Annotated in this window: 58 protein-coding genes and 3 pseudogenes (1 of these 61 cut by a window edge); 24 read left to right on the forward strand and 37 right to left on the reverse strand. The window is 71.3% G+C overall.

Annotated features, from left to right (window positions below; genetic code table 11):
* Positions 1-419 precede the first annotated feature (419 nt).
* Positions 420-815: pseudogene (locus tag AB0I68_RS00005) on the reverse strand (DNA-3-methyladenine glycosylase); the annotation flags it as partial.
* 68 nt (positions 816-883) lie between these two features.
* Here AB0I68_RS00005 and AB0I68_RS00010 point away from each other — a divergent pair.
* From AB0I68_RS00010 to AB0I68_RS00025, 4 genes are all read left to right on the forward strand, one after another.
* Entirely contained in the window at positions 884-2,332 is a 1,449-nt protein-coding gene (locus AB0I68_RS00010; RefSeq protein ID WP_363174851.1) for a recombinase family protein, read from the forward strand.
* 254 nt (positions 2,333-2,586) lie between these two features.
* A complete protein-coding gene (locus AB0I68_RS00015) occupies positions 2,587-2,793 on the forward strand; it encodes a hypothetical protein (protein ID WP_363174852.1) in 207 nt (68 codons plus the stop codon).
* Positions 2,777-3,301 (forward strand): DUF6879 family protein, encoded by a 525-nt coding sequence (locus AB0I68_RS00020; RefSeq protein WP_363174853.1) that lies wholly within the window; start codon positions 2,777-2,779, stop codon positions 3,299-3,301. The genes AB0I68_RS00015 and AB0I68_RS00020 overlap by 17 nt, the downstream gene beginning before the upstream one ends.
* Positions 3,298-3,591 carry a helix-turn-helix transcriptional regulator gene (locus AB0I68_RS00025; protein ID WP_363174854.1) on the forward strand — a complete coding sequence of 98 codons (294 nt, stop codon included), beginning with the start codon at positions 3,298-3,300 and terminating at the stop codon, positions 3,589-3,591. Before AB0I68_RS00020 ends, AB0I68_RS00025 begins: the two co-directional genes overlap by 4 nt.
* A gap of 16 nt (positions 3,592-3,607) precedes the next feature.
* On the opposite strand, the gene AB0I68_RS00030 is transcribed toward AB0I68_RS00025, so the two are convergent.
* The 4 genes and pseudogenes from AB0I68_RS00030 to AB0I68_RS00045 form a co-directional block, all read right to left on the reverse strand.
* On the reverse strand, positions 3,608-4,060 hold the full coding sequence (locus AB0I68_RS00030; protein WP_363174855.1) for a hypothetical protein: 453 nt from the start codon (positions 4,058-4,060) through the stop codon (positions 3,608-3,610).
* A 205-nt stretch (positions 4,061-4,265) separates the two neighbouring features.
* Positions 4,266-4,955, reverse strand: a complete 690-nt coding sequence (locus AB0I68_RS00035; RefSeq protein ID WP_363174856.1) for an SMI1/KNR4 family protein — start codon at positions 4,953-4,955, stop codon at positions 4,266-4,268.
* Positions 4,956-5,207: 252 nt separating this feature from the next.
* Positions 5,208-5,819 carry a DNA-3-methyladenine glycosylase gene (locus tag AB0I68_RS00040; protein ID WP_363174857.1) on the reverse strand — a complete coding sequence of 204 codons (612 nt, stop codon included), beginning with the start codon at positions 5,817-5,819 and terminating at the stop codon, positions 5,208-5,210.
* A 14-nt stretch (positions 5,820-5,833) separates the two neighbouring features.
* Positions 5,834-6,091 (reverse strand): annotated as a pseudogene (locus AB0I68_RS00045) (DNA-3-methyladenine glycosylase); the annotation flags it as partial.
* A 111-nt stretch (positions 6,092-6,202) separates the two neighbouring features.
* Here AB0I68_RS00045 and AB0I68_RS00050 point away from each other — a divergent pair.
* The 3 genes from AB0I68_RS00050 (at position 6,203) to AB0I68_RS00060 (ending at position 8,223) form a co-directional block, all read left to right on the forward strand.
* Positions 6,203-6,985 (forward strand): sporulation protein, encoded by a 783-nt coding sequence (locus AB0I68_RS00050; RefSeq protein ID WP_363174858.1) that lies wholly within the window; start codon positions 6,203-6,205, stop codon positions 6,983-6,985.
* A 51-nt stretch (positions 6,986-7,036) separates the two neighbouring features.
* Positions 7,037-7,570: a YbhB/YbcL family Raf kinase inhibitor-like protein gene (locus tag AB0I68_RS00055; RefSeq protein WP_363174859.1), complete on the forward strand. Its 534-nt coding sequence runs from the start codon at positions 7,037-7,039 to the stop codon at positions 7,568-7,570.
* Between the two features lie 149 nt (positions 7,571-7,719).
* A complete protein-coding gene (locus tag AB0I68_RS00060; protein ID WP_363174860.1) occupies positions 7,720-8,223 on the forward strand; it encodes an HNH endonuclease in 504 nt (167 codons plus the stop codon).
* Between the two features lie 51 nt (positions 8,224-8,274).
* On the opposite strand, the gene AB0I68_RS00065 is transcribed toward AB0I68_RS00060, so the two are convergent.
* The 4 genes from AB0I68_RS00065 to AB0I68_RS00080 form a co-directional block, all read right to left on the reverse strand.
* Positions 8,275-9,045: a sulfite exporter TauE/SafE family protein gene (locus tag AB0I68_RS00065; RefSeq protein ID WP_363175349.1), complete on the reverse strand. Its 771-nt coding sequence runs from the start codon at positions 9,043-9,045 to the stop codon at positions 8,275-8,277.
* Between the two features lie 111 nt (positions 9,046-9,156).
* Positions 9,157-10,149, reverse strand: coding sequence for an SPFH domain-containing protein (locus AB0I68_RS00070; RefSeq protein WP_363174861.1), 993 nt, complete (start codon positions 10,147-10,149; stop codon positions 9,157-9,159).
* A 94-nt stretch (positions 10,150-10,243) separates the two neighbouring features.
* The gene (locus AB0I68_RS00075) at positions 10,244-10,672 is read right to left on the reverse strand and encodes an NfeD family protein (RefSeq protein ID WP_327282762.1); all 429 of its coding nucleotides are present in this window, start codon (positions 10,670-10,672) and stop codon (positions 10,244-10,246) included.
* Between the two features lie 109 nt (positions 10,673-10,781).
* Complete coding sequence (locus tag AB0I68_RS00080) at positions 10,782-11,582, reverse strand: ABC transporter ATP-binding protein (protein ID WP_363174862.1); 801 nt, start codon at positions 11,580-11,582, stop codon at positions 10,782-10,784.
* A gap of 145 nt (positions 11,583-11,727) precedes the next feature.
* Between AB0I68_RS00080 and AB0I68_RS00085 the strand changes: the two genes are divergently transcribed.
* Complete coding sequence (locus AB0I68_RS00085; RefSeq protein ID WP_363174863.1) at positions 11,728-12,510, forward strand: hypothetical protein; 783 nt, start codon at positions 11,728-11,730, stop codon at positions 12,508-12,510.
* Positions 12,511-12,619: 109 nt separating this feature from the next.
* Here the strand turns inward: AB0I68_RS00085 and AB0I68_RS00090 are convergent, their stop codons facing one another.
* From AB0I68_RS00090 to AB0I68_RS00100, 3 genes are all read right to left on the reverse strand, one after another.
* Positions 12,620-12,865, reverse strand: coding sequence for a chaplin (locus AB0I68_RS00090; RefSeq protein ID WP_363175350.1), 246 nt, complete (start codon positions 12,863-12,865; stop codon positions 12,620-12,622).
* A gap of 151 nt (positions 12,866-13,016) precedes the next feature.
* The gene (locus AB0I68_RS00095) at positions 13,017-13,664 is read right to left on the reverse strand and encodes a response regulator transcription factor (RefSeq protein ID WP_363174864.1); all 648 of its coding nucleotides are present in this window, start codon (positions 13,662-13,664) and stop codon (positions 13,017-13,019) included.
* Positions 13,657-14,802, reverse strand: a complete 1,146-nt coding sequence (locus tag AB0I68_RS00100; RefSeq protein WP_363174865.1) for a GAF domain-containing sensor histidine kinase — start codon at positions 14,800-14,802, stop codon at positions 13,657-13,659. Before AB0I68_RS00100 ends, AB0I68_RS00095 begins: the two co-directional genes overlap by 8 nt.
* Positions 14,803-15,274: 472 nt before the next feature.
* Between AB0I68_RS00100 and AB0I68_RS00105 the strand changes: the two genes are divergently transcribed.
* Positions 15,275-16,000 carry a transglycosylase SLT domain-containing protein gene (locus tag AB0I68_RS00105; RefSeq protein ID WP_363174866.1) on the forward strand — a complete coding sequence of 242 codons (726 nt, stop codon included), beginning with the start codon at positions 15,275-15,277 and terminating at the stop codon, positions 15,998-16,000.
* Between the two features lie 106 nt (positions 16,001-16,106).
* Here AB0I68_RS00105 and AB0I68_RS00110 read toward each other — a convergent pair whose 3' ends face one another.
* On the reverse strand, positions 16,107-18,641 hold the full coding sequence (locus AB0I68_RS00110; protein ID WP_363174867.1) for an FHA domain-containing protein: 2,535 nt from the start codon (positions 18,639-18,641) through the stop codon (positions 16,107-16,109).
* A gap of 240 nt (positions 18,642-18,881) precedes the next feature.
* Between AB0I68_RS00110 and AB0I68_RS00115 the strand changes: the two genes are divergently transcribed.
* Together AB0I68_RS00115 and serB are read left to right on the forward strand one after the other, a co-directional pair.
* Positions 18,882-20,420, forward strand: coding sequence for a streptophobe family protein (locus AB0I68_RS00115; protein ID WP_363174868.1), 1,539 nt, complete (start codon positions 18,882-18,884; stop codon positions 20,418-20,420).
* A gap of 240 nt (positions 20,421-20,660) precedes the next feature.
* Complete coding sequence (gene serB, locus AB0I68_RS00120) at positions 20,661-21,860, forward strand: phosphoserine phosphatase SerB (protein WP_363174869.1); 1,200 nt, start codon at positions 20,661-20,663, stop codon at positions 21,858-21,860.
* Positions 21,861-21,960: 100 nt separating this feature from the next.
* On the opposite strand, the gene AB0I68_RS00125 is transcribed toward serB, so the two are convergent.
* From AB0I68_RS00125 to fabG, 7 genes and pseudogenes are all read right to left on the reverse strand, one after another.
* Positions 21,961-22,482 (reverse strand): histidine phosphatase family protein, encoded by a 522-nt coding sequence (locus AB0I68_RS00125; protein ID WP_363174870.1) that lies wholly within the window; start codon positions 22,480-22,482, stop codon positions 21,961-21,963.
* 125 nt (positions 22,483-22,607) lie between these two features.
* Positions 22,608-22,808 carry a hypothetical protein gene (locus AB0I68_RS00130; protein ID WP_363174871.1) on the reverse strand — a complete coding sequence of 67 codons (201 nt, stop codon included), beginning with the start codon at positions 22,806-22,808 and terminating at the stop codon, positions 22,608-22,610.
* A 193-nt stretch (positions 22,809-23,001) separates the two neighbouring features.
* Entirely contained in the window at positions 23,002-23,121 is a 120-nt protein-coding gene (locus tag AB0I68_RS00135; RefSeq protein WP_363174872.1) for an SGM_5486 family transporter-associated protein, read from the reverse strand.
* A 5-nt stretch (positions 23,122-23,126) separates the two neighbouring features.
* Positions 23,127-23,288: pseudogene (locus tag AB0I68_RS00140) on the reverse strand (MFS transporter); the annotation flags it as partial.
* Between the two features lie 25 nt (positions 23,289-23,313).
* Positions 23,314-23,622, reverse strand: coding sequence for a hypothetical protein (locus tag AB0I68_RS00145; RefSeq protein WP_363175351.1), 309 nt, complete (start codon positions 23,620-23,622; stop codon positions 23,314-23,316).
* A 352-nt stretch (positions 23,623-23,974) separates the two neighbouring features.
* The gene (fabI, locus tag AB0I68_RS00150) at positions 23,975-24,745 is read right to left on the reverse strand and encodes an enoyl-ACP reductase FabI (RefSeq protein WP_030300577.1); all 771 of its coding nucleotides are present in this window, start codon (positions 24,743-24,745) and stop codon (positions 23,975-23,977) included.
* A gap of 5 nt (positions 24,746-24,750) precedes the next feature.
* Positions 24,751-25,470, reverse strand: coding sequence for a 3-oxoacyl-[acyl-carrier-protein] reductase (fabG, locus tag AB0I68_RS00155; RefSeq protein ID WP_363174873.1), 720 nt, complete (start codon positions 25,468-25,470; stop codon positions 24,751-24,753).
* 185 nt (positions 25,471-25,655) lie between these two features.
* On the opposite strand from fabG, the gene AB0I68_RS00160 reads away from it, so the two are divergent.
* The 3 genes from AB0I68_RS00160 to tyrS are packed head-to-tail and all read left to right on the forward strand — an operon-like array spanning position 25,656 to position 29,891.
* A complete protein-coding gene (locus tag AB0I68_RS00160; protein WP_363174874.1) occupies positions 25,656-27,179 on the forward strand; it encodes a TldD/PmbA family protein in 1,524 nt (507 codons plus the stop codon).
* Positions 27,176-28,564, forward strand: a complete 1,389-nt coding sequence (locus AB0I68_RS00165; protein ID WP_363174875.1) for a metallopeptidase TldD-related protein — start codon at positions 27,176-27,178, stop codon at positions 28,562-28,564. The genes AB0I68_RS00160 and AB0I68_RS00165 overlap by 4 nt, the downstream gene beginning before the upstream one ends.
* Positions 28,565-28,622: 58 nt before the next feature.
* Positions 28,623-29,891 (forward strand): tyrosine--tRNA ligase, encoded by a 1,269-nt coding sequence (gene tyrS, locus AB0I68_RS00170; protein ID WP_363174876.1) that lies wholly within the window; start codon positions 28,623-28,625, stop codon positions 29,889-29,891.
* A 107-nt stretch (positions 29,892-29,998) separates the two neighbouring features.
* Here tyrS and AB0I68_RS00175 read toward each other — a convergent pair whose 3' ends face one another.
* Positions 29,999-30,277, reverse strand: coding sequence for a GlsB/YeaQ/YmgE family stress response membrane protein (locus tag AB0I68_RS00175; protein ID WP_363174878.1), 279 nt, complete (start codon positions 30,275-30,277; stop codon positions 29,999-30,001).
* A gap of 179 nt (positions 30,278-30,456) precedes the next feature.
* On the opposite strand from AB0I68_RS00175, the gene AB0I68_RS00180 reads away from it, so the two are divergent.
* Together AB0I68_RS00180 and AB0I68_RS00185 are read left to right on the forward strand one after the other, a co-directional pair.
* On the forward strand, positions 30,457-30,789 hold the full coding sequence (locus AB0I68_RS00180; protein ID WP_363174879.1) for a DUF3099 domain-containing protein: 333 nt from the start codon (positions 30,457-30,459) through the stop codon (positions 30,787-30,789).
* Between the two features lie 146 nt (positions 30,790-30,935).
* Complete coding sequence (locus AB0I68_RS00185; protein ID WP_363174880.1) at positions 30,936-31,211, forward strand: hypothetical protein; 276 nt, start codon at positions 30,936-30,938, stop codon at positions 31,209-31,211.
* A gap of 33 nt (positions 31,212-31,244) precedes the next feature.
* Here AB0I68_RS00185 and moaA read toward each other — a convergent pair whose 3' ends face one another.
* The 3 genes from moaA to AB0I68_RS00200 all read right to left on the reverse strand — a co-directional run bounded on the left by moaA (position 31,245) and on the right by AB0I68_RS00200 (position 34,405).
* The gene (gene moaA / locus AB0I68_RS00190) at positions 31,245-32,234 is read right to left on the reverse strand and encodes a GTP 3',8-cyclase MoaA (RefSeq protein WP_363174881.1); all 990 of its coding nucleotides are present in this window, start codon (positions 32,232-32,234) and stop codon (positions 31,245-31,247) included.
* A gap of 177 nt (positions 32,235-32,411) precedes the next feature.
* Positions 32,412-34,043, reverse strand: coding sequence for a cation acetate symporter (locus AB0I68_RS00195; protein WP_363174882.1), 1,632 nt, complete (start codon positions 34,041-34,043; stop codon positions 32,412-32,414).
* Positions 34,040-34,405, reverse strand: coding sequence for a DUF485 domain-containing protein (locus AB0I68_RS00200; RefSeq protein WP_363174883.1), 366 nt, complete (start codon positions 34,403-34,405; stop codon positions 34,040-34,042). Before AB0I68_RS00200 ends, AB0I68_RS00195 begins: the two co-directional genes overlap by 4 nt.
* 261 nt (positions 34,406-34,666) lie before the next feature.
* Between AB0I68_RS00200 and AB0I68_RS00205 the strand changes: the two genes are divergently transcribed.
* Positions 34,667-36,208 carry a S8 family serine peptidase gene (locus AB0I68_RS00205; RefSeq protein WP_363174884.1) on the forward strand — a complete coding sequence of 514 codons (1,542 nt, stop codon included), beginning with the start codon at positions 34,667-34,669 and terminating at the stop codon, positions 36,206-36,208.
* A 71-nt stretch (positions 36,209-36,279) separates the two neighbouring features.
* Here the strand turns inward: AB0I68_RS00205 and AB0I68_RS00210 are convergent, their stop codons facing one another.
* From AB0I68_RS00210 to AB0I68_RS00240, 7 genes are all read right to left on the reverse strand, one after another.
* Positions 36,280-37,323, reverse strand: coding sequence for a zinc-dependent alcohol dehydrogenase family protein (locus AB0I68_RS00210; RefSeq protein ID WP_363174885.1), 1,044 nt, complete (start codon positions 37,321-37,323; stop codon positions 36,280-36,282).
* A 28-nt stretch (positions 37,324-37,351) separates the two neighbouring features.
* A complete protein-coding gene (locus AB0I68_RS00215) occupies positions 37,352-38,020 on the reverse strand; it encodes a lysoplasmalogenase (protein ID WP_363175352.1) in 669 nt (222 codons plus the stop codon).
* A gap of 41 nt (positions 38,021-38,061) precedes the next feature.
* Complete coding sequence (locus AB0I68_RS00220) at positions 38,062-38,964, reverse strand: sterol desaturase family protein (RefSeq protein WP_363174886.1); 903 nt, start codon at positions 38,962-38,964, stop codon at positions 38,062-38,064.
* Between the two features lie 926 nt (positions 38,965-39,890).
* The gene (locus AB0I68_RS00225) at positions 39,891-41,111 is read right to left on the reverse strand and encodes an amidohydrolase family protein (RefSeq protein ID WP_363174887.1); all 1,221 of its coding nucleotides are present in this window, start codon (positions 41,109-41,111) and stop codon (positions 39,891-39,893) included.
* Entirely contained in the window at positions 41,108-42,400 is a 1,293-nt protein-coding gene (locus AB0I68_RS00230) for an amidohydrolase family protein (RefSeq protein WP_363175353.1), read from the reverse strand. Before AB0I68_RS00230 ends, AB0I68_RS00225 begins: the two co-directional genes overlap by 4 nt.
* 24 nt (positions 42,401-42,424) lie before the next feature.
* On the reverse strand, positions 42,425-43,309 hold the full coding sequence (locus AB0I68_RS00235; protein WP_363174888.1) for an SDR family NAD(P)-dependent oxidoreductase: 885 nt from the start codon (positions 43,307-43,309) through the stop codon (positions 42,425-42,427).
* Between the two features lies 1 nt (position 43,310).
* Positions 43,311-44,108, reverse strand: coding sequence for an acetoacetate decarboxylase family protein (locus AB0I68_RS00240; protein ID WP_363174889.1), 798 nt, complete (start codon positions 44,106-44,108; stop codon positions 43,311-43,313).
* A gap of 136 nt (positions 44,109-44,244) precedes the next feature.
* Here AB0I68_RS00240 and AB0I68_RS00245 point away from each other — a divergent pair, with 136 nt between their 5' ends.
* The 6 genes from AB0I68_RS00245 to AB0I68_RS00270 all read left to right on the forward strand — a co-directional run bounded on the left by AB0I68_RS00245 (position 44,245) and on the right by AB0I68_RS00270 (position 50,600).
* The gene (locus AB0I68_RS00245) at positions 44,245-44,895 is read left to right on the forward strand and encodes a helix-turn-helix domain-containing protein (RefSeq protein WP_363174890.1); all 651 of its coding nucleotides are present in this window, start codon (positions 44,245-44,247) and stop codon (positions 44,893-44,895) included.
* A 143-nt stretch (positions 44,896-45,038) separates the two neighbouring features.
* On the forward strand, positions 45,039-47,636 hold the full coding sequence (locus tag AB0I68_RS00250) for an MXAN_6230/SCO0854 family RING domain-containing protein (protein ID WP_363174891.1): 2,598 nt from the start codon (positions 45,039-45,041) through the stop codon (positions 47,634-47,636).
* Positions 47,637-47,685: 49 nt separating this feature from the next.
* Positions 47,686-48,660 carry a DEDDh family exonuclease gene (locus AB0I68_RS00255; protein WP_363174892.1) on the forward strand — a complete coding sequence of 325 codons (975 nt, stop codon included), beginning with the start codon at positions 47,686-47,688 and terminating at the stop codon, positions 48,658-48,660.
* Between the two features lie 64 nt (positions 48,661-48,724).
* A complete protein-coding gene (locus AB0I68_RS00260) occupies positions 48,725-48,958 on the forward strand; it encodes a hypothetical protein (RefSeq protein WP_078613516.1) in 234 nt (77 codons plus the stop codon).
* Positions 48,959-49,039: 81 nt separating this feature from the next.
* Entirely contained in the window at positions 49,040-49,834 is a 795-nt protein-coding gene (locus tag AB0I68_RS00265) for an SURF1 family protein (RefSeq protein WP_363174893.1), read from the forward strand.
* 10 nt (positions 49,835-49,844) lie between these two features.
* Positions 49,845-50,600 carry an SDR family oxidoreductase gene (locus tag AB0I68_RS00270; RefSeq protein WP_363174894.1) on the forward strand — a complete coding sequence of 252 codons (756 nt, stop codon included), beginning with the start codon at positions 49,845-49,847 and terminating at the stop codon, positions 50,598-50,600.
* 27 nt (positions 50,601-50,627) lie between these two features.
* On the opposite strand, the gene amaP is transcribed toward AB0I68_RS00270, so the two are convergent.
* From amaP to AB0I68_RS00295, 5 genes are read right to left on the reverse strand one after another with little or no spacing between them, the layout of a single operon-like run.
* Positions 50,628-51,203: an alkaline shock response membrane anchor protein AmaP gene (gene amaP / locus AB0I68_RS00275; protein ID WP_363174895.1), complete on the reverse strand. Its 576-nt coding sequence runs from the start codon at positions 51,201-51,203 to the stop codon at positions 50,628-50,630.
* Between the two features lie 3 nt (positions 51,204-51,206).
* Complete coding sequence (locus tag AB0I68_RS00280; protein ID WP_363174896.1) at positions 51,207-51,905, reverse strand: DUF6286 domain-containing protein; 699 nt, start codon at positions 51,903-51,905, stop codon at positions 51,207-51,209.
* Complete coding sequence (locus tag AB0I68_RS00285; RefSeq protein WP_363174897.1) at positions 51,902-52,312, reverse strand: hypothetical protein; 411 nt, start codon at positions 52,310-52,312, stop codon at positions 51,902-51,904. The genes AB0I68_RS00280 and AB0I68_RS00285 overlap by 4 nt, the downstream gene beginning before the upstream one ends.
* Before the next feature lie 7 nt (positions 52,313-52,319).
* Positions 52,320-52,502 (reverse strand): hypothetical protein, encoded by a 183-nt coding sequence (locus AB0I68_RS00290; protein ID WP_352212354.1) that lies wholly within the window; start codon positions 52,500-52,502, stop codon positions 52,320-52,322.
* Between the two features lie 10 nt (positions 52,503-52,512).
* Positions 52,513-52,944 carry an Asp23/Gls24 family envelope stress response protein gene (locus AB0I68_RS00295; RefSeq protein WP_363174898.1) on the reverse strand — a complete coding sequence of 144 codons (432 nt, stop codon included), beginning with the start codon at positions 52,942-52,944 and terminating at the stop codon, positions 52,513-52,515.
* A gap of 186 nt (positions 52,945-53,130) precedes the next feature.
* On the opposite strand from AB0I68_RS00295, the gene AB0I68_RS00300 reads away from it, so the two are divergent.
* Complete coding sequence (locus tag AB0I68_RS00300; RefSeq protein WP_363174899.1) at positions 53,131-54,084, forward strand: zinc-binding dehydrogenase; 954 nt, start codon at positions 53,131-53,133, stop codon at positions 54,082-54,084.
* Between the two features lie 166 nt (positions 54,085-54,250).
* Here AB0I68_RS00300 and AB0I68_RS00305 read toward each other — a convergent pair whose 3' ends face one another.
* Positions 54,251-54,403 carry the 3' portion of an enoyl-CoA hydratase/isomerase family protein gene (locus AB0I68_RS00305; protein WP_363174900.1) on the reverse strand. It continues 627 nt past the right edge of the window, so only the last 153 of its 780 coding nucleotides appear in the window; the start codon falls outside the window, past its right edge — the gene reads right to left on this strand; it ends in the stop codon at positions 54,251-54,253.

The raw sequence follows: 54,403 nt of genomic DNA on the forward strand, positions 1-54,403 counted from the left end.
CGCTGTTGAGTTCTCAAGGAACGGACGCTTCCTTTGTACTCACCCTCTCGGGCTTTCCTCCGGGCTTTCGTTCTTGCGTTTCCGACTCTATCAGAGTCGGTCTCGCTTGCTTTCCAGGTCCTTCGCTTTCGCGTTTTCCCTTTCCGGCGATTCCAACCTTACCAGATTCTTTCCGCTCCGTTTCCGGAGTGGGATTGAATTCGGTGGCCGTTGGGGGCCTTTGCCTTTCGGCGTTCCACCACTTTAGCGCTTATCCCCTTGCGGCTCATAATCGAGCCACCGGATTCGAATTCGGGCATGCCGAAATCGACCCCGCCAGGGGTAAGTCGTAGGTAGTGGGTTGGCCGCTCCGGGGGTCTGCTGATGGCAGTGCCCCGTTCAAGCGGCTCGGGCTACGTTAGGCGTCCACCAAGGTCGAGTCAAGTTGAGCGGCGGCGTGGCGCGTGGGCGCGATACGGGCTCACCGTCGGGTCGTGGGTGATCCAGTAGCGGTAGGGGTGGCCCGCGCCGGCGCCGCCGACTCCGGTGCGGGGGCCGTTGCTCACCAGGTCGGGCGGGGTGGCGGTGCCCGTCAGGAGTGCCAAGGGGGAATCGGGGCCGGCGCAGAGGTCTGCGCCGTCCAAGGAGCGGTCCACCGCCAGGGCCGTGGCCAGGCGGGCCGGCCCTTTGGCCAGTTCCCTGTCACTTCTGGCTGAAACTCGACGTTTGCGGGCCAGGTCGGCGCCCTCAGTGATCTCACCCGCGCGCAGCAGGACCCCGCTCGCGTGGCCGGGCGGGCCGCACACCAGGTTGAGGCTGAACCACATGCCATAGGTAACTCACTAGGCATGTATGTCGTTGGTCCGGCAGCATCGGTAAAGCGACGGCAAGCAGGAGACAGACAGTGCGAGCGATCATCTACGCCAGGCTCAGCCCCACCCCGAGGGGCGAGGAATCCAAGGGCGGGAACCTGACACAACAGGTCGAGCTGAGTCAGGCGCTGTGCGACCGGAGGGGCTGGTCAGTCGTAGCCACGATCGTTGAGAAGGACACGTCGGCTTCGACGAAGCGGGGTACCAAGCGGAGCGCCGAGTGGGAGCGCGTCAAGGCTCTGGTGGAGGACGGCAAGGCAGACGCCATCGTGTCCCGCCACTACGACCGTATGTACCGCACCCCCTGGGATCTTGAAGACCTGGTGGACCTGGCTGAGGCGACCGGCGTCACGCTGGCCGCCGCGCAGGCTCAGGGAGTGCTCGACCTGTCCACGCCGTCCGGCCGCCTCGCTGCTCGCATCGGCGCTGTGGTGGCTCGCAACGAGACCGAGATGCGAGTAGAACGCCAGGTACTCGGACACCAGCGGCGCAGGGAGTCGGGGAGGCCCTTCTGGAGTACTCGCCCCTTCGGCTTCGAGCGGGACGGCAGGCACCGAGAGGCAGAGGCGGAAGCCCTGCGGCAGGCGTACCGGGATGTCCTGGCTGGCGTCACCCTCTGGTCCATCGCGAAGGACTGGAACACGCGTGGACTGCTCTCGCCACACGGCAAGGAGTGGCGCAGCTCGAACCTTCGGGTCGTCCTCTTGAAGCCGCGGAACGCGGGAATCCAGACGTACTCGCAGTGGGTCGAGAAGCCGGACGGGATGCGCGTGCGGCGGACCGAGGAGACCGGGGCGGGCAACTGGGAGGCGATCGTCTCCGAGGGCATATTCCGTGCCCTGGTCCGCCACCTGAGCGACCCCGAGCGCAACACGGGTGGCGGCGGCAAGCGCAAGGCCCTGTTGTCTGGCGTGGCCCGCTGCTCGAAGTGCCAGTCAGTCGTCACCCAAGGGTGGAGCAAGAAGAACGCAGCGGGAGAGCGGTACCGCATCTACACCTGTTCGGGTGGCCGGTGCATCACCTGCCCGGCGGACCCGCTGGACTCCTTCGTGGTCAGGAAGGTCATCGACAGGGCCGAGGAATGGAACGCGGCACCGGCCACGGATGCCGCAGACGAGGAGCTAGAGGCCGAACTGCTGGCCGAGGAGGCGGCCGCATCCGAGAGGCGCACCGCCCTGGCGGAGATGTTCGCCGTAGGAGACATCGACGCGTCGACCCTGCGGACGGGCATCGGCAGGTGTGACGCCGAGTTGACCAAGATCCGGGCCGAGCTGGCAGACCTGGCATCGCAGCGGGTGCGCGTCGACCTGGGCGACATCGAGTACCTGTGGGAGGAACTGGACTACGAGGACCCCGACCGCGTCGACTACGTGCGGACCGTCGTCATGCAGGTCTGCGAGCGAGTCGAGCTGATGCCGCGCGGTCGAGGGGTCCGGTCTTTCAAGGGCGAGCACTGTCGGATCACGTTCCGGAACCCCTGAGATCCGCTCCCTGAGGGCTGAGCCGGCGGTCGCGCTCACCGAGTACGGGCCCTGTCTGACGAGAGTCGGGCGGGGCCCCTCGTCATGCCCGCGAGGGAGGGCCGGGACATCCCTCAGGGCATCTGTTCGCCCTCTCTCTCCTCAGTTCATGCAACAACGTGCATGAGTCACCTTCGTGCATGGACGGCTGCGAGTGGCCCCCGTACGGTCGTCTCACGCGGCCCAACCGGGCCGCCAGGTCAAGGGGGTTCCGCATGGCACGCGAAGAACTGACTCGACTCACTGGCAACGGCAACGGCACGTGTGGAGAGGATGACTGCCCGAACGTCTACCGCACCGCGTCCGGCTCCCTCGTGGTTCAGGGCGATGTGTCCGACGCCTTCACTCCCCCGCAGGGGGAAGGGCTCGTGGACATCCCCGAGAGTGTTCTTCGGGAGGCCGTTCGTGCTCTTGGATGGTGAGGAGTGGCGGGCGATGCTCCGCGGCTTCCGGTCGGAAGCGTGGCGGCTGGAGACCCTGCCCCAGTACCTCGTACCGCAGGAGTCGGACGAACTCGCAGCCTTCAGGGCAGGCAAGCGCGTCGACCCGGACACCTACTCGTCGGCGTACACGGAAGACCTGAAGCGGCTGCGCGGCGAGGGAAGGAGCAAGGGGCGAGTGCACGTCCTGACTCGACCGCTCTCCGAGTACCTGCGCTTCGAGTTCTCCCGGTACTACGCCCCGCACGTGCTCGCTGGGGAGGACATCCGCATCCTTGACGTGACCGAGCGAGAGAACCCGTTGCCGGATGCCGAGGACTTCTGGATGTTCGACCGCTCGACGGTTGTTCTCATGAAGTACGAGGACGACGGAACGCAGATCGGCCGGGAGCTGTACGAGGGTGACCCTGCGCCGTTCATCGAGTGGCAGCGCATCGCCGTTGCCGAGTCGGTTCCCTTCCTGGAGTACGCGGAGCGCGTGACGGAGTGACGTTCGAAGCTGAGCAGCTCGGCGAGTCTGGTACCGAACTCGCCTCTCTGCTCCGGGACCTGCGCAAGCGAGCCGGCCTCTCAGGGGACCGGCTCGCGGCGCGCTGCAACATGTCCCAGTCGAAGGTGTCCCGCATCGAAAACGGCCGGACACGGCCGTCCCTGGTCGACGTCGAGCAGATCTTGCGCGCGCTGGACGCTCCGCGGGAACTGCCCTTACACGAAGGAAGGAGGACCGGTTCAGGGAGCTCTCCCGTGTGGTGCTGCTACTTGGCCCGCCTGGCCAAGTAGCGCGCACAGTCATACGTCAGTGGAACCAGACGACGAGACGTACGTTCTCCGCGCCGTGGACTTCACTGAGTATGCGCATGACGCGCCAGACCCGGCCCCAGTCGGTGTCGATCCCTGCGGCTGAGGCGCGGGTTCGTGTGCCTGAAGCGTTGGTTTCCTGCCAGTCCGTGGTGTCAAGCTCGGCCCAGGTCAGCCAGGTGGTCCCGTGCACATCGTGGGGGCCGCCGTAGCCGGCGAACTCACCTCGTAGCCCATCCGAGGCGTCGTCCGGGAAGCCACGACCTTCCGCCAGGGGACGGAAGCCGTAGGAGTTTCGGATTCCGAAGAGGCAGGCCAGGCCGTCGTAGGCGTTGCCCCTGTTGAGGAGGAAGAGATCGATGCCGACCTCCCATACGGAGTCCTCGTCTTCGGGTCCCCATAGGCGGGCCCCCGGCCGGCATTCGATCATTCCGCTGACGTCGGTAGACATGGAGGGATCCTGCCTGCGCAGGCCAGGGGCCAGCACTTCCTTTTCCCGCGCGTGCGTACGCGGCCCGGTCGTCCAGTTGTGACTTAGCGCCGCAGTTGGCCCATCCTGACAGCTGCAACGCAAATTCCAAGACACCGCTGACCTGCCGAGATCCCTTAAGAGACGATGGCTGGAGCAGTCGGCCGCGGCGGGGCACCGTGTGGCGTCAGGTAGTCCCACGTTGCTGCCGTGCGGTGAGCTCGGCCGCTTCGAGCCAGGCGGTGTACCAGCGGGCGAAAGTGACCGGCCTCCCGCCGTCATCGAGCAGCGGGACGAGGTCGGCATCGTCTGCGCGGCAGTCGGACCAGATGGTTCCGCGGTGGGTGCCGCTGACGATCAGCCACTCCCTCTGGGCGCAGCCGATGTGAGAGATGACGATGGCCCCGGCGGTGCGCTCCGGGGCGAACATCACGGCATCCCAGCGTTCGTCCCATGCCTCGATGGCGTCGTCGAAGTCCTCGATCTCCTCGAACTCCTCTTCCTCGGGACGTTCGGCAAGGAGTGCGTCGAGGAGCTCAGGGTCAGGGCCGTGGTCAGGAAAGGGCTGGACGAGCATGGCCAGGTCAGCCAGATCGGCGCCGTCACCTTCCCAACGCCAGCGGCCTTGCACGCGACGCACGGGGAAGAGCCCGTAAGCGGGACCCGCGCCGCCAGCACCCACGCACGCGAGAAAGTCCCGGTATTCCTCCGGCAACCGCACACCCACCTGCGCTTCGAGCTCGGCAAGTGCGTCGTCCGTCAGCGGAGCTTCCAAGACCCACCGGTGCCCGAGCGAACCGAACACCTGGCCGCTCGCCGGCTGGGCACCCAACGCGGCAACACGCTGACGCACGCCGTTCCACAGTTGATCAACCATGCGCTGACCGTACGCGGAGCCAGCGACAACGAACCCGGCCGGGCTCTTGCATGCCGCTAGGCCAACTACGACACTCAGCGGGCCAGGTAGACCGCTAAGTCTCACCCACCCTTGCGGCCCGAGTCGGCGCACGTCGGCAGCCATGCAAGCGGCAAGGAGCGCGCCACACGCCACGCTCGCGAGCGATCACCCGTCTTCTGACCCAACGCCGCGTCAACTCGCTGGTAAGCCGCGAGCAAGGCGCACAGCGGCTCAGGCTCCGGCGGACGGCTTGGCCCTTGGACTAAGTCGGTACGCCGAGACCGTCGGATCGTCGGCGAGGTAGAAGCGATGCTGCCAGTCGTGGGCTTTGCTTACGCCCACCCGAGGGCCCATCCGGATGAGCACAGCGGGTACCGGCTCGCCTTCGGACAGCATGACCGCGGTACCCGTAAGGAGGTCTGCGCCGTTGTGCTCTGCTGTGATGCCGAGTGCCTGGCCGAGGTTCCCCGGACCGCGGGCCAGACGTGCGCTCTCGACCCTTTCCCCTCGTCGCTGGCGTGCCAGGTCTTCCCCCTCGATGACCCTGCCTGCCCGGATGAGGACACCCGAGGCGATGCCGTCCGTTCCGGTGACGACGTTGGCGCACCAGTGGAGACCATGGGAGCGGTAGACGTAGAGGTGTCCTGCGGGGCCGAACATGGTGGCGTTGCGGGCTGTACGGCCCCGGTAGGCGTGGGAGGCTGGGTCAGCCTCACCGGAGTACGCCTCGGTCTCCGTGATGACGATGCTCACGGTACCTTCGGGGGTCTTGCAGGTGAGGACGCTCCCGAGCAGCTTGGGGGCGACCTCTTCGGCTGGGTGGGCAAGGAAGTCGATGTTCATGCTGACCGCCTTGACATGCCGTAGATGAAGTAGACGTACGCGTGCCCGGGCGGACCGAACATCGACGCGTTGCGCTCGGTGCGGCCCCGGTAGGCGTGGGAGCCCGGGTCGGCCTCGCCCTCGTACGCCTCCACCTCCGTGATGCGGAGCTCGAGGGGGCCCTCGGGTGTACGGCGGACCAGGATGCGGCCGAGGAGATCCGGGGCCACCGTGAGGACCGGCCGGTCGAAGAAGGACCGGGCCAGGGGCGTACGGTCGGGGCGCGCGCTCATCCGGTCGAGCGTAGTGGAACGCGCACGGCTGCAACCGGGGCCTAAGGTTCCGCGTTTGTCAGTGTGTATGCGACAACGGTAGTCGCACGAGCCTTCAAGGGGAGTCAGAGCATGGGGTTCAAGAAGCTGTTCGCGGCGCTGGGTGCCGGCGGTGCTTCGGTGGACACGATCATCACCGAGCCGAACGTCGTGCCGGGCGGGATCGTCCAGGGTGAGGTCCGCATCCAGGGCGGCTCCGTGGAGCAGCAGATCGAGGGCCTGTCCGTCGGCCTGCAGGCGCGGGTCGAGGTGGAGGGCGGCGACCAGGAGTACAAGCAGGACATCGTCTTCACCAAGCAGCGCCTCGGCGGTGCCTTCCAGGTGCAGCCCGGCGCGCTGCACGTGGTGCCGTTCGGGCTGGAGATCCCGTGGGAGACGCCGATCACCCACTTCGGGGGTCAGCACCTGCACGGGATGAACATCGGGGTCAGCACCGAGCTGGAGATCGCGCGTGCGGTGGACGCCGGCGACCTCGACCCGATCCACGTGCACCCGGTGCCGGCGCAGCAGGCGATCCTGGATGCTTTCCGTCAGCTCGGTTTCAGCTTCCGCAGTGCGGACATGGAGCGCGGGCACATCCGCGGGACGCGCCAGACGCTGCCCTTCTACCAGGAGATCGAGTTCCTGCCGCCGTCGCAGTACCGCGGGCTGAACCAGGTCGAGCTGACCTTCGTCTCGGACGGCCGTGAGATGGACGTCGTCCTGGAGATGGACAAGAAGTCCGGGCTGTTCACCGAGGGCAGTGACACCTACCGCTGCTTCCAGGTGGGTCTGCAGTCGTACCAGGGGACCGACTGGGCGGCGTACCTCAACCAGTGGATCGCGTCCGTGGGTTCGCAGCGCAACTGGTTCTAGGCTCGGGCCCGGTACTGGTTCGGTACTGGTTCGCGATCAGGAGGTTCAGCAGTGGCCGAGCAGAACAGGGCACCTCTTCCGCACGACTTCCACCCCAAGGTGCACGCGTTCTCCGTGGAGAGTGTGGATCTCGAGCCCGGTGGGGAGCTGGGCGACGCCCAGGTCCTGCGGGGCGGGAACGTCTCTCCGCAGCTGCGGTGGGAGGGGTTCCCGGAGGGGACGAAGAGCTTCGCGGTGACGTGCTTCGACCCGGACGCCCCGACGGGCAGCGGGTTCTGGCACTGGGTGCTCTTCGATCTGCCCGCCTCGGTCACCGAGTTGCCGGCCGGGGCGGGGAGCGGGAAGTTCGAGGGCCTGCCCGCCGGGGCCGTGCACGTACGGAACGACTACGGCACGCAGGACTTCGGCGGGGCCGCTCCGCCGGCCGGGGAGCGGCACCGGTACGTGTTCACCGTGTACGCGGTGGACCAGGAGAAGCTGGGCCCCGGGGCCGACGCCACGCCGGCGGCCGTCGGATTCCACCTGCGCTTCCACTCGTTGGGGCGGGCACAGCTGATCGGTGAGTACGAGGCTCCCGCGAGCTGATCGTTCGCCCGGCGTTTGCCCGGTCCTGGTCTAAAGACGACCAGGACCGGGCATTTTTATTGCGTTGTCCCGCGTGGCGCGCGCGGCCAGAGTGGTTGCGGGCCCTGCCGCCAGGGTGGTCGCGGGCCTGCACACGGGAGGTGGGCGAGATGCGGGACACGCTGGTGCTGAATGCGAGCTTCGAGCCGCTGTCGACGGTGACGCTGAACCGGGCTGTGGTCCTGGTGCTCCAGGACAAGGCCGTCGTCGAGCAGTCGCATCCGGAACTGCGTGTGCGCGGTGCCACCATGGATCTTCCGATGCCCCGGGTGATCAGGTTGTGCAGGTACGTCCGGGTGCCGTTCCGAAGACATGCTCCCTGGTCACGGAGGGGGGTGCTGGTCCGGGACCAGCACCGGTGCGCGTACTGCGGGAAGCGCGCGACGACCGTGGACCACGTACTGCCCCGGGCCCAGGGGGGTGGGGACACGTGGTTGAACACGGTGGCCTCCTGTGCCGAGGACAATCACCGCAAAGCGGCCCGGACTCCGGAGGAGGCGGGGATGCCGCTCCTCCGGAAGCCCTTCGTGCCGTCTCCCGCGGATGCCATGCTGCTGGCCCTGGGGGTGGGGGGCCGGGATGCGCTGCCGGAGTGGCTGGAGCGTTCCGCCTAGTCCGGCCGCATGACCGCCGGTGCGCTGGGCGACGTATTTCTGCTACGTCGCTCAGCGCAGCAGCAGTTGGACGATCGCGATGACGCCGACTGTCACGATGACCGCGCGGAGCACCGTCGGGGACAGGCGGCGGCCGACCTTGGCGCCGATCTGGCCGCCGAGGGTGGAGCCGACGGCGATCAGGAGCACGGCCGTCCAGTCGAAGTCGGCGACGAAGAGGAAGAAGACGGCCGCGATGCCGTTCACGAGGGCGGCGATGACGTTCTTGACGGCGTTGATGCGTTGCAGGTCATCGTGGAGCAGCAGCCCCATCAGGCCGAGGTAGAGAACGCCCTGGGCGGCGCCGAAGTAGCCCCCGTACGCGCTGGAGAGCAGCATTCCGAAGAGCAGGGCGGGGCCGCCGTCGGGGTGTCCGGTGTCTCCTCCGGCGGCCTCCTGGCGCTTGCGCAGGGTTGCGGCGAGCCGGGGCTGGAGGATGACGAGCACGAGGGCGAGTCCGATGAGGACGGGCACGATCGTGTCGAAGGAGTCCGACGGCAGGGTGAGGAGCAGGACGGCGCCCGCGAGGCCTCCGACGAGGGAGACGGCACCGAGCCGTATGACGCGGCCGCGCTGGCCCTGGAGCTCCTTGCGGTAGCCGATGGCGCCGCTGATGGAACCGGGCACCAGGCCGAGGGTGTTGGACACGTTGGCCGTGACCGGGGGGAGTCCGGTGGCCAGCAGCACCGGGAAGGTGATGAGGGTGCCCGAGCCGACGATGGTGTTGATCGTGCCGGCGCCGATGCCGGCGGCGAACACCGCGAGTGATTCCCAGATGGACATGGACATGGACTGGGCCATCCCCTTTGCATGAGTGAGTCGCCTCCCCGCCATGAAGGTCGAGGGGCCTCACTGATCATGCAGGAGGGGATGCCGGTCCGGGCCGGGCGGGGGTCAGTCGATCGGGGGCTGTTCGCGGCGGTCGGTGCCGTTCGTACCGTGGCCTGTGCCGTTCCCGTCGGCTCCGGCGGCCTTGCCGGAGTTCTGCGGGTTGAAGCCCGAACCGCCGCCCATGGGGCCGAAGTTGCCCATGGCTCCCGAGAGGCCCTTGAGGGCGTCTCCGATCTCGCTGGGCACGATCCAGAGCTTGTTGGCGTCGCCTTCGGCGATCTTCGGGAGCATCTGGAGGTACTGGTAGGCGAGGAGCTTCTGGTCGGCGTCTCCGGCGTGGATGGACTCGAAGACCGTACGGATGGCCTGCGCCTCACCCTCGGCACGCAGGGCCGCGGCCTTGGCCTCACCCTCGGCGCGCAGGATGGAGGACTGCTTCTCACCCTCGGCGCGCAGGATCTCGGACTGCCGGACACCTTCGGCCTGGAGGATCGCGGCGCGCTTGTCGCGGTCGGCGCGCATCTGCTTCTCCATCGAGTCCTGGATGGAGGTCGGCGGCTCGATCGCCTTGAGCTCGACGCGGTTGACGCGGATGCCCCACTTGCCGGTGGCCTCGTCGAGAACTCCGCGCAGGGCCGCGTTGATCTCCTCACGGGAGGTCAGGGTCCGCTCCAGGTCCATGCCGCCGATGATGTTGCGCAGCGTGGTGACGGTCAGCTGCTCGATGGCCTGGATGTAGCTGGCGACCTCGTACGTCGCGGCGCGGGCGTCGGTCACCTGGTAGTAGATGACCGTGTCGATGTTGACGACGAGGTTGTCCTGGGTGATGACCGGCTGGGGCGGGAAGGGCACGACCTGCTCGCGCAGGTCGATGCGGTTGCGGATCGAGTCGATGAACGGGACGACGATGTTGAGGCCCGCGTTGAGGGTGCGCGTGTAGCGGCCGAAGCGTTCGACGATGGCGGCGCTGGCCTGCGGGATCACCTGGATCGTCTTGACCAGTGCGATGAAGACCAGAACCACCAGAATGATCAGGACGATGATGATCGGTTGCATGCGGTTCCCCGTGCCCTTCCGGCTGTCTGTGCTGCCCCGTTGAGCGGAGTCTCGCAGACCCCGGGGCCGCGGGTCGGCTCCTTAGCTCACAAGCTCACATCACGACCGCGGTGGCTCCGTCGATCTCCACGACGTCCACCTGCTGGCCCGGTTCGAAGCTGCTGTCCGCGTCGAGGGTGCGGGCGGACCAGATCTCGCCGGCGAGTTTGATCCGGCCTCCGCTGCCGTCGACGCGTTCGAGGACGAGTGCGCTTCTGCCCTTCAACGCGTCGATGCCGGTGCGGTGTTGGGGCCGCTGCTCGCGGTGGTGGTTGGCGATCGAGCGGACGACGGCGATGAGCGCCACCGACACGATGACGAAGACCAGGACCTGGGCGACCACTCCCCCGCCGAACGCCGCGGTGACGGCGGCCGCGACCGCACCGACGGCGAACATGCCGAATTCCGGCATCGCCGTCAGAACGAGCGGGATGCCCAGTCCGACCGCGCCGATGAGCCACCACAGCCACGCGTCGATGTTCACATGGTCATGGTAGGTCGGGCGGGCGCGGTCGGGACAGGGTGCGACGGTGCGCGTACCGCGCGGATGCGGTGCGAGGTGGCGCGGGCCCGGCAAGACCGAAAGAGACGGTCTAGCGCAGGGGGAGGCCCTGGGCGGTCCAGCGGTCGCTGTCGTTGCGCTCGACGACCAGCGGGAGGCCGAAGCAGAGCGAGAGGTTGCGGGAGGTCAGCTCGAGGTCGATCGGGCCCGCGGTGACGACCTTGCCCTGGCGGATCATCAGGACGTGGGTGAAGCCGGGGGCGATCTCCTCGACGTGGTGCGTGACCATGACCATGGAGGGGGCCATCGGGTCGCGGGCGAGGCGGCCGAGGCGGCGTACGAGGTCCTCGCGGCCACCGAGGTCCAGACCGGCGGCGGGCTCGTCGAGGAGGAGCAGCTCGGGGTCGGTCATCAGCGCGCGGGCGATCAGGGTGCGCTTGCGCTCGCCCTCGGAGAGGGTGCCGAACTTCCGGTCGAGGTAGTCCGTCATGCCGAGGCGGTCGAGGAAGGCGCGGGCGCGCTGCTCGTCGATCTCCTCGTACTCCTCCTGCCAGGTCGCCGTCATGCCGTAGGCGGCGGTGAGGACGGTCTGCAGGACGGTCTGGCGCTTGGGGAGCTTGTCGGCCAGCGCGATGCCGGCGACGCCGATGCGCGGGCGCAGCTCGAAGACGTCGCTGCCGGGCTTGCCGAGGGTGCTGCCGAGGATGGTGGCGGAGCCCTTGGTGGGGAAGAGGTAGCTGGAGGCGAGGTTCAGCAGCGTGGTCTTGCCGGCGCCGTTGGGGCCGAGGATGACCCAGCGCTCCCCCTCCTTCACCGACCAGGAGACCTGGTCCACCAGAGCCCGGCCCTCGCGGACCACGGATACGTCCACCAGCTCCAGAACATCGCTCATGAGCGTGTTGTCTCCCCTTGCAGTCTCGGTTTCGTCTGTGCACCGGTAGGCGCAGCCCAAGGGGAAAACCTACGCCACTCGGCGAGGGGTCCGGGCGCCAGGTGGGCAGCGGGGCCCGATCCGGGCCGATCCGTAAAGTGGGGGAATGCTTTTCGAACCACGTTCAGGGCGGTTGGCCGCCTGGGGGAACGCACTACTGGCCGGACTGGTCTCGCCCGACGAGGCCGTGTTGTCGATCGTGGGCGAGGACGCCGTGCACCGGGTGGAGGGGCTGCCGGGCGAGTCGGGTCCGGTGGGCCTCACTCTGGCGCTCGGGCGGATGCGGGCGCTGGGGGTGACCGGGCTGCGGGTGGCGCTGCCGGCGCCGGGGCATCCGCTGGGGCTGAGCGGGCCCGCGGAGTTCAATGCGCGGGCGCTGGAGGCGCAGGAGGCGGTGGTCGCGGTGGGCGCGGCGCTGGGTCTGGTGCCGGAGGTGGCCGAGGCCGGGCCGGAGGGAGACGTGCACGTCTCGGTGACCTGGCACTGCCTGCCGGTACGGGAGGCCCCGCCGGCGGACGTGCCGTCGCTCGGTGAGGCGGAGCGGGAGCTGGCGGAGGCGCTGCGCGAGGCGACGGTGGTGCTGACCCGGCTGGACGTGGCGGGGTCGGGGCCGGTGGCGGAGGCTGCGCTGTCGGCGTACCGGGCGCGGGCGGAGGCCGGGCGGGAGGTGCTGGCGCCGGGTTATCCGGCGCGGGCGGTGCGGGTGCTGGCGCTGGCTCAGCGGGTGGATCTGCTGGTGTCGCTGGCGTACGAGCACGGGCCCGGGGGTGCGGTGGCCGCCTCGGAGATGGCGGCGAGGGCGGAGGCGTTGCGGCCGGTGGAGCGGGTGGCCCGGCGGGCGCTGGTCGCGGCGTACAACTCGGCCGTCGAGGAGCGCGAGCGGGGCTAGCCCTTGGGCTAGCCCCTCCGCCGGGGTGTGCCGGCCGGGGTCTACCGGGGGACGGCGCGGCCCCGCTTCCCGGGGAGAGGTGGGGGGAAGCGGGGCCGGTGTGGGCGCGTCAGGCGTTCACGCCCGTGTTGCCCCAGACGCCGTTCAGCAGGCCGATCACCGTGACGGTGTTGCCGACCACGTTCACCGGGACGTCGACAGGGGCCTGGACCAGGTTTCCGGAGACGACGCCGGGCGAGCACGTGGCCTCGCCCTCCGCCGACGCACCGCCGTGCGCCGAGGAGACGCCGGCGCCCGCGGCAAGGAGGCCGCCCGCGATCATGGTGATGGCAGCGGCCTTCTTGATGTTCTTCACGTTCTTCGTCCTCCAGTACGTCTGCCGCGGCCAGCCGCCGCGGTATGTCATGAAGAACGGTCATCCGACGAACGGGTTGCGCCGTGTGGGCGACATCCACCCGACCGTATGAATCTCGGATCGGAGCTGGACGGTCCGCTTCTGGTCGGGTTCAGTCCGTGATCCCGTGCCTGACCGCCCACAACGCCGCCTGGGTGCGGTCGGCGAGGTCCAGCTTCATCAGGATGTTCGAGACGTGCGTCTTGACCGTCTTCTCGGACAGCACCAGCGCGCGGGCGATCTCCCGGTTGGAGCGGCCGTCCGCGATGAGGGACAGGACCTCCCGCTCCCGCTCGGTCAGGGAGCCGCCCCGGCTCGACGAGGGCTGTTCGTCCTGGGAGAGCAGGGCCTGCGCCACCTCCGGCTGGAGCAGCACGTGGCCGGCGTGGACGGAGCGGATGGCTCCGGCCAGTGCGTCGGGGTCGATGTCCTTGTAGACGTATCCCGCGGCGCCGCCCCGCAGGGCCGGCACCACCGTCCGCTGCTCGGTGAAGCTGGTGACGATCAGCACCCGCGCCGGGTTCTCCAGCGCGCGCAGCCTGCGCAGGGCCTCGATGCCGTCGGTGCCCGGCATCTTGACGTCCATCAGGATCACGTCGGGCCGCAGCTCCTCGGCGCGGGCCACGCCCTCCTCGCCGTCGGCGGCCTCCCCGACCACCTCGATGTCGTCCTGGACCTCCAGGAAAGTGCGCAGGCCCCGGCGGACCACCTGGTGGTCGTCGACGAGCAGTACTCGGATCCTGCCGGGTGTGTCAGCCACCGGGGACCTCCATCTCGATCGTGGTGCCCGTACCGGGCTCCGAGTGCACGGTGAGGCGGCCTCCGACGCCGCTCGCCCGGTCCCGCATGGAGACCAGGCCGAGGTGGCGCCCGGCCGCGCGGATCGAGGAAGGGGAGAAGCCGCTTCCGTTGTCCGTGACGGTCAGGACGGCTCCCGCGGCCCGGCGGACGAGGGTGACCTCGACGCGGTCGCCGCCCGAGTGCCGCAGGGCGTTGTGGAGGGCCTCCTGGGCGACGCGGAGCAGCGCGTCCTCCTGGGTCGCCGGGAGGGCCCGTACGCCGTCACAGGTAAAGGTGACGTGCGCGGTGTGGGCGCGGTCGAGTACGTGGACCTGGTCGCGGAGGGTGGCGACCAGGCCGTCCTCGTCGAGGGCGGCCGGGCGCAGCTCGGTCACGGCGGCGCGCAGCTCGTCGGCGGCCTCCGCGGCGAGGGCGGCGACCTGCTGGAGCTCGCCCTTGGCGCGGGCCGGGTCGCGGTCCACGAGGGCGGCCGCGGCCTGGGCGGTCAGGCGCAGCGAGAAGAGCTTCTGGGCCACGGCGTCGTGCAGCTCGTGGGCCAGGCGGGAGCGCTCCTCGGTGATGGTGAGCTCGCGGCTGCGCTCGTAGAGCCGGGCGTTGGTGAGGGCGATCGCCGCGTGCTGGGCGAGGAGGGAGAGGAGCTCCTCGTCCTCCTCGGTGAAGCCGCCCGGTGTGCGCTTGTTCGCGAGGAAGAGGGCGCCGAGGGTCTCCTCGCCGTCGCGGACGGGCTGTCCGAGGAAGTCGGACATCTCGGGGTGGGCGGGGGGCCAGCCCTCGAAGCGGGGGTCCTTGCGTACGTCGGCCAGCCGCTCGGGGCCGTCCTGGTGGAGCATCGCGGCGAGGATCCCGTGCTGGCGGGGCAGGGGGCCGATCCGGCGCCACTGCTCCTCGGTGATGCCGTCCACGACGAACCGGGCGAAGCCTCCGTGGTCGTCCGGGACGCCCAGGGCCGCGTACTCGGCGTCGAGCAGCTCGCGGGCCGAGACGACGATCGTGCGCAGGACGTCGCGGACCTCCAGCCGGCGGCTCATGGCGAGGAGCGCGGTGCTCACGGCGGCGAGGCCGCCGCAGGGTCCGCCGAACACGGGACTACCAGTCATGGGCTCACCGTACTCGCGGCTCTGACCTGCGGGATCGGGCTCCGGCCCTAGGTCCGGGGGCCGTGTGTCCTCCTCCCTGAGGAGGGGGTCGCGGGGGCTTCCTCTGACCTGGGGATGAGGGCCGGCGGGGCTTTGTGGTCCTCGGGGTGGATATTTCCATGACGGAATGCATTGCAACAGCAACGCACGGTGAGACTGTCACGTGGCCGATGTGAGCCCGCACATAGGACCCACGTCACTTACGAAGGCGCCTAGTGGACACGTAAAGACGGTGTCAGCGCTGCTGCGCCTAGCGCGCAGCCCGGAATTCAGGGCTCGGCGGCGCCCCCTGATCCACTAAGCGGGATCGTACGTCACACCTTTGCCACAGGATTTTGCCACCGCTAAGAATTGCTCCCGTCGCACAGCGCCGCGGATCCCGGATCCCAACAGCGCTTTCCTGCGGCTCCCGCTATCGAAGAGGTTGCTACGCATGTCCAAGACCAGCACCCCCGGCCTTAGTCGTCGTCTGACGAAGGCGCACAAGATGTCCTTCGCCGCCGTTGCCACCATCGGCGCCGCCACCCTGGCCGCCACCCTCGTCCCCGCCGGCGCCGCCGACGCCGGTACGACCGTGGCCGCCGCCCCCGTGGCGTGGACCCAGGCCGTCGAGGGTGTCCAGGCGAAGACCGTGCAGCACCTCAACGCGCAGTCCAAGCTGGCCACGGACGCCGCGAAGCTCGAGGCCGCGGTGAAGGCCAAGGCCGTCGCCGCCGCAAAGGCCAAGGCCGTCGCCGCCGCGAAGGCGAAGGCCAACGCCGACGCCGCGGCCAAGGCGAAGAAGGACCGCGCGGCGAAGGCGGCTGCCAGCCGTTCCACCGTGCGCAAGCCGATCTACGCGAACAACCTTGACGGCTGGATCAAGGAATCGCTGTCGATCATGAAGGCGCACAAGATTCCGGGCACGTACAACGGCCTGTACAAGAACATCATGCGCGAGTCGAGCGGCAACCCGCGTGCGATCAACAACTGGGACATCAACGCCCAGAACGGTGTGCCCTCGAAGGGTCTGCTCCAGATCATCAAGCCGACCTTCCTCGCGTACCACGTCGCCGGCACGCCGCTGGACCAGTACCACCCGGTCGCCAACATCGTCGCCTCGGCCAACTACGCCGCCGCCCGATACGGCTCGATCGACAACGTCAACAGCGCCTACTAAGGGCCATTGGCGGTAGCGGAGCAACCCCCATGCGCCTCAGGGCGGCACCCGGTATCCGGGTGCCGCCCTGAGGCGTTCGTGCAGGAAGTGCGCCGACCGGGGCCGGCTAGTTGCGCATGACCTCGGGCTCGTGGCGGCGCAGCAGCTTCTGTACGGCGAAGCCGCAGGCCACGCCGAGGAGCAGCAGGATGATGATGTCCAGGCTCCACTGGCCGATCGAGTGTTCCCAGAGCGGGTCCGTGTTGGTCGGGTTCTGCTGGTCCCACGGCGGCATCAGATGTCCGAGGTTCAGCGTGGTGCCGGCCGCGGCGACGGCCCAGCGGGACGGCATCAGCCAGGCGAACTGCTCCAGGCCCGGGGAGTCGTACACCTGGAAGAGGATGCCGGTGAACACGACCTGGACGATCGCGAACATGACCAGCAGCGGCATGGTCTTCTCGGAGGTCTTCACCAGCGAGGAGATCACCAGGCCGAACATCATCGAGGTGAAGCCGAGCGCGGTGACCGACAGGCAGAGCTCGACGGCCGGCGGCATGAGCAGGCCCTCGGCGGGCAGGTCGCGCGGGGTGAAGCCGATGGCGCAGATGACCGCGCCCTGGATGGCCGTGATGAAGCCGAGGACGATCACTTTCGACATGAGGTACGCCGACCGGGACAGGCCGGTGGCGCGTTCACGCTCGTAGATGACCCGTTCCTTGATCAGCTCGCGGACCGAGTTCGCGGCGCCCGAGAAGCACATGCCGACACAGAGGATCAGCATGATCGTGCCGGCGTCGCCGTTGAACCGGGACGGCGGCTTCGGCGGCGCGAGCCCGAAGGTCGCGGGGATCACCGTGGAGACCACGCCGAGGACCGCGGGCAGGAGCAGCATCAGGGCCAGGAAGCCCCTGTCCGAGGCGATCACCGCGACGTAGCGGCGGATCAGGGTCCACAGCTGGTCGCCCCAGCCCTGCGCCTTGGGCGGCATCATCTGCTGCGGCGGCATGGCGACGGACTGCGGAGCGACCGCGTCGAGGTCGGCGGCGTACAGCTGGTAGTGCTGCGAGCCCTTCCAGCGGCCGGCCCAGTCGTAGTCGCGGTAGTTCTCGAAGGCCGAGAAGACGTCCGCCCACGTGGTGTAGCCGAAGAAGTTCAGCGCCTCGTCCGGCGGGCCGAAGTACGCGACCGAACCGCCCGGGGCCATGACCAGCAGCTTGTCGCAGAGGGCCAGCTCGGCGACGGAGTGGGTGACGACGAGGACCGTGCGGCCGTCGTCGGCGAGGCCGCGCAGCAGCTGCATGACGTCGCGGTCCATGCCCGGGTCGAGACCGGAGGTCGGCTCGTCCAGGAAGATCAGCGACGGCTTGGTGAGCAGCTCCAGGGCCACGGACACGCGCTTGCGCTGACCACCGGAGAGCGAGGTGATCTTCTTGTCCTTGTGGATGTCGAGCTTGAGCTCGCGCAGGACCTCGTCGATGCGGGCGGCGCGCTCGGACTCGGCGGTGTCGCCGGGGAAGCGGAGCTTGGCCGCGTACTTGAGGGCCGTGCTGACCTTCAGTTCCTTGTGCAGGATGTCGTCCTGCGGGACCAGGCCGATGCGCTGGCGGAGCTCCGCGAACTGCTTGTACAGGTTGCGGTTGTCGTAGAGGACGTCGCCCTCGTTGGCGGGCCGGTAGCCGGTCAGCGCCTTGAGCAGCGTCGACTTTCCGGAGCCGGAGGGGCCGATGACGCCGATGAGCGACTTCTCCGGGACGCCGAAGGTGACGTCCTTGAGGATCTGCTTGCCGCCGTCGACCGTCACCGTGAGGTGGCGGGCCGAGAAGGAGACGTCGCCGGTGTCGACGAACTCCTCGAGCCGGTCGCCGACGATCCGGAACGTCGAGTGGCCGACGCCGACGATGTCGTTCGGGCCGAGCAGCGCGGTGCCGGACTTGGGCAGCGGCTGGCCGTTGACGTAGGTGCCGTTGTGGCTGCCGAGGTCGTGGATCTCGAAGCGGCCGTTGGTGGACCGGAACTCCGCGTGGTTGCGCGAGACCTGGAGGTCCGAGACGACGAGCTCGTTCTCCAGCGCACGGCCGATCCGCATGACGCGGCCGACGGCGATCTGGTGGAACGTCGTCGGGCTGCGGTCACCGCCGTGGGCGGGGCCGGCGCCCTGTCCGGGGTGGGGCGCACCGGCGCCGCCGCCCTGCTGCTGCGGGAAGTGCGGCTGCTGCGGCTGCTGCTGCCAGGCCTGCTGCGGCGGCTGCTGCTGCGGCTGGGCCGGAGCCTGGTACGCCGGGGCAGCCTGCTGGGCCGGCGCCTGGTAGGCGGGCGCCGGTGCCTGGTAGGCCGGTGCGGCCTGCTGCGGTACGGCCTGCTGCGGCGCGGCGGCTGCGCTCAGATTCAGCCGCGGGCCGTCGGTGGCGTTGCCCAGGTGGACCGGCGTGCCCGGCACGAGCTCGGTCTGCTGGACCCGCGCGCCGTGCACGTAGGTGCCGTTGGTGCTGCCGTGGTCCTCAATGCCCCAACCCCGGCCGTTCCAGGCGATGGTGGCGTGCCGCCACGACACCCGGGCGTCATCGATCACCACGTCTCCCTGAGGGTCACGCCCCAGCGAGTACGACCTGGACGGATCGAGCGTCCAGGTCCTTCCATTCAATTCCAGTACGTGTTCCGGCACTCCAGCCCCACTTAGGTCCCCCGAGAATCCCCCTGACGTCAGGGAGTCCGACGTCAGGGAGTCTAGGGATGGCGAACATCCGGGGGAACTATTTCAGGCCTGCGGCCACATGTGGAATCGGGGCCTTCCCACGGCGTCTACGCCTGCCCGTTGACGGGGTCGAAAGGCACCCGGAGAGTGAGATACGGGACTTCTCGCCCTGGCCGGTCCCGTCCCGCTCGGCACACCTCGGGGGCACGCATGCGCCGCATTCGTTGGGGAGACACGATCCTGTCGGGTGTCGCCGCCACCGGCTGGGCCCTCGTCGTGATGGCCGGGGTCGCCGCGCTGGGGCTCCACCTGCTCGGCGCCGACGCCGCGGGAGGCTCGCTCGGGGCGATGACGGCCGCCGTGGTGGTCCTCGCCGTCGGCGGCACGGTGACCCCGTCGGGGGACGTGTCGGTCCTCGGCATCACCGGGCCGGGTGCGCAGACCTCACTGGACGTCATGCCGCTGGGGGTGGGGCTGGCCGGGGCGCTGGTCCTGGCCCGGATCTTCCTGCGCTCGGTGCGGACCGGGGCGGGTCCCGGGGAACTCGCCGCCCGGGCGGCCTCGGTGGCGGTGCTGCTCGTCGCGGCGGCGGGCGGTCTGGCCCGGGCCGGGCACGACGCGGTCACCCTGGACGGGCCGCGGCTGCCGAGTCCGCCGCCGAAGGTGGTGGTCCCGGGGCTCGGGGACATCGGCGGGCTGCTCCCGGACCGCATCGGGGACCTGATCGACACCGAGGCCCGGGTGGGGTTCTCGGTGGAGTTCGGGCCGACGCTGCTGGGCGCGGGGGTGTGGGTGCTGGCCGTACTGGCGGTGGCGCTGCTGGCTTCGCGGCGCGGGCCGGCGGCGTTCGCGCGGCTGCGGCCGGCGGTGTCGGCGCTGGTGGCGGCGCTGCTGGTGGCGGTGGCGGCCGGGCTGGCGGCCGCGGTGTGGGCGGCGTTCGGGGACGAGCATCCCCGGCGGGTCCTGGGCGCCGCGCTGCTGGGGGCGCCGAACGGGGCCTGGACGGGGGTGCTGCTGGGGCTGTTCGTACCCTTCGACGGGCGGGCCACTGGCACGCTGGGCCGGCTGCTGCCGGATCCGCTGGACGATCTGCTGGGGACGTCGGCGCGGGAGCCGGTGACGGTGGCCCGGCTCGCGGAGTACGACGGGCGGGTCTGGCTGCTGGTCGCGGGGGCGGGGCTGCTGCTGCTCTGCGCCGGTGTGCTGGCCGCCGTACGGACCCCGGGGCGCGGGATCGCGGAGTGCGCGGTGCGGCTGTCGGCCGTGACCGGGGTGGCGCTGGCGGGGCTGGTGTGGCTGACGGGGGTGTCGGTGGACGCCTCGCTGTCGGTGCTCGGTGTGGACGCGGTGGACGCCGGGGTGGAGCTGCGGGGGGACACGCTGTACGCGCTGGTGCTCGGGGCGGCCTGGGGCGCGGTGGCGGGCGGTGCGGGGGCCCTGCTGGCCCGGCGCCGTCGCCCGCCGCGGCCGGCCCCGGTGCCGGCGGCCGCGGCGGCGGCGGCGGGACCGGTCGGAGCGGCGGGACCGGCACCCGACGCGCCGACGGCCCCGCACCGGCCGCCTCCGGGGCGGCCGTACCCGTACCCGTACCCGGACGGCTCCCCGGACCCCGGGCCGGACGGCTCCTGGGACGTCACGATCACGGGCCTGCCCCCGAGGCCTCCCCGGCGCCCCGGACCGCCCCACCGCCCGCCGTTCACCCCGCCCGCACCCCCTCCCCCGCCGCCACCGCCGAGGCCCCCGGGCTGACGCGTCGAAAAAGGGGCGGGGGCGAAACGGGGGCGGGCATATCGAACACGGCCGGCCGCCGGCCGGTGCCGAGGGCCCCGGCGCCTTCCCGTCGCCCTCCGTTCACCCCGAGGCCACCTCCTGTGCCGTCCCCCGGACGCATGCGCCGGGCAGCGGCGGGGAGCACTCCGCCGGAAAATGGTTCCGGCAGGTGGGACGGGGGTCCAAGCACGGAGGGCGGGAAGATACGGTGAGGGCACCATGAGCGCTTCGCAGACCTCCGACGTCCCCACCCTCCTCGTCAAGATCTTCGGCAAGGACCGTCCCGGGATCACCGCCGGGCTGTTCGACACCCTCGCCGCCTACTCCGTCGACGTCGTCGACATCGAGCAGGTCGTCACCCGTGGCCGCATCGTCCTGTGCGCCCTCGTCACCAAGCCCGCCGGCGGCGCCGAGGGCGAGCTGCGGGCCACCGTCCACAGCTGGGCCGAGTCGCTCAAGATGCAGGCCGAGATCCTCTCCGGCACCGGTGACAACCGGCCGCGCGGCAGCGGCCGTTCCCATGTCACCATGCTCGGGCACCCGCTGACCGCCGAGTCCACGGCCGCCATCGCCTCCCGGATCACGGCGACCGGCGGCAACATCGACCGTATCTTCCGGCTCGCCAAGTACCCCGTGACGGCCGTCGAGTTCGCCGTCTCCGGCTGCGAGACCGAGCCGCTGCGCACCGCACTGGCCATCGCCGCCTCGCACATCGGCGTCGACGTGGCCGTGGTCTCGGCCGGCCTGCACCGCCGGGCCCAGCGCCTGGTCGTCATGGACGTGGACTCGACCCTGATCCAGGACGAGGTCATCGAGCTGTTCGCCGCGCACGCCGGCTGCGAGGCCGAGGTCGCCGAGGTGACCGAGCGGGCCATGCGAGGTGAGCTGGACTTCGAGCAGTCGCTGCACGCCCGTGTGAAGCTGCTGGCCGGGCTGGACGCCTCCGTCGTGGACAAGGTCCGCTCCGAGGTGCGGCTCACGCCGGGGGCCCGGACCCTGATCCGCACGCTCAAGCAGCTCGGCTACCAGGTCGGTGTGGTCTCCGGCGGGTTCACCCAGGTGACGGACGATCTGCAGGAGCGGCTGGGGCTGGACTTCGCCTCGGCCAACACCCTCGAGATCGTCGACGGGAAGCTGACCGGCCGGGTCACCGGCGACATCGTGGACCGGGCGGGCAAGGCCCGGCTGCTGCGCCGCTTCGCTGCGGAGGCAGGCGTACCGCTGGCCCAGACGGTGGCCATCGGCGACGGCGCCAACGACCTGGACATGCTGAACGCGGCCGGGCTGGGCGTGGCCTTCAACGCCAAGCCGGTGGTCCGCGAGGCCGCGCACACGGCGGTGAACGTGCCGTTCCTGGACGCGGTGCTGTACCTGCTCGGGATCACCCGTGAAGAGGTCGAGGCCGCCGGCCTGACGTGAGCCGCCCGCGGTGGACGACGGGCCCCGGCGCATCGACCGCGCCGGGGCCCGTCGTCGTGCGTACGCGTAGCCGTGCTCGTACGCGCAGCCCTACCCGTACTCAGTGGTCCTCGGGGGTCCAGTAGTCCAGCAGCGTTCCCACCCCGTGCTCCACGGACTTCCAGGAGCCGGTGAAGGAGACGACGGCGAACGCGGCGGTCGGGAACCCGGTGCGGGTCATACGCGCCAGGGTGTCGCCCTCCGCGCGCCCGGCGAGGGCGTCGGCGAGGGCGTGCACGCCCGGGTTGTGGCCGATGACGAGGAGGTCCTTGACCTCGTCGGACGTCTCGTTCAGCAGGGCGATGAGCTCGCCCAGGGAGGCGTCGTACAGCCGTTCCTCGTACGAGGTCCTCGGCCGGTGCGGCATCTCCTGGACGGCGAGCTTCCAGGTCTCGCGGGTGCGGGCGGCGGTGGAGCAGAGGGCCAGGTCGAAGGTGATGCCGGTCTCGGCCAGCTTCAGACCGGCGGCCGGTGCGTCCTTGCGGCCCCGTTCCGCCAGGGGGCGTTCGTGGTCGGACACCTGAGGCCAGTCGGCCTTGGCGTGCCGGAGGAGGACGATCCTGCGGGGTGTGTCGACGCTCATGGCTCCCAGCTTCGCACGGATCGAGCCATGGGGCGCAGGGTGTTTGAGGGTCCGGGCCGCGGGTGCGGGGCGGCTCCCGGCCCGCACCGGCGCGTGCGCGAGGCGGCCCGTGGCGGCGTGCACGGTCAGGCGACGACGCGCAGGAGCTGTTCGGTGACCTGGAGGAGCGCGGAGGCTTCGCCGGTGGCGGCATGGGCCTCGCCGGAGCCGGCGCGGAGCAGCAGCAGGAGGCCGAAGGCGAGCGCGGGCAGGGCCAGCGCCCACCAGTGCAGCCGGGCGCTCGCGCCGTGGACTCGGGGACCGGGGATGTGCGTGGGGGCCGACATGGCCGCCTCCGTGGGTGTGCGGGGTGGGACTGGCTCGCGCTCTTCGAATCTATGGATCCGAAGGCGCGGCCCCCATCCGGGGCACACCCCACTCGACCCTGAACCTGACCCCCTAAGGGTTGGTGGGGTTAGCCCTACCCACCCGGGGCCCGGAGCGGCCGGAACTGCCGGATCGACCGGGTCCGGATCCGCGTCAGGGGGAGGCGACGGTTGCGATGACGGAGATGATCACGGTCACGACGAGCATCGCGCCGAGCACCATGCCGAGCTTCTTGTGACTGTTCTGGGGGTTCGGTTCGAGTACGGGCGACATGCCGTTCAGTCTCGCATGCCGCATTCGTCCTCGATCGTGCGGTCCCGGCCGGCCAGGATGCCCAGCGCGATCTGCGGGATCAGCAGGCCCGCCATGAGGGTGAGGGGCAGGTCCCAGCCGCCGCTGTGCTGGTAGAGGGCGCCGATGAGGAGCGGTCCGGGATGGAGATGAGTCAGCGGTGGGCGGGCAGGGTCACTGCCGCTGGTGGGTGACCCAGGCCGAGCGGACTTCCTTCCAGCAGCGGCTGGTGAGCTCGACCCGTCCGGCCGGTCCGACGGCCACGGCGGCGCTGTCCGCGTCCACGTCCCACCAGCGGTCGCATTCCACGTGCAGGCGCAGGAGATCGGTCTCCGGATAGCTGTTGTGGCAGGTCGCCCTCACCTGCGAGCCCACGATCACGGTGTCGCAGTCGGCGCCGAACAGCTCACGGGCGGCAGGCTGCTCAGGCCGTACGGGCGGCTCCACAGGGATCTCGTCGAGGTCCACGACGGCGCGGTCCATGACGGCGGGGGCCACTGCCCCGGGCCCCGATACCGGATCGTCCCCCTCGGGCCGGGCGACGGCTCCCGGGATCAGGAATCCCGCCAGGGCCATCGAGGTGAGCAGCAGCAATGCGGCTCGGATCCGCCTCGCGTGCACGCCCGCACCTCCTCCCCGCAGGAGCCGAGAAGATCCCGACTGGGTCAGTTTGCAGGCATCTGTCCCGGTTTTCGACTCGGGAAGATCCGGTCGGAGGGCGAAAATCTGATCGAGTGCACAGCGGGAATCGCTGCCACCACCGCCGCATACGGCGGCGGCCGCGCCTCCCGGAAGGGAGACGCGGCCGCCGCCGTACGGATGTACGAGTGCCCGCTCAGGCACCCATCGCGTGCAGGCCGCCGTCGACGTGGACGATCTCGCCGGTGGTCTTCGGGAACCAGTCCGACAGCAGGGCGACGATGGCCTTGCCCGTCGGCTCCGGGTCGCTCATGTCCCACTCCAGCATCGAGCGGGAGTTCCAGACGTCCGCCAGGTCCGAGAAGCCCGGGATGGACTTCGCGGCCATCGAGCCGAGCGGGCCGGCCGAGACCAGGTTGCAGCGGATGTTCTCCTTGCCCAGGTCACGGGCGAGGTAGCGGCTGGTGGCCTCCAGCGCGGCCTTGGCCGGGCCCATCCAGTCGTACTGCGGCCAGGCGAACTGCGCGTCGAAGGTGAGGCCGACGACGGCCGCGCCCTCCGCCGGGAACAGCGGCTTGCACGCCATGGTCAGCGACTTCAGCGAGAACGCCGAGACGTGCATGGCGGTCGCGACCGACTCGAACGGGGTGTTCAGGAAGTTGCCGCCCAGGGCGTCCTGCGGCGCGAAGCCGATGGAGTGCAGGACACCGTCGAGGCCGCCGAGCTCGTCGCGGACGAGGCCCTCCAGGCGGGCCAGGTGCTCGTCGTTGGTGACGTCGAGCTCGATCACCTTGACCGGCTTGGGCAGCTTCTTGGCGATGCGCTCGGTCAGCGTCGGGCGCGGCCACGCGGTGAGGATGACCTCGGCGCCCTGCTCCTGGGCCAGCCTGGCGGCGTGGAAGGCGATGGACGATTCCATCAGCACACCCGTGATGAGGATGCGCTTGCCGTCGAGAATTCCGCTCATGGTGATCAGTGACCCATGCCCAATCCGCCGTCAACGGGAATGACGGCTCCTGTGATGTACGCGGCGTCGTCGGACGCCAGGAAGCTCACGGCTGCCGCGATCTCCTCGGGCTGCGCGTAGCGGCCCAGGGGCACCTGGCCCACGATGCCCGCACGCTGCTCGTCGGTGAGCACCTTCGTCATGTCGGTGTCCACGAAACCGGGGGCCACGACGTTGAAGGTGATGTTGCGCGAGCCGAGCTCACGGGCGAGCGAGCGGGCGAAGCCGACCAGCGCGGCCTTGGAGGCGGCGTAGTTGGCCTGGCCTGCCGAGCCCAGCAGCCCGACGACCGAGGAGATCAGGACGACGCGGCCCTTCTTGGCACGGAGCATGCCACGGTTCGCGCGCTTGACCACGCGGAAGGTGCCGGTGAGGTTGGTGTCGACGACGGACGCGAAGTCCTCCTCGGACATGCGCATCAGCAGCGTGTCCTTGGTGATGCCGGCGTTGGCCACCAGCACCTCGACCGCGCCGTGCGTGTCCTCGATCTCCTTGTAGGCCTGCTCCACCTGCTCGGAGTCGGTGATGTCGCAGCGGACCGCCAGGACGCCGAGCGCGGTGAGCTCCTGCGGTGGCTCACCCGACCGGTACGTGATCGCGACCTTGTCGCCGGCCTGTGCGAAGGCTCGGGCGATGGCGAGGCCGATGCCCCGGTTTCCTCCGGTGACGAGAACCGAGCGGCTCAACGGATCACCCTTTCGACTAGCGGTCTGAGTACCAAAAACCTATAGGCCAAGTCCCCCCTGCGGAGACTCGATCTCCCACAGGGCCTTGCGACGGGCTCTGTCGAGTCCCTACAGAAAGAGGTAGGCACAAGCGCCCCGAGCGCGACATGATCGAGGCGACCGGCCCCGACCCCGGGAGGACTTCCGTGCCCCATTCCATCGACGCGGCCTTCACCGCGCTGCCCTTGCGGGCGCTCGCCGACGCGGCGCTCGCCCGGGCCCGCGCGCTGGGCTCCGACCACGCCGACTTCCGGCTCGAGCGGATCCGCAGCGCCTCCTGGCGGCTGCGGGACGCCAAGCCCTCCGGCGGTTCCGACACCACCGACCTCGGCTACGCGGTCCGCGTGGTGCACGGGGGCAGCTGGGGGTTCGCCTCCGGTGTGGACCTGACCATGGACGGCGCCGCCAAGGTGGCCTCGCAGGCCGTGGCCATGGCGAAGCTCTCCGCCCAGGTCATCAAGGCCGCCGGTTCGGGCGAGCGGGTCGAGCTCGCCGACGAGCCGGTGCACGCCGACAAGACGTGGATCTCCGCGTACGACGTGAACCCGTTCGAGGTGCCCGACGCGGAGAAGGCGGCCCTGCTCGCCGACTGGAGCTCCCGGCTGCTGGCCGCCGACGGGGTCGCGCACGTCGACGCCTCGCTGCTCGCCGTGCACGAGAACAAGTTCTACGCCGACACCGCGGGCACCATGACCACGCAGCAGCGCGTGCGGATCCACCCGCAGCTCACCGCGGTCGCCGTGGACGCCACCACCGGCGAGTTCGACTCGATGCGCACCATCGCCCCGCCGGCCGGGCGCGGCTGGGAGTACCTGACCGGCACCGGCTGGGACTGGGACGCCGAGCTGGAGCAGATCCCCGGGCTGCTCGCCGAGAAGATGCGGGCGCCGAGCGTCCAGGCCGGGCGCTACGACCTGGTCGTGGACCCGTCCAACCTGTGGCTCACCATCCACGAGTCCATCGGCCACGCCACCGAGCTCGACCGGGCGCTGGGCTACGAGGCGGCGTACGCGGGGACCTCCTTCGCCACCTTCGACCAGCTGGGCAAGCTCAGGTACGGCTCCTCGATCATGAACGTGACCGGTGACCGCACCGCCGAGCACGGGCTCGCCACCGTCGGCTTCGACGACGAGGGCGTCCAGGCGCAGAGCTGGGACCTGGTCAAGGACGGCACGCTGGTCGGCTACCAGCTGGACCGGCGGATCGCGAAGCTCACCGACCTCGGGCGCTCCAACGGCTGCGCCTTCGCCGACTCCCCCGGGCACGTGCCCGTCCAGCGGATGGCGAACGTCTCGCTCCGGCCGGATCCGGGCGGGCTGTCCACCGAGGACCTGATCGGCGGGGTGGAGCGCGGCGTCTACGTCGTCGGCGACCGCTCCTGGTCGATCGACATGCAGCGCTACAACTTCCAGTTCACCGGGCAGCGGTTCTTCCGGATCGAGAACGGCAAGCTGGCCGGGCAGCTGCGCGATGTCGCCTACCAGGCCACGACCACCGACTTCTGGGGCTCGATGGAGAAGGTCGGCGGCCCGCAGACGTACGTGCTGGGCGGCGCCTTCAACTGCGGCAAGGCCCAGCCGGGCCAGGTCGCGGCGGTCTCGCACGGCTGCCCGTCCGCGCTGTTCCGCGACGTGAACATCTTGAACACCACGCAGGAGGCCGGCCGATGAGCCGTACGAAGCCGCACGAGATCGTCGAGCGGGCCCTGGAGCTGTCCACCGCCGACGGCTGTGTCGTCATCGCCGACGAGGAGTCGACGGCCAATCTGCGCTGGGCGGGCAACGCGCTCACCACCAACGGCGTCACCCGCGGCCGGACCCTGACGGTCATCGCCACGGTCGACGGCAAGGAGGGCACGGCCTCGGGGGTCGTCTCGCGCTCCGCCGTGACCGCCGCGGACCTGGAGCCGCTGGTCCGGGCCGCCGAGGCCGCCGCACGGGGCGCCGGCCCGGCGGAGGACGCCCAGCCGCTGGTCACCGGGACCCCGTCCTCGCCGGACTTCACCGACGCCCCGGCCGAGACCTCCTCGGCGGTGTTCGCGGACTTCGCCCCGGCCCTCGGCGAGGCCTTCGCCCGGGCCCGCGCGGGCGGCCGGGAGCTGTACGGCTTCGCGAACCACGAGCTGGTCTCCACGTACGTCGCCACCTCGGCCGGGCTGCGGCTGCGCCACGACCAGCCGAACGGCACCCTGGAGCTCAACGCGAAGTCCCCCGACCGGCAACGCTCGGCCTGGGCCGGCCGCTCCACCCGGGACTTCAAGGACGTGGACCCGACCGTGCTGGACGCGGAGCTGGCCGTACGCCTGGGCTGGGCCGAGCGGAAGATCGACCTGCCCGCCGGCCGGTACGAGACCCTGCTGCCGCCTACCGCGGTGGCCGACCTGATGATCTACCAGATGTGGTCCGCGGCGGCCCGCGACGCGGTGGAGGGCCGGACGGTGTTCTCCAAGCCCGGCGGCGGCACCCGCCTCGGCGAGAAGCTGTCCGGGCTGCCGCTGAGCCTGCGCAGCGACCCGATGGCGCCGGGCCTGGAATCCGCGCCGTTCGTGATCGCGCACAGCTCGGGCGACGACGCCTCGGCCTTCGACAACGGCCTGCCGGTCCCGGCGACCGAGTGGATCCGGGACGGCGAGCTGGCCCGGCTGACCACGACCCGGCACACCGCGGCCATGACCGGGATGCCGATCGCGCCCGGCTTCGGGAACCTCATCCTGGACGGCGGCGGAGACAAGTCGCTGGAGGAGATGGTGGCCGGCACCCAGCGGGGCCTGCTGCTGACCTGCCTCTGGTACATCCGCGAGGTCGACCCGGCGACACTGCTGCTCACGGGCCTGACCCGGGACGGCGTCTACCTGGTGGAGGACGGCCGGGTCGTCGGCGAGGTGAACAACTTCCGGTTCAACGAATCGCCGGTGGACCTGCTGTCGCGGGCCTCGGAGGCGGGCCGGACCGAGAAGACCCTGCCGCGTGAATGGAGCGACTGGTTCACCCGCGCCGCGATGCCCGCGCTGCGGATCCCGGATTTCAACATGAGCTCGGTCAGCAAGGGCGTCTGATCCACCTAGACTGAATCCTTGGCGTGACGCAATCATCATTTGAAGGAGTCGAGAGACCGTGACGGACATCGTCGACGAATTGAAGTGGCGTGGGCTGTTCGCCCAGTCCACCGACGAAGAAGCGTTGCGCAAGGCGTTCGCGGACGGTCCTGTCACCTTCTATTGCGGCTTCGACCCGACGGCCGCCTCGCTGCACGTGGGGCATCTCGTGCAGGTGCTGACCGTACGCCGGCTCCAGCAGGCCGGGCACCGGCCGCTGGCGCTGGTCGGCGGGGCCACCGGGCAGATCGGTGACCCGCGGCCGACCGCCGAGCGGACCCTGAACGACCCGGAGACCATCGCCAACTGGGTGGGCCGGCTGCGCACCCAGATCGAGCCGTACCTGTCCTTCGAGGGCGAGAACGCGGCCGTCATGGTGAACAACCTGGACTGGACGGCGGGGATGTCCGCCATCGAGTTCCTCCGGGACATCGGCAAGCACTTCCGCGTCAACAAGATGCTGACGAAGGACTCGGTCGCCAAGCGGCTGGAGTCCGACCAGGGCATCAGCTACACCGAGTTCAGCTACCAGCTGCTCCAGGGCATGGACTTCCTGGAGTTGTACCGGCGCTACGGCTGCACCCTGCAGCAGGGCGGGTCCGACCAGTGGGGCAACCTGACGGCCGGTCTCGACCTGATCCACCGCCTGGAGCCGCAGGCCCAGGTGCACGCGCTGGCGACCCCGCTGATGGTCAAGGCGGACGGCACCAAGTTCGGCAAGTCCGAGAGCGGGTCCGTCTGGCTGGACCCGGAGATGACCACGCCGTACGCGTTCTACCAGTTCTGGCTGAACGTGGACGACCGGGACATCTCCACCTACATGCGGATCCTGTCCTTCAAGACCCGCGAGGAGCTGGAGGAGCTGGAGGCACAGACCGCCGAGCGGCCGCAGGCGCGCGCCGCCCAGCGGGCGCTGGCGGAGGAGCTGACCACCCTGGTGCACGGCGCCGGCCAGTGCGCCGCCGTGATCGCCGCGTCGAAGGCGCTGTTCGGCCAGGGCGAGCTGGCGGACCTGGACGAGGCCACGCTGGCCGCGGCCCTGTCCGAGCTGCCGCGCGCCGAGGTCGCGGAGCTCGGCCTGGTGGTGGACCTGCTCGCGGAGACCGGGCTGGTGGCGAGCAAGTCGGCCGGCCGCCGGACCGTGAAGGAGGGCGGCGCCTACGTGAACAACGTGAAGGTCACCGCCGAGGACGCGGTCCCCGCCAAGGAGGACCTGCTGCACGGGCGCTGGCTGGTGCTGCGCCGCGGCAAGAAGAATCTGGCGGCGGTCGAGGTCGCGGGCGCCTGACGGCCGATGCCTGTCGTCTGAGGCACGAGGCCTGAGCCCTGAGGCCTGAGCGCGGCGGAGGGGCCGGTGCGGACAGTCGTCCGGCCGGCCCCTCCGTCATGCCGCCCTCAGGTCATCTGCTTCTTGCCGCCCCGGATGGCCATGTAGGCCATGTCGCCGAGGCCCACGATCAGGACGGCTCCGGCAAGCTGCAGCAAGTGCCGGGTCCAGTCGATGCCCCTGGTGTCCTCGACGCCGATCCACCGCGAGACGGCGTTGCCGAGGATGGCGCCGACGATGCCGAAGAGGGTGGTCAGCCAGAGGGGCTGATGCTGTTTGCCCGGCAGGATCGCCCGGGCTATGAGACCCAGCACGAAGCCGACGATGATCGCCCACAACCATTGCATGTCGAGCCTCCTCGTGGCGCGTTGTGCGCATGTGGGCCCAGTTTCGACCCGTCCGGCGTATTGCGCATTTCGGACAGCCCCGTTCGGGGGACACCCCCTCTCCTCGCCGCGGGGCGGGCGGCGTACGGTGGGAGGGGCCGGACCGGGAGTGTCCGGGAGGCGGATCGGGCGGGTGGAGCGTGGAGCGGAAGAAGCGGAACGGAGCCGAGGTCTTCCGGATCACCGGAGCCCGGATGGGCCTCGACGAGGACGTGCGGGGACGGCAGCGCCGGTACGTCATCTCGATGTCGATCAGAACGCTGTCGGTCCTGGCGACGGTGATCCTGTGGAACGTGGAACGTCATGTGGCGATCGTGACGCTCATCGCGGGCGCGCTGCTGCCGTACGTGGCCGTGGTCATCGCCAATGCGGGGCGCGAGTCGACTCCCTCGCTGCCCTCTCACTTCATCCCGTCACCTGTGCGTCCGGCACTGAACACGGGAAACCTCAAGAAAAGCTCAGATCAATCATGAAGTTCCGGTGCACCGCACCGGGTCCTGCGTGACATACTGCCTACGCGCTCCGCATCCCCCGTCGGAGCGACGGACCGACGCCGGGCAGCTCCCCCCGTGGCTGCTCGGCGTCGCCCTTCCGTGACAGGGGTTTGTAGGGTTGAGGCGTGAACTCCCCTGACTCCCCCGACGCCGCTCATTCCGCTCGTTCCGCTCGTTCCGCGGATGCGCCCACCTGCTCGGCCAAGGCCTGCCGCGACGCGGCCGTCTGGGTCCTGGCATGGAACAACCCGAAGCTGCACACGCCGGAGCGCCGCAAGACCTGGCTGGCGTGCGAGGAACACCGCGAACACCTCTCCCGGTTCCTGGGGGTCCGCGGCTTCCTCAAGGACGTCGTGAAGCTCGACGAGTGGGTCCAGCCGGAGGGCTCGGAGCGTCTCTAGCCGGGACGGCGCCCGGGACGGCCGGGCCGGCCGTCAGCCGCCGATCGCGGACATCGGGCGGTCGGGCTGCAGGAAGGACGGGTCGTCGAGACCGGACCCGGCCTTCTTGCCCCACATCGCCACCTTCCACAGGCGGGCGATCTCCTCGTCCGGCGCGCCGGAGCGCAGGGCTCCGCGCAGGTCCGACTCCTCGGTGGCGAACAGGCACGTACGGACCTGGCCGTCCGCGGTGAGCCGGGTGCGGTCGCAGGCGCTGCAGAAGGGCCTGGTCACCGAGGCGATCACGCCGACGGTGGCCGGGCCGCCGTCGACCACCCAGCGCTCGGCCGGGGCGGATCCGCGCTCCTCGGCGCCTTCCTCGGTGAGCGTGAAGCGGGTGCGCAGCGACTCGAGGATGTCTCCGGCGGTGATCATGCCGTCGCGCTTCCAGCCGTGCTGGGCGTCGAGCGGCATCTGCTCGATGAAGCGGAGCTCGTACTCGTTCTCCACGGCCCAGGCGAGCAGGTCGGGGGCCTCGTCGTCGTTCAGGCCCGGCATCAGGACGGCGTTGACCTTGACGGGGGTCAGGCCCGCCTCGCGGGCGGCGGCCATGCCGTCGATGACGTCGTGGTGCCGGTCACGCCGGGTGAGGGTCTTGAAGACCTCGGGCCGCAGGGTGTCCAGCGAAACGTTTACCCGGTCCAGGCCGGCGGCCTTGAGCGCCTGTGCGGTGCGCTTGAGGCCGATGCCGTTGGTGGTCAGGGACATCTGGGGGCGGGGCTCCAGGGCCGCGCACTGCTCCACGATCCCGACCAGGCCGGGGCGGAGCAGCGGCTCGCCTCCGGTGAAGCGGACCTCGGTGATCCCGAGCTGCGTGACGGCGATCCGAATCAGCCGGACGATCTCCTCGTCGCTCAGCAGATCCGATTTCCCGAGCCACTGCAGACCCTCCTCGGGCATGCAGTACGTACAGCGCAGATTGCACCGGTCGGTGAGTGAGACGCGCAGGTCAGTGGCCACGCGGCCGTAGGTGTCGAGAAGCATCTTGGGCCCCCTCCCCTGTCCGGTTCATAGAGGTTCGCGCCACCTTGGAGTAACGCCTGGCGCCGTAATCGAGCCTACGCGACGCCTGTGACGCGTAGGGATGCCCAAATGAACGAGACGCGGCGTGGCCGCGTCGTAGAGAAGTACGACGCGGCCACGCTGCGTGCATGGAGTATTTCAGTGAGCTCCTGTTCCGGTAAGGGAGCGGACCTCAAGTTCCGCGAACTTCCGGGGGTCGGCCTTCTCCTTCGACAGGACGGTTCCCAGCCAGCCCAGCAGGAAGCCGAGCGGGATCGAGACGATGCCCGGGTTCTCCAGGGGGAACCAGTAGAAGTCGGCGTCCTTGAACATCGAGGTGGGCTTTCCGGAGACGACGGGAGAGAAGAGCACCAGGACGACCGCTGAGACGAGGCCGCCGTAGATCGACCACAGTGCGCCCTGGGTGCTGAACCGCTTCCAGAAGAGGCTGTAGAGGATCGTCGGCAGATTGGCGGAGGCGGCGACCGCGAAGGCGAGGGCGACGAGGCCGGCGACGTTGAGGTCGCGGGCCAGGGCTCCGAGGCCGATGGCGACGGCGCCGATCACCACCGTGGACCAGCGGGCCGCCCGGACCTCCTCCTGCTCGGTGGCGTTGCCCTTGCGGATCACGTTCACGTACAGGTCGTGGGCGAAGGAAGAGGAGGAGGCGAGGGTGAGCCCGGCCACCACCGCGAGGATGGTGGCGAATGCGACCGCGGAGATCACGGCGAGCAGGACCGCACCGCCGGTGGAGCCCGAGCCGCCGCCGAGTTCCTGGGCGACCAGCGGTGCGGCGGTGTTGCCGGCCTTGTTCGAGGCGATGATGTCGGTGCGCTTGAGCAGGGCCGCGGCGCCGAATCCGAGGGCGATGGTCATCAGGTAGAAGGCGCCGATGATGCCGATGGCCCAGTTCACGGACTTACGGGCGGCCTTGGCCGTGGGCACCGTGTAGAAGCGGATCAGGATGTGCGGCAGGCCGGCGGTGCCGAGGACGAGGGCGATGCCGAGCGAGATGAAGTCCAGCTTCGTCGTCGCGTCCTTGCCGTACTTGAGACCGGGCTCCAGGAACTTGGCGCCCTGGCCGCTGTTCTCGGCCGCCTTGCCCAGCAGGTCGGAGATGTTGAAGTGGAACTTCAGCAGCACCAGGAAGGTGATGAGCAGGGCGCCCGCGATGAGCAGGACGGCCTTGATCATCTGGACCCAGGTGGTGCCCTTCATGCCGCCGATGGTGACGTAGAGGATCATCAGGACGCCGACCAGCGCGACGACGGCGACCTTGCCGCCGTCGCTGGTGATGCCGAGGAGCAGCGAGACGAGCACGCCGGCGCCGGCCATCTGGGCGAGCAGGTAGAAGATCGAGACCACGATGGTCGAGGTGCCGGCGGCGGTGCGGACGGGCCGCTGGCGCATCCGGAACGCGAGGACGTCGCCCATCGTGTAGCGGCCGGAGTTGCGCAGCGGCTCGGCGACGAGCAGCAGGGCGACCAGCCAGGCCACGAGGAAGCCGATGGAGTAGAGGAAGCCGTCGTAGCCGAAGAGCGCGATGGCGCCGGCGATGCCGAGGAAGGACGCGGCGGACATGTAGTCGCCGGAGATGGCGAGGCCGTTCTGGAAGCCGGTGAACTGGCGGCCGCCCGCGTAGAAGTCGGCGGCGCCCTTGGTCTGGCGGCCGGCCCAGATCGTGATGATCAGGGTGGCGACGACGAACAGCCCGAACAGGGTGATGATCAGCGGCCGGTGCTCGGTGGCCCCGGCGGCGGTGTTCGTCGCGAGGTGCAGGGCGCCGCTCATTCGCCGGCCTCCATCCGCGCCTTGATCGCCGCGGCCTTGGGGTCGAGCTTCGCGGCGGCGTGCCGGGAGTACATCCAGGCGATGAGGAAGGTCGTCGCGAACTGGGCGAGGCCGAACACGAGGGCGACGTTGATGTTGCCGAAGAGCTTGGTCCCCATGAAGCCGCCGGCGTAGTTGGACAGCAGGACGTAGAGCAGGTACCAGGCGATGAAGGCCACGGTGAGCGGGAAGGCGAAGGAGCGGTAGGAACTGCGCAGTTCGGCGAATTCGGCGCTCTGCTGGACCGCTCCGAACTCTTCGGCCGTCGGGCCGGCCGTGGGCGTTCCCGCGCTGCCGTGCGGCGGCGCTGCTTCGGTGGTCACGGGGGGCTCTCCTTGTGACGCGGATGCGGTGGGGACGACGGACAAAACAACCTCCGTGTGGGGGGACGGTGACGCCGATCCCCCCTGTCAACGGCACGGCCGGCGCGGCGGGACGGTTCAACACCCGGTGATTCTTTGGACACTGATTTCTCGAACTGATGGCGGAAAGACGAACGTCGGCACTAGGTTCACGTGTCATGAACCCGTCGTCCTGCGCGCACACGCGCGGACGGCTTCTTTCACGGATGATGTGGAGAACCCATGGCTCATCTGGGACCTGGCCGCCGGCGTATCGCCGTACCGGTCGGCCTGGCGCTCACCGCCTCGCTCGCCTTCCTGCCCTCGGTCGCGGCCTCCGCCGCCCCGCTGGGCAACACGGCGGGTACGGCGGCCGCGACGAAGCCCGACACCACCGGCCCCAAGCTCTCGTACGTCGCGAACCTGAACGCGTACGCCACGGTGACGGCCGCGAAGAAGGCCATCGAGCGGGCCGGCGGAACGGTGGTGACGTCCTATGAGCAGATCGGGGTCGTCGTCGCACACTCCCAGAACCCGGACTTCGCCAAGCAGCTGCGCGCCCAGCGCGGCCTGTTCGTGTCGGTCGGCGCCACCCGGACGGCCCCCCTCAAGACGGTGCAGACCACCGAGGAGGGCACGACGCAGAAGCTGAGCGCGGCGGACGCCGCCAAGGCGGCGGCGACCGCCACGGACGGTCAGGAGCCGCTGGAGCCCAACCAGTGGGACCTGCGGGCGATCAAGGCCGATCAGGCGCACAAGATCAACGATGGCAGCCCGGACGTCACCGTGGGCGTCATCGACACCGGTGTCGACGACACCCACCCGGATCTCGCCGCGAACTTCTCCAAGAGCCAGTCGGCCAACTGTGTCGGCGGCGTCGCGGACACCACCGAGGGCGCCTGGCGCCCGTACGCCGACGGCAGCGACCACGGCACGCACGTGGCCGGCACCATCGCGGCCGCGCGCAACGGCATCGGCATCTCGGGTGTCGCGCCGGGCGTGAAGGTCGCCGCGATCAAGGTGAGCGAGCCGGGTACCAGCCTGTTCTTCACCGAGGCGGTCGTCTGCGGCTTCATGTTCGCCGCCGAGAAGGGGATCGAGGTGACCAACAACAGCTACTACGTCGACCCCTGGCTCTACAACTGCAAGGCGGACGACGACCAGAAGGCGCTGGTGGAGGCCCTCGGCCGGGCGACCAAGTACGCCGAGCGCAAGGGCGTCCTCAGCGTGGCCTCGGCCGGCAACTCGAACCACGACCTGGCGTCGAACGCCATCGTCGACGACACGAGCCCGGACGACGGCACCCCCGTCCCGCGCACGATCGACCCGCACGAGTGCCTGGACCTGCCCACCCAGCTGCCGGGTGTGGTCACGGTGAGCGCGACCGGCGACCAGGGCTTCAAGTCGTACTACTCCAGCTTCGGCCTGGGCGTCGTCGACGTGGCCGCCCCCGGCGGCGACAAGTGGCAGATACCGGCCACCCCGGACGCCAACGGCCGCGTGCTGTCGACCCTGCCGGGCGGCGGCTACGGCTACAAGCAGGGCACCTCGATGGCCGGACCGCACGTCGCGGGCGTGGCGGCGCTGCTCAAGAGCGCGCACCCGACGGCCACGCCGTCGCAGCTCCAGGCCATGCTGAAGGCCCAGGCCACGAAGACGGCCTGCCCGGAGAAGGTCTACGACGGCACGGGCGCGCTGGTCGACGCCACCACCTGCCAGAGCAAGTGGGGCCAGACCGGCTACTACGGCTACGGCGTGGTGGACGCGCTGAAGGCCGTGAAGTAGCCGCTTGAACGGGAGGGGCCGGCCCGGGGGGAATCCCTCCGGGCCGGCCCCTCAGTCCGTTCCCGGGGCCGTCAGGGCTTGATCAGCACCTTCAGCGCGCTGCGGTCGTCCATCGCGCGGTAGCCGTCCGGGACCTCGTCCAGGGACACGGCCCGGTCGAAGACGGGCGCCGGGTCGATCGCGCCGCTCAGCACGTCCTCCAGCAGCTCCGGTACGTACGCGCGCACCGGCGCCACGCCGCCGCGCAGGGTGATGTTGCGGTCGAACATCACGCCGAGGTCGAGGCCGGTGCCGCTGCCGTGCGGGACGCCGACGTAGCCGATGGCCCCGCCGTCGCGGGTGATGTTGACGGCGGTGCGCATGGACTGCTCCGTGCCGACCGCCTCGATGACCGCGTGCGCGCCCTGGCCGCCGGTCAGCTCGCGGACGGCGGCCTCGGCTGCCTCGCCGCGCTCGGCGACGACGTCGGTGGCCCCGAAGAGCTTGGCTATGTCCGTACGGACGGTGTGGCGGCCCAGTGCGATGATCCGCTCGGCGCCGAGGCGCTTGGCGGCCAGGACCCCGCACAGGCCGACCGCGCCGTCACCGACGACGGCCACGGTGGAGCCCTTGCGGACGCCCGCGCCCAGCGCGGCGTGGTGCCCGGTGCCCATGACGTCGGACAGTGCGAGCAGCCCGGTCAGCAGGTGGTCGTCGGAGACGGCGTCCGCGGGCAGCTTCACGAGGGTGCCGTCGGCGTGCGGGACGCGGACGGCCTCGCCCTGGCCGCCGTCGTGGCCGACCGAGCCCCAGAAGCCGCCGTGCACGCAGGAGGTGAAGAGGCCCTCGGAGCAGTAGTCGCAGGTGCCGTCGGACCACATGAAGGGGGCGACGACGAGGTCGCCGGCCTTCAGGCCGGACACGGCCGAGCCGGTCTCCTCGACGACGCCGAGGAACTCGTGGCCGATGCGCTGGCCGGGCCGGCGTTCGGACTCGCCGCGGTAGGCCCACAGGTCGCTGCCGCAGATGCAGGCGCGGAGGACGCGGACGACGGCGTCCTCGGGGCGCTGGATCGCAGCGTCGGGCACCTCCTCCACGCGGATGTCGTGCGGGGCGTGGATGACGGTGGCGCGCATGGTGGTGCAGCCCTCCGGATCAGGTAGTTCAGTCTTGTAGGACTGCCCTACCGTACGCCTGCGTCGGGGTGAGAGCCCCGGCGGCCAGCAGGTACTGGGCGGCGACATAGGTGGCCATGATCCAGAAGTCCGGGCGGGGCAGCTGCGGCCATGCGGCGACCCCGGTGGCGATCAGCGTGTCGGAGAGCAGGAACAGGGCCCCGCCGAGGCCGGCGCGCAGGCCGAGGGCGCTGGAGCGGTAGGCCATGGCGGTGAGCAGCAGGCTGTAGCCGGCCACCGGGATCCGCAGACCGGCCGGCAGGTCGCCCCAGAGCAGGGCGACGGTCCCGAGGAGGGCGACGGCGTACGCGCCCCCGAGCGCGGGATGCGTCCCGCGCCGGCCGAAGAGCACGAGGTAGCAGACGTGTCCGGCGGCGAAGGAGCCCATGCCGACGAGGAAGGCGGGCTCGGCGTCGAAGAGCAGCGCCAGGTCCCCTCCCCACCCGAACAGCAGGGCCGCGATCAGCAGCCGGGGCGCCCTGCGGGTACCCCCGCTTCTGTGAAAGCAGACGTAGGCGACGAGCAGCGGCATCAGCAGCGGCTTGGCGATGACGTGCCCGAGGTGCCAGCCGGCCAGCAGCGAGCCGAGGTCGACGGCGGTGGCGGCGGCGAAGGCGCCGAGCAGGATCCGGCCGGCCGCCCCGTCGGCGGCGGCCACCACGGGGCGCGCCCAGGAGGGCGTACGGGACTCGGTGGCGCTCACGCGGCGCGCTCCGAGGCCTGGGCGGGCTCGGCGGCGGTGGGGGCGGCGGCGCTCTCGGCCCCCGGGGCGGGGGCGGGCTGCCAGCCGGGGCCGCGGAAGACGCGGCCGGCGCGCTCGCGCCAGCTGCGTGCGGCGCGTACGTCGCGGGCGATGGCGGCGTACTCGTGGGTGGCGACGCGCAGCGGGTTGTGGGTGTTGATGTTCTTGGTGAGCCCGTAGACGGGCTTGTCGGTCTCCCCGACCCAGGAGCCGAACATCCGGTCCCAGACGATCAGGATGCCGCCGAAGTTGCGGTCCAGGTAGCCGCCCTGGGAGGCGTGGTGGACGCGGTGGTGGGAGGGGGTGTTGAAGACGTACTCGTAGGCCCGCGGCAGCTTCCCGATGCGCTCGGTGTGGACCCAGAACTGGTAGAGGAGGTTGATGCCGTAGCAGAACGGGATCGCGGCCGGGTGCACGCCGAGGGCGACCATCGGCAGGTAGAACCACCAGGTGGTCGCGCTGGTCCAGGGCTGGCGCAGGGCGGTGGTGAGGTTGAACCGCTTGCTGCTGTGGTGGACCACGTGGCAGGCCCACAGGATGCGGATGACGTGGTGGAGCCGGTGCTGCCAGTAGTACAGGAAGTCCTGGGCGAGGAGCATCAGCAGGGCGGTCCACCACAGGAACGGCACGCGCAGCGGGGTCAGTTCGTAGACCGCCGTGAAGACCGCGACGACCGGGATCTTCCAGAGCAGGTCGAAGCCGATGCTGCCGAGGCCCATGGCGACGCTCGTGACCGCATCCTTGGTGTCGTAGCCGGCGGCGTCCTCGTCGGGATGGAGCCGGTAGCTCACCACCTCGATGACGGTGAGCAGCACAAAGGCAGGTATGGACCACAGCACGACATCGGGCAGGTTCGGCATGCCCGCACCATAGAGCGGGTTCGAGGGCGCCGCTAGGGGTTGTTACCGATCGGTATCCATCGGGGTTACCGCGGGTTCGCACGATGATGTCCGGGCCAAGGGGAGGGCAGGGGATGACGGGCTTCGAGACGGTCCTTTTGAAGGTGGCGGGGACGGCGGCGGGGGCGCTGGTGAAGTCCCTGCTGGGCCGCACGCCGGGGGCGGGGCTGGCGGCGGATCCGGACGCTCCGGCCCCGCGCTGGCGGCGGCCGGCTGAGCTGGGCGAGCCGGAACTCCGCCGCTTGGCCGAGGCGCTGGCCGGGCGGCTGGGCGTGGCCACCGCCCGCCTGCCGGAGCACGAACGCCTGGCGGCGGTGGAGGCGGTGGGAGACGCCTTCGCCGCACTGGGGACGCTGGATGCGGAGGCCCTCTTCGCGGCGGACCTGGACCCGGCGGCGCTGGCGGCGGCGCTGCCGCCGCCGCCCGGCGCGGCCCTGAGCGAGCCGGCCGAGGCCGCCTTCCGCGACCTGGTCCGGCTGTGCTGCGTGCACGCGGTGGAGTACGTGACGACCCTGCCGGGCTTCGGGGCCCGCGCGGATGTGGAACTGGTCCGCAGGACGGGAAAGTTGTCCCGTTCGCTGGAGCAGCTGAAGGAGCGCGCGGACGGAGCGGCGTATGCCTTCGAGGAACGGTACGCCCGGTACATCGCGGAATCGCACGGGCGGCTTCAGTTGTTCGGGGTGACCACCGGCAGGGCGCGGCAGGAGTGGCCGCTGGACCTCGCGTACATCAGCCTCACGGTGAGCGACGAGCAACAGCTCGTCCCGGGTGAGCCCGGGACCTCCTCATCGACGTGTACGGCTCCAACACCCTGCTCGGCACCGAGCTGTTCCCGCCGGAGCGGCTCAGGCTGCATTGAGCCGAGCCGCCCCGGCGGGGTCACGCCGTCACCAGACGCGGACCGAACCGCCTCGGGCGAAGGCCGGGCTGGTCGCCTCGGCCGGGATCCGGGTCAGCGGCTCGGCGATCTCCGAGACCGTCGGGCCGTGCTTCGCGGCCAGCGGGTCCAGCAGGGCCAGGTCGAAGCCGTACACACGGGCCGCGTTGCCGCCGGCCATCGCGGCGACCTCGTCCCGCGGGAGGCCCGCGTACGCGATGCGCAGACCCTCGCGGGAGAACGGGGTGGTGCCCTCGTCGTGGGGGTAGTCGCTGCCCCACATGATCTTGTCGAGGCCGATCCGCTCCCGCAGCGGGACCTCGTGGGGGCGCATGAAGCTCGCCCCCACGAAGCAGTTGTCCCGCCAGACCTCGCTCGGGCCCTTGCCCATGGATTCCGCCAGGCCCGCCCCGAACTTGGCCTCCGCCGTCGCCGACGCCGCGACCAGGCGGCCGTGGTAGTAGTCCAGCATCTCCATGACCCCCGGGATCCAGCCGGAGCCCTGCTCCGTCAGGACCAGCTTCAGGCCGGGATGGCGGCGGAAGGCCCCGCCGAAGATGAGGTGCCACAGGGCGCGGTGCGAGAACCAGGTCGTCTCCACCATGAAGACGGCCCGGGCGGCCGGTTCGTCGCCGAGCGGCGGGGACGCCGAGCCGCCGTGGTGGTTGACCGGGACGTCCAGCTCGTCGCACACCGCCCAGATCGGGTCGTACGCCGAAGAGTAGAGCTCGGGGATTCCGGACCCGGGCGGGGCGCCCGGGAGGAGGATGCCGCCCCTGAGACCCTCCGCCTTCGTGCGGCGGATCTCCTTCACCGCCTCCTCGACGTCGTTCAACAGGATCTGGACCACGCCCGCGCGGCGGCCCGGGGCGTCCGCGCAGAAGTCCGCCAGCCAGCGGTTGTGGGCCCGCAGGCCCGCCCAGCGGAGCCGGAACTCCGCCGCCGACGGCGCGGGCGCCATCAGGGACGCGCTCGGGAAGAACGGCGGGATCGTGTTCGGGAAGAGGACCTCGGCCACGATGCCGTCCGCCTCGAGCTCGGACAGCCGGCGCGCGGAGTTCCAGTTGCGGTCCGCGGTGTCCGCGAGGAGGTCCTCGTACGGGTTCACGTACGTGGCGGCCCAGGCGTCGAATTCGTCGTGGTGCCGCTTCTCCAGGTACGGCTTGTAGTCCAGCAGGTCCGCGCCGGCATGGCAGTCCGCCGAGATGACCGTGTAGCGGTCGCCCGTCACTGCGACACCCCCAGGGACGGGAAGTCGTGGCCCGTGAGCCAGTGGCGGCCCGTCTCCCTCGAGCGGGCCCACGAGGACTCCACGGCCGCCTGGTCGGCCGGCTGGCCCAGCTCCGCCGGGGTCGGGCCGATGCGGCGGGCGATCGGGGCCAGCTTCTGCGTGTCGAAGCCGAAGACGTCCGCCGCCGCCAGGCCCAGCATCCGGCGGGTCTCGCCGACCGGGATGTCGTGGAAGGTGTTCTTCAGCCAGCTCCGGGTGCTCGGCCAGGTCCCCTCGGGGTGCGGGAAGTCCGATCCCCACAGGATGTTGTCCACGCCGATCTCGTAGCGCTGCGCGAGCTCGCGCCGCTTGGTGTTCGTCGCGCAGATGAACACCTGGCGGTCCAGGTACTCGCTCGGCGGGCGCTTGAGCTCCTCGAACGGCGACAGCTTCTTGCCGCCGTGCGCGCCGAGGTACAGCCGGTCCATGAACCACAGCTGGTTCGGCAGCCACCAGCAGCCCGATTCGGCGACGCCGAACTTCAGGCCCGGGTGCCGCTCGAAGACCCCCGACCAGAGCAGGAACCACAGCGGGCGGGCCGGCCACCAGGTGACCTCGGAGACGAAGATGCCCAGGTGGTCGCCGTACTCGTGACGGGGCGAGGACCCCGAGTGGGTGACGATCGGCATCTGCGTCTCGGCCGCGGCCGCCCAGACCGGGTCGTAGCGGCGGTCGTGGTACGGCGCCTTGTCCACCCACATCGCGGGGATCATCAGCGCGCCGAGCCCGGACTCCTTGGCCCGGTGGATCTCGGCCACGACCTTCGACGGCTCGCCCGTGATGGGCAGCAGGGCGACCCCGCAGTGCCGCTCGGGGGTCCCGGAGACGAACTCCGCCAGCCAGCGGTTGTGCGCCTGCGCGCCCGCCATGCCGAGCTCGGGGTCCTGGTCGCCGGAGAGCCCGAGGCCCACCCCGAAGGGCGCGGCGGTCTGGCTGTCCACGGCGTCGGCGTCGGGGAAGACGACCTCGGCGGCCACTCCGTCGCCGTCGAGTTCCTTCAGGCGCTGCGCCGTGTCCCAGCCGCCCTTGAGGCCTTCCTCGTGATCGTGGAACCACTTCTCGGCGAAGGCCTCGTTGCGGACGCCGAGGCGGGTGGCCTCCGCGCGGCGGGCGTCGCGCTGGCCGAGGAACTCGTCGAACCGGGGATGGAAGCGGGAGTCGAGGTAGGGGCGGTACTGCTCGGTCGGCAGTCCGGCGTGGCAGTCGGAGGAGATGATCAGGTACGGGTCTTCGTACGTGCAGTCGCTCACGGTCTCACTCACTGCAAACGCTCCTCAGTCGAGGATGAAGCTCTCCAGGTAGGCGGGGTTGGCGCGGTCGAGCATCGACTGCGACCGGGCGCGGATCTGCCGGTCGCTGTGCTCGCTCGCCGGGAGCATCCAGAATCGGTCGGCGCGGATGCCGTCGACGACGTGCTCGGCGACCTCCTCGACCGGGGTGAAGTCCACCTCGTGGCCGGCCTTCTTCATCGCGGCCTCGTACTGGTCGAGGCTGCGGTACGGGGTCTTGCGCGGCCGCTCCTTCGCGTACCGCTCGGGCCGGTTGCGGTGGGACTCCCACAGTCCGGTGCGCAGCATGTGCGGTCCGGGGAAGAGGACGGACGCGCCGATGGCCGCGCCCTCCGCCTTGAGGTGGGCGTACAGCGACTCGGTCATGGTGACCACGGCCGCCTTGGTGACGGCGTAGACGGAGGCGGTGGGCAGCGGGGCGATGCCTCCGTCGCCGGAGGAGGTGTTGACGACGTGGCCGGGGCCGCCGCCCGCGATCATGCGGGGGACGAAGGCCTGGATGCCGTGGAAAACGCCCCAGACGTTGACGGAGAACGCCCATGTCCAGTCATTGGGCTCGTGCTGCCACATCCGGCCCTCGGCGCCGGAGCCGACGCCCGCGTTGTTGCAGAGCACGTGCACGGCGCCGAACGTCTCGTACGTGGCGTCGGCGAGCGCGATCACGGAGTCGCGGTCGCCGACGTCGACCCGCCGGGCGAGTACCTGGGCGCCGTCGGCGGTGAGCTCGTCGGCCGCCTTGCGCAGGGCTCCCTCCTCCACGTCGGCGAGGACCACCTTCAGCCCCTCGGCGGCGAAGCGGCGGGCCAAGGCGAGGCCGATGCCGCTCGCGGCGCCGGTGACGACGGCCACCTGTCCGGGTTCGAGCCGCATCTCAGAGGCTCCCCTCGGGCGGGCCGTCGAGGATCTGCATCGGGTCGTCGTAGCGCTGGTGGATGTACGGGAGGAGGGCCTGGGCGCTGACCCGCTCGACGACGCGGCCCTTCTGGTCGGTGGTCTTCTCGCCGATGGTGATCTCCACGATCCGGCGTACGGGGAGATCGGCGACGGGGTCGAACATCGACTCGCGCAGGACCACGTCACCGGTGACGTGCTCCAGCTTGCGGACCTTCTCGTTGCGGGTGACGTGCACGAGCACCGGGTCGGCGTCGAAGCCCGAACCGTCCACCGCGGGGAGGAACTTGAAGTAGAAGTCGATCTTGGCGGCGGGCTCGGGCAGCGGCAGCTCGCGGTCCACCGCCCCGCGCACCTCCACGAACGCGATCCCGTGCCGGGCCAGAAAGGCCCGTACCACGAGGCCCTCGCGCTCGACCGCGACCTCGCCCAGCTTCTTCGGTTCGCCGAAGACCTCGCGGCCGCCGACCAGGGCCCGCTCGTGGGTCATCGGCATGACCAGCGGGTACCAGCCCTCGACCCCGCCGTGCTGCGCGGCGACGGCCACCGAGCCGGCGCCGAGGGGGTAGCCGGGCAGGTCGACCTTGCTGATGTTGGCCCGTACGAGGGGCCGCTCGGCGGGCTTGAGCGGCGGCGGCAGGACCGCCGCCACCACGTCCGGGTCGCTCTCCCAGACCGCCACCACACCGGTGGACCAGATGTCGGGGAGCTGGGAACTCTTCTCGCGCGACGCCGCGATCTCGGCCTCGGTGCGCGCTCCGTACCGTACGCGTGCCATGTCTCGCACCACCCTTCTGGGCACCTCCCAGCGGTAGCCGGGGGAGGTTCTGTAACACAGTTACACCGCCGTCGATGAAGGGTAAAGACCCCTGCACCGGCCGGAATTGACGATCCGACAGATTGGCGGGACGGCCATGGCCAGAACCACGCTCACCCGCGACGAGGTACTGGAGGCGGCCACCCGCCTGGTCAAGCAGCACGGCCCGGCCGCCCTCACCATGCGCAAACTCGCCGCCGAGCTGGGCACCGCGGTGACCTCCATCTACTGGCACGTCGGCAATCGCGAATCACTGCTGGACGCCCTCGTGGAGCGGACCGTCCAGGACATGGGCGCGATCAGGCCGGCCGGCCGCACGCCCACCGAGCGGATCCTCTCCGTGGCCCGGATCCTGCGCCGCGAACTGCGTGAGCGGCCGCACCTGATCGCGATGGTCCACGAACGCGGGCTCACCGAGCGGATGTTCCTGCCCGCCCAGCAGGCGCTGGTCCACGAGGTGCACGCGGCCGGGCTGCGCGGGGCCCGGGCCGCCGACGCGGTGCGCGCGGTCCAGTTCCAGATCGTCGGCTTCCTGCTCGTGGAGCGCAACCGCGAGCGCTCCCCCGCCCAGTCCCCCGCCGAGAGCGAGCTCTGGGACCCTCCCCCTGGCTCCGCCGGGGGGACCCCCGCCGCCGCTCCCGACGACCCGGAACTGGCCCGCGCCCTGGCCCGCCCGGCGGATCCGGAACGGCTGTTCCTGCTGTCCGTACGGGCCCTCGTACAGGCCCTGCTGCGGGCGGCCCGATAATCGCTTTGCCCCGTGCCGCCTTCCGTGATCAGATCGGGAACACGGGGGCGGCTCCCCGGCGCGCTTCCTTCTCACCTTCTCCGAAAAGTTCCTGCGCGCCCACTCTCCGCCCCCGTTTTCACGTTCGCGGAGGGACACCACCCATGCCTGCCATCGAGTCCGTGCTGCTGCGCCGCCTCCAGACGGTCTACGTCGACGCCACGCCCCACCAGGCCGCCCGCACCGGCGGATCCGCCCTGCGCAGGCTCGAATCGGAGCTCCTGGACCGCGGGTTCACCCTCTCCCCCGGCCTCTACGACGCCCTGGCCGCACTCCCCTCCGAGCAACTCGCCCGCACCCACACACGGCTGGCCGGCCTCGCCGACGAACTGCTCGGCTCGGACCGCACGCACATCCCGCTCCGGCGCGGATTCCCCGCCACCGTGCCCCGCAACACCGACCGGCTGTACATACACCGGGTCTTCGCGCACCTGCTCCAGGAGCCGGATCTGCCGTGCGTCCTGTGCGGCGAGCAGCGCACCGTCTTCCCCGTCTCCCCCTGCGCCCATCTGGTCTGCCGGCTGTGCTGGGACGGCTCCGATTACAGCGCCTGCCCGCTCTGCCACCGGCGGATCGACCCCGCCGACCCGTTCCTACGGCCCTACCGGCCCGCCGGCGCCAAGAACCTCGGTGCCGGCGGCCCGCCCCGGCTGCTGCGCCACGGCGCCGACCGCGCCGCCGACGCGAGCGCGGTCGTGGCGGAGCTGCTCGCCCGGCGCACCCCCCTCTCCCCACAGGACCGCGAGGACCTGCTCACCCTCCTGCCGGTGAGCGCCGCCGGTTCCGGGGAGCTGCCCGAGGAGATTCCCGTACGGGAGACCAAGGCGCTGGTCCTCGGCGCGCTGCTGCCCGCCGCCGAAGACCGCGGACCGCTGCTGCGGCGGCTGACCACCGCCACCGACGTGCTGCGGCTGCTCGCCGTGCTGTCCGGCGGGGACGCGGGGCTCACGCCGCTGCCGCCCCGGTTCACCTCCCTGCCCCGGCCGCTGCGGCGCGCCCTGCTCGGCGTGCTCGACGCGCTGCCGGCCCCGTACCTCGTCGAGGACCTGCTGCGGCACCCGACCGCCTGGAAGCGGGCCGCCGAGACCCTGCATCCCTTCGAGCAGCACACCCGGCACCCGCGCGCCGCCCTCGCCTTCGCCGTACTGCGGGACACCCCGCTGTCCTCGGCCCTCGGCGCGGCCCTGCGGGCGACCGCCGCCGCACACCCGGACGCCGCCCGCGTGGACGGCGACCGGATCCGCCCCGCGACCTGGGCCGGGCGGCTGGAACAGGCCCTCGCCCGGGGGGAGGCGGGGGCCGCCGCCGCGCTCGCCGGACAGCGCCCCGGGGAACTCGTACGCCGCCTCGACCACCTGCTGCGCCTGCACCCCGGCGACCTGCTCGTCCCGGAGCTGGCGGACGCCCTGGACCGCGGGCTGCCCGCCGTCGGCGCGGGTCCGCTGCTGTCCGCGCTCGGGGCGCTGCGCGTACGCGCCGAGGACCGCACCGGCCGGCGCCGGGTGTTCTTCCCGAAGGGCCAGATCGCCTCCGCCCAGTCCGTGGCCGAGGCGCGCCCGCCGCTGCCCGCGCCACTCGTCGCGGCAACCGTGGCGCTGCTGGAGGGCGAGGTACTGCGCCGTTTCGCGGCGGCCGGGGCGGATCCGTACGACCTGGCCGTCCTGGACTCCGCCCTCGCGGACCTCACCGTGCCCTTCGGCGAGCGCAGCTCCGCCAAGTCCCTGGTCGCGGTTCCGCGGGGCAGTACGCAGACGCTGCCGGAGGGCGAGGTGCTGCGGCTGTTCCTGCACTGGACGGAGCCGGAGGGCAACCGGACCGATCTGGACCTGTCGGTCGCCTTCTTCGACGCCGACTGGAACTTCACCGGCCTGTGCGACTACACCAGCCTCGCGCACGGCCGGCAGGGGGCCGCCGTGCACTCCGGCGACCTCACCTCCGCCCCGGCTCCGGCCGGGGCCACCGAGTACGTCGACATGGACCTGGCGAAGCTGGCCCGGCAGGGTGACGTGTACGCGGTCCCGCTGGTGTTCAGCTTCAACAACGTGCCCTTCGAGGAGCTGCCCGACGCCTTCGCCGGCTTCATGGCCCTGCCGGCCGGGGGCCCGCGCGACTCCTCCTACGATCCGCGCACCGTGCGCCAGCGCTTCGACCTGGCGGGCCAATCCCGGGTGTGCATGCCGATGGTGGTGGACCTGAGCGCCCGCCGGATGCTGTGGGCGGACGTCCATCTGCCGCCGGCGGACGGGTTCCAGAGCGTCGGCTCGCACGGCGACCTGCTCGCCGTCACCGCCTCCGAGGTCTGGGAGCACTTCGGCTCCGGCACCCGCACCACCCTGTGGGACCTGGCGGTGTGGCGGGCGGCTGCCCGCTCCCGCGAGGTGGCCGTCGTACGCCGGGCACCGCTTCCGGGGCTTCCGGACGAGCTGTGGCACTACCGGGCCGGGACGGACGAGCCGGTGGCCGCCTTCGCCGCCCGGGTCGCGGCCCTGGAGCCGCCGCAGGCGCGCACGCCCCGGGCGGACGCCGACGCGCACGCCGCCGAACTGGCGGCGGGCAAGCGGGTGTTCCTCGCACTCGCCCACGCGACCGTGGCCCCGGCGGGGGCTTCGGGGACGGCGTACCGGCTGTTCCCGGGGCCGTCCGAGGTGCCCGGGTCCTTCGTCCGGGTGAGCGCCGGAGAGCTCGTGGCGGAGCTGGGCTGAATCGGCGTCCGGCCACGGCTGTCGGTGGGGGCCGATATCCTCTGTGACCATGCTCGACGACCGTACGACCGCAGAGACGACGTGGCCGACCGCGTACCCCGAGGGGTACGCGGTCGTCGACGTGGAGACGACCGGGCTCGCTCGCGACGACCGGATAATCTCCGCCGCCGTCTACCGGCTCGACGCGCAGGGCAATGTGGAGGACCACTGGTACACCCTGGTCAACCCGCAGCGGGACCCGGGCCCGGTGTGGATCCACGGGCTGACCAGCGACATGCTCCAGGACGCGCCGCTCTTCAAGGACATCGCCGAGGAGTTCGCGGGCCGGCTCGCCGACCGGGTGCTGGTCGCGCACAACGCCATCTTCGACTGGCAGATGATCGCCCGGGAGTACGCGCGGGCCGCCGAGACCGCGCCGGTCCGTCAGCGGCTGTGCACGATCGCCCTGTCGAAGGAGCTGAACCTCCCGCTGCCCAACCACAAGCTGGAGTCGCTCGCCGCGCACTTCGGCGTGGTCCAGCAGCGTGCCCACCACGCGCTCGACGACGCCCGCGTGCTCGCGGAGGCGTTCCGTCCGTCGCTGCACGCCGCCGCGCGGGACGGCGTACGGCTGCCCCTGCTGGAATGCCGGCCGCTGACGGAGTGGTCGGACTCCCCCGTCACCCCGCGGGTCGGCCACCAGGCCTCGTACGGGAGCAGCAGCAGCTGGCGGCCCTCGCGCAAGCGGCCGCCGTGCCCGCACCCGAATCCGGGGCGCTTCGAGGACGGCAAGCCGCTGAAGCAGGGCATGCGGATCGCCTTCTCGGGTGACACCTCGGTGGACCGGGAGCTGCTCGAGGACCGGGCGATCGAGGCGGGCCTGCACATCGCGACGAGTGTGTCGCGGCTCACGAGCCTGCTCGTGACGAACGACCCCGGCTCGGCCACCTCCAAGACGGTCAAGGCGAAGTCCTTCGGTACGCCGGTGGTCGACGAGGCGGCCTTCACCCAGCTGCTGCGGGACGTGGCTGCGGCAGACGGGTGAGCGTCGGGCGACTCGCCCGGCACCCGCTTTCGCGTTCGGCCCGTCCGGTCCCACCCTGTGGCGCATGGCACGTTGTGAGGTCTGCGGAAACGATTACGGCATGTCCTTCGAGGTGCACGCGCAGGGCAGCGTGCACGTCTTCGACTGCTTCTCCTGCGCCATCCACCGCATGGCGCCGATCTGCGAGCACTGCCGGGTGCAGATCATCGGGCAGGGCGTCGAGGTCGAGGGCCAGTGGTTCTGCGGGGCGCACTGCGCCCGCGCGGAAGGGAAGGTGGGCATCGTCGACCGCGTGTAACCCTCCCCCGGTTCCCCCTTCGCGACCCCGGACGGCCACCCGGCCGCCGGGGTCTTCCCGGCTGGGGGTACCGTCGTGGGCGTGTACCGCTTTGTGCTGACCCGGCAATGGGTGTGCCTCACCCTGATCGCCCTCGCCCTCATCCCCGCGATGATCAAGCTGGGGTTCTGGCAGTACCACCGCCATGAGCACCGGGTCGCGCAGAACGAGCTGATCGCGTCGAACCTGTCCGCGAAGCCGGTACCCATGACCGAGGTGACCTCCCCCGGCCACCAGGTCCCGCGGTCCGACTACTGGCGCGCCGTCACCGCCACCGGGACGTACGACACCGCGCACGAGGTCGTCGTCCGCATGCGGACGGACAACGACCGCAAGGTCGGCGTCCACGTCCTGACCCCGCTCGTGCTCGCCGACGGCCGGGTGGTGCTGGTCAACCGCGGCTGGGTCGCGGGCGGCGACGACCCGCGCGCGTACCCGCCGGTTCCGGCCGCGCCCTCGGGCGAGGTGACGGTCACCGGGCGGCTGAAGGCCGACGAGACGAGCGCCGGCAGCGGCATCAAGGCCCGCAAGGGCCTGCCGGACCGCCAGGTGATGCTGATCAACAGCGCCCAGCAGGCGGAGTACCTGGGCAAGCCCGTCCTCGGCGGCTACCTGGAACTCACCGCGCCGGTCCCGGCGGGCGGCAGCCCGGAGACGGTCGCCGAGCCCGACCACGACTCGATCGGCCCGCACATGGCGTACGCCGTGCAGTGGTGGCTGTTCGCCTCGGCGGTGCCGGTGGGCTGGCTGGTCCTCGTACGGCGGGAGAAGCGCGACCGCGCGGCGGCCGCGGCGGCCGGCACCATCCCCGCGCGGGAGCCGGCGCCGACGGCGTAGCGTGTCGGGCATGGATCTTGGACTGAAAGACCGTGTCTACGTCGTCACCGGAGCCACCCGGGGCCTGGGCTTCGCCACGGCACGCGAACTGGCGGCGGACGGTGCGAACGTGATCGTGACGGGCCGCGACGCCGCGCGCGCCGCCGAAGCGGCGGCCTCGCTGGGACCGGACGCGGTGGGAGTCGCCGCGGACAACGCCGACCCGGAGGCGGCGGCCGCGCTCGTCGCCACCGCGAAGGAACGCTTCGGCCGCTTCGACGGCATCCTCATCAGCGTCGGCGGCCCCGTCCCCGGCTCTGCGGCGAGCAACACGGACGAGCAGTGGGCCGCGGCCTTCGAATCGGTCTTCCTGGGCGCCGTGCGGCTGGCCCGCGCGGCGGCGGCCGAGCTGGGCGAGGGCGGGGTCATCGCCTTCGTGCTGTCGGGCTCGGTCCACGAGCCGATCCCGGGCCTGACCATCTCCAACGGCCTGCGGCCGGGGCTGGCGGGCTTCGCCAAGTCCCTGTCGGTGGAGCTCGGGCCTCGGGGCATCCGCGTGGTCGGGCTGCTGCCGGCCCGGATCGACACCGACCGCGTCCGCGACCTCGACGCCCTGTCGGGCGATGCGAAGGCGGCCCGCGCGGCCAACGAGTCCGGCATTCCGCTGCGGCGTTACGGCACCCCGGAGGAGTTCGGCCGCTCGGCGGCGTTCCTGCTGTCGCCTGCGGCCTCGTACCTGACGGGCATCATGCTCCCGGTCGACGGCGGCTCCCGCCACGGCTTCTGACACCCCGCCCTCCCGGGCCGGCCGCGGCTAGGTGACGCGGCGCGCGCGGTGGGAGGTGATCCGCAGGCGGGCCTCTGCGGGGAGTTCGGGGAGGCCCGCCGACCGGCGGGCGTGGTGCAGCACCGGCCCGGCCAGCCCGGCCAGCGCATCGGCCGGGACCGCATGCGGCTCCAGCTCCAGGTCCACCCGCAGCTTCGGCCCACGCCGCCGGCCGCGTCGCCCCTGCCGGCCCCGCAGCACGGCGCTGCACCGGGCGACCCCGTCCAGCGCCGCCGCCTCCGCGGCCACCGCCTCCTCCAGCGCCCGCCCCCGCAACACCGCGAACGCCCCGTCCCCGGTGTCCACCACCAGGGCGGGCAGCCGCGCGCGCCGCAGCTGCGCCAGCAGCCACCACAGCGCGAGCACCACGCACACCCCGAGCCCGGCGAGCACCGCCCACCACCACCAGCCCTCGGCATGCCAGTACCGCTGCCGGGTCGCCGCCGTCAGCAGCGGCTCGTGGCGGCCGCCGAGCGGCCGGGACCCCGTCAGCAGCGCCACCCCGGCCGCCAGCAGGACGAGGCCGATGATCCCGAGCAGGATCCGGTTCACCGTCCCGAGCATCGCTCACCCCTTCCCGACGGCGGCCCGGGTGACCCGTACCCGCGCCTGCGGCGCGTGCGCGAGGCCCAGTTCCCCGATGCCGACGGCCAGTACCGCCTCCAGGTCGGCCCGTACGTCGTCCAGCTCGCGGAAGTGCGACGCGGCCCGGACCGCGACGTGGGACCGGCCCACCGCGACCCGTGCCGACCGCACCCCGGACACCTCCATGGCCCGGTCCCGCAGCACCTGCGCCGCGGCCTTCCGCCCGAGCCCGGCCCGTACCCCGGCGTCCGGGCCGGGCGTCCGCATCGGCAGGATCCGGCGGAGCCCGGGGGTCAGCGCGAGGAACAGGAGCACCGCCCCGGCCACGGCGAGGGCCCCCGCGAGCACGAGCACCCCCGGGTCGGCGGGGGTGTGCCGCTCCAGCTGGTGGGCGAGTTCGCGGCGCCACTGCATGCCGGGACGGTGGGTCCGTACGGCGGCGAGGTCGTAGAGGAACAGGCCCGCGACCGCGAGCACGGCGAGGGCGGTCAGCGCGGCCGGGACCCGCCGGGCGGACCGGAACCGGGCGACGCGGACCGGGGCTTGGCCGGGGGCCGGGTTCGGGACCGGGTTCGGGGCCGGGTTCGGGACCGGGTTCGGGACCGGGTTCGGGACCGGGTTCGGGACCGGGTTCGGGACCGGGTTCGGGACCGGGGCCCCGCCGGGGGCGGGCGCCGTCACCGCAGCTTCCGGTCCCGCGCGGCGGCGGTGCGGGTGTGCGCGGAGTGCAGGTGCTCGATGTCGATGTCCACCGCGGGTACGGACATGGCGGCACACTCCTCGACGCGGCGGACGACCTGTCGGCGTACGGCCGCGCACTGGGCGGCGAGGTCGCAGGGGTAGTCGAGCTCGAGGCTCACCCGTACCCGGGCGATGTCATGGTGCACGGTGACGGTGGCGTGCGGGGTGGCCGGCCCGGCACCGGCGGCTCCTGCGGCACCCGGCGCCTTCGGCGGGCCGCCCGGCTGCGCGGCGAGCGCCTCCCGGGCGGCCTGGGCCGCGATCTTGGCGACGACCCGGTCGGCGATCCGGGTGGCCCCCCGGTCGGCCGGGGGCACCCGCTGCGGGGTCGCCCGTGGCGTGCTCATCGGGGCCTCACCTGTCACGGTCGCGGGGGCGGAAGAAGTCTCCGGGCTCCAGGTCCCCGTCCAGGAACCGGCCCACGACGAAGCCGATGGCGCCGAGCGCCGCCACCAGCAGGAAGGCCCCGAAACCGCCGAAGTATCCGGCGAATGCCAGCGCCATGCCGGCGAAGAGGCCGACGACAGCCATCCTCATGCGGGCTCCTTCACTGGAGTCGGGGCTCCGGCTCCTCGTCGGGCTCGTCGGGAAGTTTGACATCGCTGACCGCGATGTTGACCTCGACGACCTCCAGGCTCGTCATCCGCTCGACCGCCGAGATGACGTTCTCACGGACGGCCCGGGCCACGTCGCGGATCGACACGCCGTAGTCGACGACGATCTCCAGGTCGAGGGCCGTCTGCACCTCGCCGACCTCGGCCTTGACCCCGCGGGTGACGGACGACTTCGCCCCGCCGGGGACGCGGTCGCGGACGGCGCCGAAAGTACGGGCGAGCCCGCTGCCGCTGCCCATGGCATGGACGCCGACCACCTCGCGTGCGGCGAGTCCGGCGATCTTCTCGACCACCCCGTCGGAGATGGTGGTGCGGCCGCGTTCGGCCGGGTTGCGGGAGGCGCCCCCGGATGCGGATTCGGTCATCGCGTGTCCCTTCGCCAGGATGGACTCACTCCGCACCACGGTAAGCGCGGGGCCGCGACGGCGCTCCGGGACTACGCCGGTCGGCCGGGGCCGGTTCCCCGCCGCCGCTTGACCTCAAGTGCGGTCGAGGTCCGAGGGTGGCCAAGTGATCAAGGCCGAGAGGCCGTGCCGAACGAGGGGGATGTCATGCGGGCGATACGGGTGGACGGGTACGGCGGTCCGGAGGTCCTGGTGCCGGTCGAGCTGGCGGACCCGGTCCCGGGGGCGGGCGAGGTGGTGGTCCGGGCCGAGGCCGTGGACACGATCTTCGTGGAGACCCAGATCCGCGGGGGCTGGGGCGAGGCCTTCGGCATCCACCCGCCGTACGTGCCGGGCGGCGCGGCCGCGGGGACGGTCGTCGCGGTGGGCGAGGGGGTGGACCCGGGCTGGCACGGCCGCCGGGTGGTGGCCGCCCCGGGTACGAAGGGGACGTACGCGGAACTGGTCCGGGTCCCGGTGGAGCTGCTGGTCCCGGTCCCGGAGGGGCTGGAGCCGGCGGAGGCGGCTGCGCTGGCGCACGACGGGGTGACCGGTTCGGGCATCGCCGAGGGCGTCGGGATCGGCGCGGGCGACCGGGTGCTGATCCTGGGCGCCGCCGGCGGGATGGGGACGCTGCTGGTGCAGATCGCGGTGGCGGCGGGAGCGTACGTGGTCGGGGCGGCGCGGGGCGAGCAGAAGCTGGCGCTGGTCCGGGAGCTGGGCGCGGACCGGGCGGTGGACTACACGGAACCGGGCTGGACCGAGGCGGTCGGCGGTCCGGTGGACGTCCTGCTGGACGGAGTCGGCGGCGAGCTGGGCCTGGCCGGCTTCGGGCTGGTCCGGGACGGGGGAAGGGTCTCGGCGCACGGCGCACCGAGCGGCGGCTTCACGGAGCTGGACCCGGCGGAGGTGGAGCGGCGCGGGATCGCCCTGCGCGGGATCGCGGAGGTCCAGTTCCCGCCGGCGGAGATCACCCGCCTGGCGGGCCTCGCCCTGGCCGAGGCGGCGGCGGGGCGGCTCCGCCCGGTGATCGCTCGCAGGTTCCCGCTGGCCGAGGCCGCGGAAGCCCACCGCGCGATCGAAGCCCGCACCATCCCGGGCAAGGCTCTCCTGATCCCCTGACGGTCCCCACCCCGGCGGACCCCGGCCCGCGGCCGGCCGGGCACCTCGGCCCCGCCGGCGATGGAGGCGCGGAGCGCGGGGGCAGCGCCCCCGCAGCGGCGTCACACCCGCAGGGCCCGGCAGGGCACGACGACGACAGCCCCGCCGGCGGTCGAGGCGGGCGGAGTCAGTCCGAAAGACCGGCCAGAGCGCGGAGGCGGCGGGCCTGGGCGGCGCGTTCCGCCGAGCGCTGGGCGTCGTACGGGCGGGACGGCGCGTCGCGGAGCAGCGCCTTCGTCTCGATCACGGCATCCCGCGGCGGAGCCAGCAGCGCCGTCGT

Origin of the sequence: Streptomyces sp. NPDC050448, assembly GCF_040655295.1 — a bacterium.
GTDB lineage: Bacteria > Actinomycetota > Actinomycetes > Streptomycetales > Streptomycetaceae > Streptomyces.

What these genes read in the sequence shown, in the direction of transcription:
- moaA (WP_363174881.1), bottom strand. Translation starts at nt 32,234, where the DNA reads ATGCTTCTCGACACCTACGGCCGCGTGGCCACTGACCTGCGCGTCTCA.
- AB0I68_RS00220 (WP_363174886.1), bottom strand. Translation starts at nt 38,964, where the DNA reads ATGCCGAACCTGCCCGATGTCGTGCTGTGGTCCATACCTGCCTTTGTG.
- AB0I68_RS00300 (WP_363174899.1), top strand. Translation starts at nt 53,131, where the DNA reads ATGCGGGCGATACGGGTGGACGGGTACGGCGGTCCGGAGGTCCTGGTG.
- AB0I68_RS00065 (WP_363175349.1), bottom strand. Translation starts at nt 9,045, where the DNA reads ATGTCCATCTGGGAATCACTCGCGGTGTTCGCCGCCGGCATCGGCGCC.
- AB0I68_RS00105 (WP_363174866.1), top strand. Translation starts at nt 15,275, where the DNA reads ATGTCCAAGACCAGCACCCCCGGCCTTAGTCGTCGTCTGACGAAGGCG.
- serB (WP_363174869.1), top strand. Translation starts at nt 20,661, where the DNA reads ATGAGCGCTTCGCAGACCTCCGACGTCCCCACCCTCCTCGTCAAGATC.
- fabI (WP_030300577.1), bottom strand. Translation starts at nt 24,745, where the DNA reads ATGAGCGGAATTCTCGACGGCAAGCGCATCCTCATCACGGGTGTGCTG.
- AB0I68_RS00240 (WP_363174889.1), bottom strand. Translation starts at nt 44,108, where the DNA reads ATGGCACGCGTACGGTACGGAGCGCGCACCGAGGCCGAGATCGCGGCG.
- AB0I68_RS00130 (WP_363174871.1), bottom strand. Translation starts at nt 22,808, where the DNA reads ATGTCGGCCCCCACGCACATCCCCGGTCCCCGAGTCCACGGCGCGAGC.
- AB0I68_RS00030 (WP_363174855.1), bottom strand. Translation starts at nt 4,060, where the DNA reads ATGTCTACCGACGTCAGCGGAATGATCGAATGCCGGCCGGGGGCCCGC.
- AB0I68_RS00070 (WP_363174861.1), bottom strand. Translation starts at nt 10,149, where the DNA reads ATGCAACCGATCATCATCGTCCTGATCATTCTGGTGGTTCTGGTCTTC.
- AB0I68_RS00100 (WP_363174865.1), bottom strand. Translation starts at nt 14,802, where the DNA reads ATGACTGGTAGTCCCGTGTTCGGCGGACCCTGCGGCGGCCTCGCCGCC.
- AB0I68_RS00035 (WP_363174856.1), bottom strand. Translation starts at nt 4,955, where the DNA reads ATGGTTGATCAACTGTGGAACGGCGTGCGTCAGCGTGTTGCCGCGTTG.
- AB0I68_RS00165 (WP_363174875.1), top strand. Translation starts at nt 27,176, where the DNA reads ATGAGCCGTACGAAGCCGCACGAGATCGTCGAGCGGGCCCTGGAGCTG.
- AB0I68_RS00260 (WP_078613516.1), top strand. Translation starts at nt 48,725, where the DNA reads ATGGCACGTTGTGAGGTCTGCGGAAACGATTACGGCATGTCCTTCGAG.
- AB0I68_RS00245 (WP_363174890.1), top strand. Translation starts at nt 44,245, where the DNA reads ATGGCCAGAACCACGCTCACCCGCGACGAGGTACTGGAGGCGGCCACC.
- AB0I68_RS00290 (WP_352212354.1), bottom strand. Translation starts at nt 52,502, where the DNA reads ATGAGGATGGCTGTCGTCGGCCTCTTCGCCGGCATGGCGCTGGCATTC.
- AB0I68_RS00145 (WP_363175351.1), bottom strand. Translation starts at nt 23,622, where the DNA reads ATGGACCGCGCCGTCGTGGACCTCGACGAGATCCCTGTGGAGCCGCCC.
- AB0I68_RS00060 (WP_363174860.1), top strand. Translation starts at nt 7,720, where the DNA reads ATGCGGGACACGCTGGTGCTGAATGCGAGCTTCGAGCCGCTGTCGACG.
- AB0I68_RS00115 (WP_363174868.1), top strand. Translation starts at nt 18,882, where the DNA reads ATGCGCCGCATTCGTTGGGGAGACACGATCCTGTCGGGTGTCGCCGCC.
- AB0I68_RS00080 (WP_363174862.1), bottom strand. Translation starts at nt 11,582, where the DNA reads ATGAGCGATGTTCTGGAGCTGGTGGACGTATCCGTGGTCCGCGAGGGC.
- AB0I68_RS00295 (WP_363174898.1), bottom strand. Translation starts at nt 52,944, where the DNA reads ATGACCGAATCCGCATCCGGGGGCGCCTCCCGCAACCCGGCCGAACGC.
- AB0I68_RS00050 (WP_363174858.1), top strand. Translation starts at nt 6,203, where the DNA reads ATGGGGTTCAAGAAGCTGTTCGCGGCGCTGGGTGCCGGCGGTGCTTCG.
- amaP (WP_363174895.1), bottom strand. Translation starts at nt 51,203, where the DNA reads ATGCTCGGGACGGTGAACCGGATCCTGCTCGGGATCATCGGCCTCGTC.
- AB0I68_RS00250 (WP_363174891.1), top strand. Translation starts at nt 45,039, where the DNA reads ATGCCTGCCATCGAGTCCGTGCTGCTGCGCCGCCTCCAGACGGTCTAC.
- AB0I68_RS00125 (WP_363174870.1), bottom strand. Translation starts at nt 22,482, where the DNA reads ATGAGCGTCGACACACCCCGCAGGATCGTCCTCCTCCGGCACGCCAAG.
- AB0I68_RS00040 (WP_363174857.1), bottom strand. Translation starts at nt 5,819, where the DNA reads ATGAACATCGACTTCCTTGCCCACCCAGCCGAAGAGGTCGCCCCCAAG.
- AB0I68_RS00235 (WP_363174888.1), bottom strand. Translation starts at nt 43,309, where the DNA reads ATGCGGCTCGAACCCGGACAGGTGGCCGTCGTCACCGGCGCCGCGAGC.
- AB0I68_RS00195 (WP_363174882.1), bottom strand. Translation starts at nt 34,043, where the DNA reads ATGAGCGGCGCCCTGCACCTCGCGACGAACACCGCCGCCGGGGCCACC.
- AB0I68_RS00255 (WP_363174892.1), top strand. Translation starts at nt 47,686, where the DNA reads ATGCTCGACGACCGTACGACCGCAGAGACGACGTGGCCGACCGCGTAC.
- AB0I68_RS00285 (WP_363174897.1), bottom strand. Translation starts at nt 52,312, where the DNA reads ATGAGCACGCCACGGGCGACCCCGCAGCGGGTGCCCCCGGCCGACCGG.
- AB0I68_RS00015 (WP_363174852.1), top strand. Translation starts at nt 2,587, where the DNA reads ATGGCACGCGAAGAACTGACTCGACTCACTGGCAACGGCAACGGCACG.
- AB0I68_RS00205 (WP_363174884.1), top strand. Translation starts at nt 34,667, where the DNA reads ATGGCTCATCTGGGACCTGGCCGCCGGCGTATCGCCGTACCGGTCGGC.
- AB0I68_RS00270 (WP_363174894.1), top strand. Translation starts at nt 49,845, where the DNA reads ATGGATCTTGGACTGAAAGACCGTGTCTACGTCGTCACCGGAGCCACC.
- AB0I68_RS00085 (WP_363174863.1), top strand. Translation starts at nt 11,728, where the DNA reads ATGCTTTTCGAACCACGTTCAGGGCGGTTGGCCGCCTGGGGGAACGCA.
- AB0I68_RS00210 (WP_363174885.1), bottom strand. Translation starts at nt 37,323, where the DNA reads ATGCGCGCCACCGTCATCCACGCCCCGCACGACATCCGCGTGGAGGAG.
- AB0I68_RS00135 (WP_363174872.1), bottom strand. Translation starts at nt 23,121, where the DNA reads ATGTCGCCCGTACTCGAACCGAACCCCCAGAACAGTCACAAGAAGCTC.
- AB0I68_RS00175 (WP_363174878.1), bottom strand. Translation starts at nt 30,277, where the DNA reads ATGCAATGGTTGTGGGCGATCATCGTCGGCTTCGTGCTGGGTCTCATA.